Source organism: Streptomyces sp. DH37, assembly GCF_029813835.1.
Classification (GTDB): Bacteria; Actinomycetota; Actinomycetes; order Streptomycetales; family Streptomycetaceae; genus Streptomyces.
The window spans coordinates 1-56,311 of sequence record NZ_JARVKV010000025.1; the positions used below are offsets into that span (position 1 = coordinate 1).

Genomic DNA, 56,311 nt, shown 5'->3' on the forward strand with positions numbered 1-56,311 from the left:
ACCCCGAACCACGGGGTTCCGGCCCTCCGGCGTGCGCGGACGTGTGCGGGGGACCGCCGGGATGCGGATGTCGCCCGCATGGCCCACCCTGGGATGGGAACGGGGACGGCCGTACGGTCAGGGAGCCTCCATGTGCCCGTTTCGCCGGCGCGCGGGGGTGTCCGTGCGCCCGGAGCCCACCTCCGTCCGCCCCCGCCGCCACGGCAAACGGGCGGCCACCCCGGGAAGGGGTGACCGCCCGTGCGTCCGGCCCTGGGCCGGTCCGAGCTCGTCGGATGGGGACGCGTCGTTTGCCGCCGGTCGGCAGGTCAGCCGTCAGTGCTCACCCTCACCCGCCGCTGCGGGGGAGGCGTTGAGCCGCTCGGTCTCGTCCTGTATCTCCGCGGCGATCTTCTTGAGTTCGGGCTCGAACTTCCGGCCGTGGTGGGCGCAGAACAGCAGCTCTCCACCGCTGACGAGCACAACACGCAGGTATGCCTGGGCGCCACAGCGATCGCAGCGGTCAGCGGCCGTCAGCGGGCTCGCGGGGGTCAGAACAGTAGTCACGTCGCCTCTTCTCTAGCTCGACGAGCTGTCGTACCAGGGTCAACATCCAACCAGGCCGAAAACGTTCCCGCTCGTGGCTTTTCCTCGAAAATCTCTGTGTGAGGTGGCTGACATGTTGCCGGGTTGGCGGCGAATGAGCCGTCTACAGAGATGTGTTGATCTTTGTCGTCTTCACGTTGTCTGTTCGGTTGTCTCCTCCGGAGCCGGTCTCCCGGTCTGTTCCTGAGGACGTGCCCGGAGCCTAGATGGTTCATGCCCGGAAGGGAACGTGATGTACACGTCACCCGGACGAGTTATCGAACGCGTGGTCGATGCTGGTTTAGCATGGGCCTTCTCCTGGGTGGCTTCACCTTGGCTCTCCATGGCCTCGGTACCCTCTGACCCGCAAGACAGCCATCCCCAGCGAAATTCAGCGAGGAGCGAACCGCGTGACCGCCGAGACTCCCCTGGCCTCCGGCAGGGGGAACCCCATGCCGTCCACCGCCCTGCTCACGGGTGCGGACCGTGACGGCTCCAACTACACCGCGCGGCACCTGCTCGTCCTCGAAGGGCTGGAGGCGGTGCGCAAGCGGCCCGGCATGTACATCGGCTCCACCGACAGCCGCGGGCTCATGCACTGCCTCTGGGAGATCATCGACAACTCCGTCGACGAGGCCCTCGGGGGGCACTGCGACCACATCGAGGTGATCCTCCACGAGGACGGCTCGGTCGAGGTGCAGGACAACGGCCGCGGCATCCCCGTCGACGTCGAGCCCAAGACGGGACTGTCGGGCGTCGAGGTCGTGATGACCAAGCTGCACGCCGGCGGCAAGTTCGGAGGCGGGTCGTACGCGGCCTCCGGCGGTCTGCACGGCGTCGGCGCGTCCGTCGTCAACGCCCTGTCCGCCCGTCTCGACGTCGAGGTCGACCGCGACGGCCGCACCCACTCCATCAGCTTCCGGCGCGGCGTCCCGGGCATCTACACCGAGTCCGGCCCGGACGCCCCCTTCGACCCGGCGAGCGGTCTGCGCAAGGGCAAGAAGATCCCCAAGACCCGCACCGGCACCCGCGTGCGGTACTGGGCGGACCGGCAGATCTTCCTCAAGGACGCCCGGCTCTCCCTGGAGAACCTGCACGCCCGCGCCCGCCAGACCGCCTTCCTGGTGCCCGGCCTGACGATCGTCGTCCGCGACGAGCGCGGGCTCGACGGCGCCCCGCCCGAGCGGGAGGTCTTCCGCTACGACGGCGGCATCAGCGAGTTCTGCGAGTACCTCGCCCAGGACAGGCCGCTGTGCGACGTGCTGCGCCTGACGGGCCAGGGCACCTTCAAGGAGACCGTCCCCGTCCTGGACGAGCGCGGCCACATGATCCCCACCGAGGTCACCCGCGAACTGGGCGTGGACGTCGCGCTCCGCTGGGGGACGGGGTACGACACCACGGTCAGGTCGTTCGTCAACATCATCGCCACCCCCAAGGGCGGCACCCACGTCGCCGGTTTCGAGCGCGCGGTCACCCGCACCGTGAACGAGGTGCTGCGCTCCGCCAAGCTGCTGCGCGTCGCCGAGGACGACATCGTCAAGGACGACGCCCTGGAGGGCATGACGGCGGTCGTCACCGTACGGCTGGCCGAGCCGCAGTTCGAGGGGCAGACCAAGGAGGTGCTGGGCACCTCGGCGGCCTCCCGGATCGTGGCCCAGGTCGTCTCCAGGGAGCTGAAGGCGTTCCTGACCTCCACCAAGCGCGACGCCAAGCAGCAGGCCCGCTCGGTGCTGGAGAAGACCGTCGCCGCGGCCCGCACCCGCATCGCCGCCCGCCAGCACAAGGAGGCCCAGCGCCGCAAGACGGCCCTGGAGTCCTCCGCCCTCCCGGCCAAGCTCGCCGATTGCCGCAGCGACGACGTGGACCGCAGCGAGCTGTTCATCGTCGAGGGCGACTCGGCGCTCGGCACCGCGAAACTCGCCCGGAACTCCGAGTTCCAGGCGCTGCTGCCCATCCGCGGCAAGATCCTCAACGTCCAGAAGTCGTCCGTCTCCGACATGCTGAAGAACGCCGAGTGCGGCGCGATCATCCAGGTCATAGGAGCGGGCTCCGGCCGGACCTTCGACATCGACCAGGCGCGCTACGGCAAGGTCATCTTCCTGGCCGACGCCGACGTCGACGGCGCGCACATCCGCTGCCTGCTGCTGACGCTCTTCCAGCGCTACATGCGGCCGATGGTCGAGCAGGGCCGCGTCTTCTCGGCCGTGCCCCCGCTGCACCGGATCGAGCTGACCAACCCCAGGCGCGGCCAGGGCAAGTACATCTACACCTACTCCGACAACGAGCTGCGCCAGACCCTGCTGGAGCTGCAGAGCAAGGGGATCCGCTTCAAGGACTCCATCCAGCGCTACAAGGGCCTGGGCGAGATGGACGCCGACCAGCTCGCGGAGACGACGATGGACCCGCGCCACCGCACCCTGCGGCGCATCAACATCAGCGACCTGGAGGCCGCCGAGAAGACCTTCGACCTGCTGATGGGCAACGAGGTCGCGCCGCGCAAGGAGTTCATCACCACCTCCGCGGCGACGCTGGACCGCTCCCGGATCGACGTCTGACCGGCGCGTACCGCTCCGCGCCTCCCGCAGCCCCCTCCACCGCCTCCGCCCCCGCCCCGGCCCGCCCGGGACGGGGGCGGTGCTCTCCGGGCCCCGCCCGCCCCTCCTCCCGGCTTGCGGGACGCCCTGTGAATCATCCCCTGAAAGGGTGAAGAGTCCGCATTGGTCCGCCTCGGGGCCGGGGGTCTGCCCATCCTGGGGCATGCGGATCGACGACCCCTGGTACGACACCCTCGCCTCCGGCTGGGGGGAGGAGCACGACGGCCCCGCGGCGCCCGCCCCCCGGCCGCCCGCCCCCGGTGCGGGGGCCCCCGCCGACACGCGTACCGCCGCCTTCCTCGCCGTCCACCGCAGCGCGGCCTTCCAGGAGGCGCGCCGCCGCCACCGCCGCTTCGTCCTGCCCGCCTGCGCGGCCTTCCTCGCCTGCCAGCTGGCGTACGCGGTCGCCGTCGGGGCCGCGCCCGGTCTGCTGGACCGCCCGCTGGGCGGCGGGCCGTTCACGGTGGGGACGGCCGCCTTCCTCGCGCAGCTCGCCGCCGTCTCCCTGCCGGCCTGGGCGTACGCCCGGCACGCGCGGCTGTACCGGGACGGGACGGCCCTGGAGCTGCGCTGGCACACCCAGGACCTGGCCCGTACGGCGGACGGCCCGGCCCCGGACCGGAGAAGCCCGGCCCGGTGACCGGCGGCCACCCGACCCTGACCCCGCTGCTGCTCTGCGCCGTCGCCGTCACCGTCGCCGTCGCAGCCACTCCGGCGATCACGCGCCGGGCGGGCCGCGGTCGTCACGGCCCGCCGGAGGAGTTCCACACGGGCGGCCGACTGTTCTCGCCGATGGCCAACGGTTTCGCCCTCGCGGGCGGCCACCTGCCCGCCGCCGCCCTCCTCGGCGCCGCCGGGACGATCGCCCTCCGCGGCGACGGCGGCCTGCCGTTCTGCGCCGGACTCCTCGCCGCCTGGCCGCTGGCCCTCCTCCTCGCCGAGTCCGTCCGCAACTGCGGCCGCCTCACCCTCGCCGACGTGGTCGCCGTCCGGATGCGCGAGCGCCCGGTCCGGATCGCCGTGGGCGTCTCGTCGGTCACCGTCTCGCTCCTCTGCCTCGTCGCCCAGACGGCCGGCGCGGGCGGTGCGGTCGCGCTGCTCCTGGGCGGCGGGCCCACGGTCCGGGCCTGCGCCGTCCTCGGGGTCGGCGTGCTGGTGGCGGTCCACGTCTCGTGCGGGGGCATGCGCGCGACCACCTGGCTCCAGACCGCCGCGGCAGGTCTGCTCCTCGCGTGCGCCGCCGTGCTCGCGGTGCTCGTGCTGCTGCGCCACGGCGGCGATCCGGCCGCCCTGGCGGCCGCCGCGGCCGAGCGCGGCGGTTCCGGTTCCGGTTCCGGTTCCGGCTCCGGCCTCCTCGCGCCCGAGCGCGGCCACGGCTGGACCGCGCGGCTGGACCTCGTCAGCCTCGCTCTGGCGCTCGTCCTGGGCACCGCCGGGATGCCGCACGTCCTGGCCCGCTTCCTGACCGTTCCCACCGCCCGCGCCGCCCGGCGCTCGGCGCTCTGGGCGACCGGGCTGACCGGCGGCCTCTGCCTGACGGCGGTCGTGCTGGGCCTCGGCGCCACGGCCCTGGTGGGCCCGGAGGCCGTACGCGCCGCGGACGCCTCGGGGAACGCCGCCGTCCCGCTGCTCGCCCTCGAACTGGGCGGCGGGGCCGGTTCGGCCGGGGGAGCGGTGCTGTTCGCGGTGGTCGCCGCGGTCGCCCTCACCACCGCCCTGGCGGTGGCCGCGGGCCTCACCCTCGCCTCCTCGGCGTCCGTCGTCCACGACCTGCGCGCCTCGCCCGGCCGCCGCCGGCGCCGGCCGCCCCGCGGCGGGACCGCGGCGGCGAGGTGCGCGGCGGTCGCCGTCGGCGCGGTCGCCACGGCCCTGGCCCTGGCCGTCCGCGAGGCGAACGCCGCCCTCCTCGTCGGGCTCGCCCTCGCGGTCGCCGCCTCGGCCAACGTGCCGGTGCTGCTGTACGCGCTCTTCCGAAGGCGCTTCACCGCCCGCGGCGCCCTGTGGTCGGTCTACGGGGGTCTCGTCTCCGCCGTCGCCCTGGCCGCGCTCTCCCCGGCCGTCTCCGGCGGTCCGGGGGCCCTGCTGCCGCAGTGGGACTTCGCCGTCTTCCCGCTGCACAATCCGGCCCTGGTCTCCGTCCCGCTCGGCTTCCTGGCGGGCCGGCTGGGCACGCTCCTCTCCCCGGAGCCCGCGGACGGGGCCGGGTACGCGGAGACGGAGGTACGGGCGCTGACGGGGGCGGGCGCCGTCTGAGCGCCCCTCGCGCGGGGCCGCCGGTCCGGGCGGGGCCGGGGCTGCGGATCAGCGGATCAGCGGAGCGGCGGGTCAGAGCGGAGCCACGGCCGTGGCCGTCACCCGGGACCGGGGAGCGGGAGCGGCGCCGCAGCTGGCGGGCGCGGGCGGTACGTCGGTGTTCTCGGCGACCGTGACGCGCCAGGCGCGGCCGTCGGCGTGGGCCACCGTGACGCTCCACCCGGGAGCGGCGCCCGCGATCTCCGCGACCGTCAGGGCGTCGGCGCCCGTCTCGCCCGTCAGCTCGCGGACCGCCAGGTCGGCGGCCTGGCCCGGCCGGTCCCAGGCCGAGCGGCCCCGGCAGCCGTCGGTGACGATCCGGCCGCGCCGCAGCCCGTCCAGCACACCCTTGACGGCGTGGCCCGCCAGCCTGCCGTACGCGTAGCCGTAGGGCAGGGCCAGCAGAGTGGGCGCGAAGCGGTGGCCGCCGAGGTGGGTGGTCTCCCACACCTCGCCGGCGCCGGAGGCGGCCAGCTCGGCGGCGAGCGGGCGGCCGAGGACGGCGCAGCAGCGGTCGCGCCTGCCGTTGGTGCACACCAGGGCCAGGGGGTCGCCGTCGTACGGCTCCCACAGCCCGCCGTGGTCGCCCGCGCCGAGCGAGGCCATGGCGTCCGCGTCGAGGTCGCGCAGCTCCCCGGGGCCGGCGAGCAGGGCGGTGCGCACCCAGGAGCGGCCGGGGAGGGTGTGGGCGAGGAAGACCCGGCGTTCGGAACCGTGGAGGTCCGGGTGGCGGCCGGGGCGGCGGATCAGCGCGACGCGTACGCCGGTGCCGCCGGCGGCCCGCTCCAGCGCACGGCCGAGGTCCCGGTCGAGACGGCTGTCGGTGAGGGCCCTGGCCCCCCACGGTCCGGGCTGCTCGACCAGCAGCCACGTCCGGGCCGCCGCGGCGGTGGCCGCGAGCGGTTCGGCCAGCGCCCGGGAGGCGGTCGAGCAGGTACTCACACGGGCGAGCCTAACCCCTCCCGCCGGGGGAGTCCTTCCGGTGGATCCGGGCGGACCCGGCACGGCGGAGGCCGTCGGCTACGATCGGCAGCCGTCCCGGTACGGCTGCCACCCGCACGATGGAGGCGCGAGCTTGGTCAGGAAGCGGATCCCGGTCGTCGTCCTCGCCGGTTTCCTGGGATCGGGGAAGACCACCCTGCTCAACCACCTCCTCGCCCACAGCGGCGGCACCCGGATCGGTGTGGTCGTCAACGACTTCGGCAGCATCGAGATCGACGCCATGACGGTGGCCGGGCAGGTCGACTCGATGATCTCCCTGGGCAACGGCTGCCTGTGCTGCGCCGTCGACACCGGTGACCTGGACGCGATGCTGGAGCGGCTCGCGCGTCCCTCGGCGCGCATCGACGTCATCGTCGTGGAGGCCAGCGGCCTGGCCGAGCCGGAGACCCTGATCCGGATGATCCTCTCCAGCGCCGAGGAGAACATCGCCTACGGCGGGCTGGTCGAGGTCGTCGACGCGGCGGAGTTCGAGGCGACCCGGACCAGGCATCCGGAACTGGAGCGGCATGTGGCGATGGCCGACCTGGTGGTGCTCAACAAGGCGGACCGGGTCGGGGAGGACGAGCTGTCGGACCTGACCGCGCAGGTGCGCAGGCTCGGCCGGGGCGTGCCCGTCGTCCGCGCCTCGCACGGGCGCGTCGACCCGGAGCTGCTCTTCGACTCCCGGCCCCGCGAGGACGGCGCGCAGGGCGTGCGCCAGCTCTCCTTCGAGGACGTGTGGGCCGAGATCCGCGACGGCGGGCGCGGGTGCGGCGAGGGGCACGACGGGCACCTCCACGCCGCCTACCAGAGCGTGGAGTTCACCACCGGCGAGCCGGTGGACCCGCGCCGGCTCATGGAGTTCCTCGACGGCAGGCCCGACGGCCTGTACCGGATCAAGGGCTTCGTCCACTTCGGCGTGCCCGGGCACCGGCAGAAGTACGGGCTGCACACGGTCGGCCGCTTCCTGCGCTTCGACCCCGGGCCGTGGGGGAGCGGTGAGCCGCGTCTGACGCAGCTCGTGCTGATCGGCTCCGGCATCGACGCCGACGCCGTGCGCGGGGAACTGGCGGCCTGCCGGGCCACCGGATCCCCGCAGGAGGCGAGCCCGGACAGCATGTGGGGCGTCCTGCGCTACGTACGGCCCTGAGCGCGGGACGCGGACCCGGCGGCCCCGTGCCCCCGTGTCCCGGCCGGCGCGAGCCGGCCGGCCTCCCCGGCGCCCCTGGCACCGGGGAGGCGCCGTGCGGGGGAGGGGGCACGGGGCCGCCGGCGCCGTGCGCGGCCCCCTGACTGAGCCGCCGCCCGGCTTCCGGCCGGAACGGACCGCCTCCGGACGACCCGGCGGTGCGGGCGGTACGCGCCGGGCGGCCGCACCGGGCCCTCACACCGGGCCGGCGACCGCCGAGACCGCCTTGGCCAGCGGGGTGCCCGAGCCGTCGCGGCGCGGATCCGGCTCCGGCAGCTCCACCGGCGAGCCCTTGGCGTCCGCCGCGCGGGCGGGAGAGGTGCCGGCCCAGGCGAAGGACAGGCAGTCCTCGCCCTTGAGGAAGCGGTGGCAGCGCACCCCTCCCGTGGCCCGGCCCTTGCGCGGGTACTGGTCGAACGGCGTCAGCTTGGCCGTGCCCACCCCGTCGACCAGCGTGCCGTGCGAGCCCGCGACCGTGAAGACCACCGCGTCGGCGGCCGGGTCGATGGCGGTGAAGGAGATCACCTTCGCGTTCTGGCCGAGCTTGACGCCCGCCACACCGCCCGCGGGACGGCCCTGCGGCCTCACCTGCCCGGCCGGGAAGCGCAGCAGCTGCGCCTCGTCGGTGATGAAGACCAGGTCCTCGTCACCGGTGTGCAGCTCCACCGCGCCGACGATCCGGTCGCCCTCCCTGAGGGTGATGACCTCCAACTCGTCCTTGTTGGCCGGATAGTCGGGCACCACCCGCTTGACCACGCCCTGCTCGGTGCCCAGCGCCAGGCCAGGCGAGGACTCGTCCAGCGTGGTGAGGCACACCAGCTCCTCGCCCTCCCGCAGGGAGAGGAACTCCGTGAACTGGGCGCCGCCCGCCAGGTTCGGCGCGGAGTTCTCCGGGAGCTGGGGCAGGTCGACGACCGAGATCCGCAGCAGGCGCCCGGTGGAGGTCACCGCGCCCACCTCGCCCCGGGCCGTCGCGGGGACGGCCGAGACGATCACGTCGTGCTTGCGGCGCCGGGCGGAGGCGTCGGGGGCCGGCTCGCCGCCCGCGGTGCGGGCCAGCAGCCCGGTGGAGGACAGCAGCACCCGGCACGGGTCGTCGGCGACCTGGAGCGGGACGGCCGCGACCGGGACGTCCGCCGAGGACAGCAGCTCGGTGCGGCGCGGGGTGCCGTACTTCCGGGCGACCGCGCCCAGTTCCGAGGAGACCAGCTTCCGCAGCTCCGCGTCGGAGTCCAGGATGCGGGTCAGCTCCTCGATCTCGGCGTTCAGCCGGTCGCGCTCGGCCTCCAGCTCGATCCGGTCGAACTTCGTCAGACGGCGCAGCGGGGTGTCGAGGATGTACTGCGTCTGGACCTCGGACAGGCCGAACCGGGCGATCAGCGCCTCCTTGGCCCGCGCGGCGTTCTCGCTGGAGCGGATGATCCGGATGACCTCGTCGATGTCGACCAGCGCCACCAGCAGGCCCTCGACCAGGTGCAGCCGGTCCCGCCGCTTGCCGCGCCGGAACTCGCTGCGCCGCCGCACCACGGTGAAGCGGTGGTCGACGTAGACCTCCAGCAGCTCCTTCAGGCCCAGCGTCAGCGGCTGGCCGTCGACCAGGGCCACGTTGTTGATGCCGAAGGACTCCTCCATCGGCGTCAGCTTGTAGAGCTGCTCCAGGACGGCCTCGGGGTTGAAGCCGTTCTTGATCTCGACGACCAGCCGCAGCCCGTGCTCGCGGTCGGTGAGGTCCTTGACGTCGGCGATGCCCTGGATCTTCTTGCCGTTGACCAGGTCCTTGATCTTGGAGATGACCTTCTCCGGGCCGACGTTGAAGGGCAGTTCGGTGACGACCAGGCCCTTGCGCCGCGCGGTCACGTTCTCCACGGAGACCGTGGCGCGGATCTTGAAGGTGCCGCGCCCCCTGGCGTACGCGTCCCTGATGCCGTCCAGCCCGACGATCCGGCCGCCGGTGGGCAGGTCCGGACCCGGCACGAAGCGCATCAGCGTCTCCAGGTCCGCGCCGGGGTGCTTGATCAGGTGCCGGGCGGCGGCGATCACCTCGCCCAGGTTGTGCGGGGGCATGTTGGTGGCCATGCCGACCGCGATGCCCGACGCGCCGTTGACCAGCAGGTTCGGGTAGGCCGACGGCAGGACGGCCGGCTCCTGCTCGCTGCCGTCGTAGTTGGGCGCGAAGTCGACGGTGTCCTCGTCGATCGACTCGACCATCAGCCCGGCCGCCGGGGTGGCCCGGCACTCGGTGTACCGCATCGCGGCGGGCGGGTCGTCGTTGCCCAGCGAGCCGAAGTTGCCGTGGCCGTCCACCAGCGGCAGCCGCATGGAGAAGGGCTGCGCCAGGCGCACCAGCGCGTCGTAGATGGCGCTGTCGCCGTGCGGGTGGAGCTTGCCCATCACCTCGCCGACGACGCGCGCGCACTTGACGTACGGCCGTTCGGGCCGCAGGCCCATCTCGTGCATCTGGTACAGGATCCGCCGGTGCACCGGCTTGAGGCCGTCGCGCGCGTCGGGCAGGGCGCGCGAGTAGATGACCGAGTAGGCGTACTCCAGGAAGGAGCCCTGCATCTCGTCGACGACGTCGATGTCGAGGATGCGCTCCTCGAACTCTCCCCCGGACGGCGGGGTCTTCGTGCTGCGGCGGGCCATCGCGGCTGCGACTCCTTCTTGCGTACTGCGGACTGTGTGTCCCCGCGCGGGGGCAGGGGACGGACGGTGACCATTGTGGACCTCGGCACTGACAGCCGGGTCCCCGCCCCGAACCGTACGGGAACTTCGCGCTTTGTCCGGCCGCTTGCATACAGTGACCACACACGCGTTGTGAGGACGCTGTCCGCGATCGCGATCGAAGGGACTCCCTGCCCATGGCTCACACGGCCTCCCCTCCGCCCACCGCCGGCGGTCTGACGGCGACCGAGCACCGGCTCTCCAACGGGCTGCGCGTGGTGCTCTCCGAGGACCACCAGACGCCGGTCGCCGCGGTCTGCCTCTGGTACGACGTCGGCTCGCGCCACGAGGTCGAGGGACGAACCGGTCTGGCGCACCTCTTCGAGCACCTGATGTTCCAGGGATCGGCACAGGTGAAGGGGAACGGCCACTTCGAACTGGTGCAGGGGGCGGGCGGCTCGCTCAACGGCACCACCAGCTTCGAGCGCACCAACTACTTCGAGACCATGCCCGCGCACCAGCTGGAGCTGGCGCTGTGGCTGGAGGCCGACCGCATGGGGTCGCTGCTGGCCGCCCTGGACGAGGAGTCCATGGAGAACCAGCGCGACGTGGTGAAGAACGAGCGCCGCCAGCGGTACGACAACGTGCCCTACGGCACCGCGTTCGAGAGGCTGACGGCGATGGTCTACCCCGAGGGCCACCCGTACCACCACACCCCCATCGGGTCGATGGCCGACCTGGACGCCGCGTCCCTGGAGGACGCGCGGGACTTCTTCCGCACCTACTACGCGCCGAACAACGCCGTGCTGGCGGTCGTCGGCGACATCGACCCGGAGCGGACGCTCGCCTGGGTCGAGAAGTACTTCGGGTCCATCCCCTCCCACGACGGCAAGCGCCCGCCGCGCGACGGCGCCCTGCCGGACGTCATCGGCGAGGAGGTCAAGCAGATCCTCCACGAGGAGGTGCCCTCCCGGGCGCTGATGGCCGCCTACCGGCTGCCGCACGACGGCACCCGCGAGGCGGACGCCGCCGACGTGGCGCTGACCGTGCTGGGCGGCGGCGAGTCCTCCCGCCTCCACAACCGCCTGGTCCGCCGCGACCGCACCGCCGTCACCGCCGGCTTCGGCATGCTGCGGCTGGCGGGCGCGCCCTCGATGGGGTGGCTGGACGTGAAGGCCTCCGGCGACGCCGAGACCGCCGACATCGAGGCGGCCGTCGACGAGGAGCTGGCCCGCTTCGCCGAGGAGGGCCCGACCCCGGCGGAGATGGAGCGCGCCCAGGCCCTGCTGGAGCGCGAGTGGCTGGACCGGCTGGCCACGGTCGGCGGCCGCGCCGACGAGCTGTGCCGCTACGCGGTGCTGTTCGGCGACCCCCAGCTCGCCCTGACCGCGGTGGAGCGCGTGCTCCGGGTCACCGCCGAGGAGGTGCGCGCGGTGGCCGCGGCCCGGCTGCGCCCCGACAACCGCGCGGTGCTGGTCTACGAACCCACCCAGGCGACCGCCCCCGACACCGCGGCCGACGTCTCCGAGGGCGCCACCGTCTCCGAGGCCGGTGCCGCCGCCGACACCCACGACCAGGAGGCCGCTCAGTGAGCGACGCCACGGCCCAGAACGGAATGTCGATGGAGTTCCACCCCCAGCCCCGCGGCGGCGAGCCCAGGCCGTGGGCGTTCCCGGCCCCCGAGCGCGGCGAGCTGCCCAACGGGCTGACCGTGCTGCGCTGCCACCGCCCCGGCCAGAAGGTCGTCGCCGTCGAGGTCAACCTCGTCGCGCCGCTGGACGCCGAGCCGCGGGAGCGGGAGGGCGTGGCCGCGATCATGGCCCGGGCGCTGAGCGAGGGGACCGACAAGCACAGCGCCGAGGAGTTCGCCGCGGAGCTGGAGCGCTGCGGAGCCACCCTGGACGCCCACGCCGACCACCCCGGCCTGCGGGTCTCCCTGGAGGTCCCGGCCTCCCGGCTGACCAAGGCCCTCGGCCTGCTCGCCGACGCGCTGCGGGCGCCCGCCTTCCCGGAGGGGGAGGTCGAGCGGCTGGTGCGCAACCGCCTGGACGAGATCCCGCACGAGCTGGCCAACCCCGCCCGCCGGGCCGCCATCGCGCTGTCCAAGGAGCTGTTCCCGGCCGACTCCCGGCTCTCGCGCCCCCGCCAGGGCGCCGAGGAGACCATCAGGAACATCGACGCCGCGGCGGTGCGCGCCTTCTACGAGGAGCACGTACGGCCCTCGACGGCCACGGCCGTGGTGGTCGGCGACTTCACCGGGGTGGACCTGGACAAGGCCCTGGCCGACACCCTCGGCGACTGGACGGGTCCGGCCGCCGGGCCCCGCCCGGTCCCGCCGATCACCGCGGACGACACCGGCCGGGTGGTCATCGTGGACCGGCCCGGCGCGGTGCAGACCCAGCTCCTCATCGGCCGGGTCGGCCCCGACCGGCACGACCGCGTCTGGCCCGCCCAGGTGCTCGGCACGTACTGCCTGGGCGGCACGCTGACCTCCCGGCTGGACCGGGTGCTGCGCGAGGAGAAGGGCTACACCTACGGCGTGCGGGCCTTCGCCCAGGTGCTGCGCTCGTCACCCGAGGGCACCGGCGCCTCACTCCTGGCGATCAACGGCTCGGTGGCCACCGATGTGACCGGGCCCGCGCTGGACGACCTGTGGCGGGTGCTGCGCACCCTGGCGGAGGAGGGCCTCACCGACGCCGAGCGCGACACGGCCGTGCAGAACCTGGTGGGCGTCGCCCCGCTGCGCTACGAGACGGCGGCGGCCGTGGCCGGCACCCTCGCCGACCAGGTGGAGCAGCACCTCCCCGACGACTACCAGGCGCGGCTGTACGCCCGCCTCGCCGAGACCGGCACCGTGGAGGCGACGGCGGCGGCCGTGGCCGCCTTCCCGGCGGACCGCCTGGTGACGGTGCTGGTGGGAGACGCGTCACAGATCGCCGACACGGTGCGGGACCTGGGCATCGGAGAGGTGACGGTCGTCACGGACCAGTGACCGCCGGCCGCCCCCGGGCGGCCCCGACGACGAAGGCCCTTGGTGTGGTTGTCACACCAAGGGCCTTCGCTATGTCCGAGTTTGGGGCTTTCCGGGGGAGGTCTCATGTGGCATGGCCTACAAAAGCCCCTATTTGCTTGCTCGCTCAAATTTGTCCGTTTAGCGTCGATCTCGCTGCTCGTCAGAAGTGACCGCGACCGTGGCCGACGGCAGCGATCGCCGAGTCCCCCACGAGGGGAGCCGGGGACCCACCCTCCCGCCGTTCCGCGCTGGAGGAGGCCCTCTTCCGAGGCACCTGGGGTGAATCGAGCCGCGCGCTCGTAGGAGACCTTCCTGCTCCGAACCCGACAGCTAACCCGGTAGGCGAGAAGGAAGGAAAGGAGCACGCCGTTCATGGCGTTCACCCGTACCACCGCGCAGCTCGCCGAGAAGCTGACCGAGAAGCTCACCGGGCTCACCGACAACCTCACCGGGCTCACCGAGAACCTCACCGAGAAGCACCACCTCTCCAGCCGCTCCGTGCGCACCCGCGCCGGTCTGGTGGGGGCCGCCGCCCTGGCCGTCACCGGTGTGGTCGGCGCCGCCGCCACCCCCGCGATCGCCGCGCCGGACGGGGACTCCAGGACCTACGCCCTGGGCTTCGTCCAGGCCATGGCCGTGGGCGACACGATCGCCGACGACGTCCGGGCCCAGGCGCAGGCCCAGCAGCGCGCCGCCGACGCCGCGAAGAAGGTCGCCGCCGAGCAGGCCGCCGCGGAGCGGGCCGACGCCGCGGAGCAGGCCGCGAAGCAGCGTGCCGCCGCCGCGGAGAAGGCCGCGAAGGAGCGCGCCGCCGCGAAGGCGGCCGAGGAGCGCGAGGCCGCCCGGAAGGAGCGCGCGGTCGCCGCCGAGCGCGCCGAGCGCTCCGCCGAGCGCCGTGCCGCTTCCGGCTACACCGACCCGGTCGCGGGCGTGGACACCACCACCACGTACAAGCAGGCCGGCGCCTCCTGGTCCTCCGGCAAGCACAGCGGCATCGACTTCCCCGCCAACACCGGCACCGCCGTGCGGTCCGTCGGACCGGGCACCGTGGTGACGGTCGGCTGGGGCGGCGCGTACGGCAACCAGATCGTCATCCGCCACGCCGACGGCAAGTACACCCAGTACGCCCACCTGTCCGCCACGAACGTCTCGCCCGGCCAGAAGGTCGGCGGCGGCCAGCGGATCGGCGCGGTCGGCTCCACCGGCAACAGCACGGGCCCGCACCTGCACTTCGAGGCCCGCAACGGCGCCTACTACGGCTCGGACATCAACCCGATCACCTACCTGGCCGCCAAGGGCGTCGACGTCTGACGGACTCCCCGGCCCGGGAGGCGCCCGGCCCGGAAAGCGCCCGGAAACCCCCGCCGGCATCCGCCGCGCGACCCGCGAGGTCGCGCGGCGGATGTTTTGCGTCTGTTTTCCGGTGGGGATCGGAAAACGCGTGGCGGTGGAATACAGTGCGACTCTGCGGCACTTCGGGAAACGTGGAGACGACAGCGGAGGTCCGACCATGCGCATTTCCGCGCACATGGTGTGCACTGCGGTCCGCGACGACATCGTCTCCGGCGCGTTCCCGCCCGGGGCGCGGCTCACCGAGGAACTCCTCGCCAGGCGCTACGGCGTCTCGCGGGTGCCGGTGCGCGAGGCCCTGCGGACGCTGGAGTCGGAGGGCTTCGTCACCTCCCGCCGCCACGCGGGCGCCTGCGTCGCCGAGCCCACCGAGCAGGAGGCCGCCGACCTGCTGGACATCCGCGCCCTGCTGGAGCCGCTGGGCACCGCCCGGGCCGCCCAGCGCCGCACCGAGGCGCAGCTGAGGGTGCTGCGCGGGCTGGTCCGCCTGGGCCGGCAGCGCGCGGAGCAGGGCCAGTTGTCCGACCTGAAGGCACTGGGGGACTGGTACCACGAGACGCTCGCCCAGGCCTCCGGCAGCCCCAGCCTGGCCTCGCTGCTCACCCAGCTGCGACGCAAGATCACCTGGGTGTACGCCGCGGAGCCGCCGCTGCGCGCGAGCGCCGTCTGGCAGGAGCGCGGCGCCATCGTGGACGCCGTCGCGCGCGGCGACGCCGAGCGGGCGCGCGCCCTGGCGAGCGCCCATGTGGAGCGCTCCGTCGCGGTGCGCCGCGAGCAGCGGCCGGTGGCCGTGCGCGGGGGCCGCCCCAGGGGCGCGGTGAGAAGAACGAAACACACCGTAAACACGTCGGGCGACAATGCGTAACAGGGTTCGTATACACAGGACGGGAATACGCGGGGAATACGCGCCGGGAACGCTCCGGATACGGAAAAGGCGGTGGGGGAGCACCCTCCACCGCCTTTGCCGGTGATTTTCCGCGGTTTTCGACGCCGGGTCCGTATCCAGTGCCGTGTACGGGCCCGGCCCGGCGCCCGGCGCCGCCCTCAGCCCGCCCCGGGCAGCTCGTCGAGCCCCTCGGAGACCAGCTTCGCCAGCCGGTCCAGGGCGGCCTCGGCGTCCCCGGCGCCGGAGGCCAGCACGATCTCCTGGCCGCCCTCCACCCCCAGGCCCAGCACCGAGAGCATCGACGCGGCGTTGACCGGCTCGCCGCCCGGCCTGGCCACGGTGACGGGGACCCCCGAGGAGGTCACGGCGCGGACGAAGACCGCGGCGGGGCGGGCGTGCAGGCCCTCGGGCCAGCCGACGGTGACACGGCGCTCAGCCATGGTGGTGCCCTTCGGATCGAAACGGATCAGATCGGATCGAGTCGTATCAGGTCCGGCGTGATCTGGTCGAGTCGGGTCGGATCGGGTCGAGTCGGACGGTGCGTCCGGGGTCCGGCCCAGCTTCGCACAGACGAGCGCCCGGGGAGGCCGGGGAAACCGGCAGGGGAGACCGGCGGGGGAGACCGAGGAGGCCGGCCGGGGAGGTCGACGAGCGCGCGGGCGGCCGGGCGGCCGGACAGGGGACCGACACCTCCGCGATCCCGCGCACCGGTGACTAGGCTGACCCCCATGCGGACGCCGAGCGAGCCTGCCTACCCCGCCCACTGGGAAGCCGACGTGGTGCTGCGCGACGGCGGTACGGCCCGGGTCCGCCCCATCACCCCCGATGACGCCGAACGCCTGGTCAGGTTCTACGAGCAGGTCTCCGACCAGTCCAAGTACTACCGCTTCTTCGCCCCCTACCCCCGGCTCTCCGACCGCGACGTGCGCCGCTTCACCCACCACGACTACGTCGACCGGGTCGGCCTGGCCGCCATCGTCGGCGGCGAGTTCATCGCCACCGTCCGCTACGACCGCATCGACCCCACCGGCCGCCCCGCCTCCTTCCCCGCCGACGAGGCCGAGGTCGCCTTCCTCGTCCGCGACGACCACCAGGGCCGCGGCGTCGGCTCCGCCCTGCTCGAGCACATCGCCGCCTGCGCCCGCGAACGCGGGGTGCGGCGCTTCGTCGCCGAGGTGCTGCCCGCCAACACCAAGATGGTCAAGGTCTTCACCGACGCCGGCTACTCCCAGAAGCGCAGCTTCGAGGACGGCGCGGTCCACCTCACCTTCGGCATCACCCCGACCGAGCAGTCCCTGGCGGTCATGCGGGCCCGCGAGCAGCGCGCCGAGGCCCGCTCCGTCCACCGGCTGCTGGCCCCCGGCGTGGTCGCCGTCATCGGCGCCAGCCGCAGCCCGGGCGGGGCCGGGCGCTCGGTCCTGGGGAGCCTGCGCGCGGCGGGCTTCACCGGCCGCGTCTACGCCGTCAACCACGCGCTCGAGGAGGGCCGGACCGAGATCGACTCGGTGCCCGCCCACCGCTCGGTGCGCGAGATCCCCGAGCCCGTCGACCTCGCCGTCGTCGCCGTCCCCGCCGAGAGGGTGCCCGGCGTGGTCGCCGAGTGCGGCGAGCGGGGCGTGCAGGGGCTGGTCGTCCTCTCCGCCGACTTCGGCCGCGACGCACAGCGCGAACTGGTGCGGCAGGCCCGCTCGTACGGGATGCGCATCATCGGGCCCAACGCCTTCGGGCTGATCAACACCGCCCCGGACGTCCGGCTCAACGCCACCCTGTCGCCCGAGACGCCCGAGCGCGGGCGCATCGGCCTGTTCACCCAGTCCGGCGCCATCGGCATCGCCGTGCTCGCCGGGCTGCACCGCCGCGGCCACGGGATCGGCGGCGTCTCCAGCTTCGTCTCCGCCGGGAACCGCGCCGACGTCTCCGGCAACGACGTGCTCCAGTACTGGGACGACGACCCCGACACCGACGTGGTCCTGATGTACCTGGAGTCCTTCGGCAACCCCAGGAAGTTCAACCGCCTGGCCCGGCGCACCGCCGCCCGCAAGCCGATCGTCGTGGTCAAGGGCGCCCGGCACAACGCCAGCGCCCCGCCCCCCGGCCACGCCGTCCCCGCCGGCCGCACCCCCGACGCCACGGTCTCCTCGCTGCTGCGGCAGGCCGGGGTCATCCGCGTCGACACCGTCACCGAGCTCATCGACGCCGGCGTGCTGCTGGCCACCCAGCCGCTGCCCGCGGGCCCGCGCGTGGGCATCCTCGGCAACGCCGAGTCGCTGTGCCTGCTCACCTACGACGCCTGCCTGGCCCGGGGCCTGCGCCCGCAGCCCGTCACCGACCTGACCACCGAGGCCGCCCCCGGGGACTTCCGGCGGGCCCTGGCCGCCACCCTCGCCGACCCGGCCACCGACGCCGTCGTGGTCACCGCCATCCCCTGGGTGGACGGCACCCGCGGCGCCCGGAGCGCCCACGACGCGGTCGAGCTGGCCGAGGCGCTGCGCGAGGCCGCGGCCGGCGGGGGAGGCGAGGGCGCGCCGGCCAAGCCGGTGGTCGTCGTCCACCTGGCCATCGAGGGCCTGGACGCCGCCCTGGCCGAGCGCCGCCTGCCCGCCTACCCCGCCCCCGAACGCGCCGTGGACGCCCTGTCGGAGGCGGTCCGCTACGCGCAGTGGCGGCGCGACGCCGAGGAGCCAGGCCGGGTGCCCGAGTACGACGACATCGACGAGGCGGCGGCCGCGGCCCTGCTGGCCCGCGTCCGCGAGCCGGACCGCGGCGCGCGCCGCAGCACGCCGCTGAGCGGTGAGGAGACGGCCGAGCTGCTGAGGTGCTACGGAGTGGCGGTGCAGCCCGTCCTGCCGGCCCCCGACGCCCGGGCCGCCCGCGCCGCGGCGAAGCGGCTGGGCTACCCCGTGGCCCTGAAGACCACCGCCCCCCACCTGCGCCACCGCCCCGACCTCGGCGGCGTACGGCTGGACATCGGCAGCGAGGCCGGGCTGCGGCGCGCCTACGACAGGCTGACCGAGAACCTGGGCAAGCCCGCCGAGCTGCGGCCCGTCGTCCAGGCCATGGCCCCCCGCGGCGTGGACACCGTGGTGAAGGCCACCGTGGACCCGGCCATCGGCGCGGTGCTCTCCTTCGGGCTGGCCGGCCCGCCCTCGGAGCTGCTGGGCGACACCGCGCACCGGCTCGTCCCCGTCACCGACCGGGACGCCGCCGAACTGGTCCGCTCCATCCGCTCCGCGCCCGTGCTGTTCGGCTGGCGCGGCGCCCGGCCGGTGGACACCGCCGCGCTGGAGGAGCTGCTGCTGCGCGTCTCCCGGCTGGTCGAGGACCACCCCGAGGTCGTCTCCGTCGACCTGGAGCCGGTGGTCGTCGCCGCCCGCGGGCTGACCGTCCTGGACGCCGCCGTCCGCGTCGCCGATCCGCCCGCCCCCTCCGGCGCGGCCCACCCCGCCTGGGCCGACCTCGGGCCCCGCCGCCTGCCCGCGTACTGATCCGCCCGATCCCCGTAGGATGGGCCGCATGGCGAAGACCGGTACGACCACCCAGGGGCTGCGCGAGGCCATCGAGCGCAGCGGCTACTACCCGGCTCTCGTGGCCGAGGCGGTCGAGTCCGCCGTGGGCGGCGAGCCCGTCTCCTCGTACGTGGTCCACCAGGAGACGACCTTCGACTCCAACGAGGTCCGCCGCCACGTCACGGTGCTGGTGCTCACCGACACCCGGTTCATCGTCAGCCACACCGACGAGCAGCCCGCCGACGGCACCTCCCCCTCGCCGTACGCCACGACCTCCACCGAGTCGGTGAAGCTGGAGCGCATCTCGTCGGTCGTCCTCAGCCGCGTCGTCGCCAACCCCGAGTCGTACACCCCCGGCACCCTGCCGCGCGAGGTCGTCCTCACCATCGGCTGGGGCGCCGTCTCCCGGCTGGACATGGAGCCCGCCAACTGCGGCGACCCCAACTGCGAGGCGGACCACGGCTACACGGGCTCTCTCACCGCCGACGACCTCTCGCTGCGCGTCAGCGAGGCGGGCGACGGCCCCGACACCGTCCGCCAGGCGCTCACCTTCGCGCAGGCGCTGTCCGAGGCCACCGCGGCGACCTCCGGCACCCGCTGATGGTCCAGTCCCTCCCGCACGGCCCGGCCGCGCACGATCCGGCCCCCCTGGACCCCCGCACCGCCCCCGTGCCGCGCTACGGCGAGGCGTCGCTGGCCGACCTGCTGCCCGCGGTCGCCGCCGGGCAGGGCGTGCCCGGGCTGTCCTCGGGCCTGGAGCTCAAGCCCGCCGACCGCGCGTGCGTCTTCCTCGTGGACGGCATGGGCTGGGAGCTGCTGGCCGCCCACCCCGACGAGGCCCCCTTCCTGACCTCCCTGCTGCCCACCTCCCGGAGCGGCACCGGGCAGCCCATCACCGCGGGCTTCCCCTCCACCACCGCCACCTCGCTCGCCTCCGTGGGCACCGGCCGGGTCCCCGGCGCCCACGGGCTGCCCGGCTACACCGTGCTCGACCCGGCGACCGGCGAGCTGATGAACCAGCTGCGCTGGCAGCCGTGGACCGACCCGTACCTGTGGCAGCCGTACCCCACCGTCTTCCAGCTCGCCGACGCCGCCGGGGTCGCCACCTGCCAGGTCACCGCGCCGCACTTCGAGCACACCCCGCTCACCCGCATCGCGCTCTCCGGCGGCTCCTTCCACGGCAGGCTGTCCGCCGAGGACCGGATGGACTTCGCCGCCGAGCGGCTGGCCGCGGCCGACCGCGCCCTGGTCTACACGTACTACGCCGAACTCGACGGCAACGGCCACCGCCACGGCGTGGACTCCGACGCCTGGCGCGGCCAGCTGATGTACGTCGACCGCCTCGCCCAGCGTCTGGCCGAGCAGCTCCCGCCGCGCTCGGCGCTCTACATCACCGCCGACCACGGCATGGTGGACATCCCGCGGGACCCCGACGCGCGCTACGACTTCGACGAGGACTGGGAGCTGCGCGCGGGCGTCGCGCGGCTCGGCGGCGAGGGCCGCGCGCGCCATCTGTACGCCGTGCCGGGCGCGGCCGGGGACGTCCACGCCGTCTGGCGCGAGGTCCTGGCGGACCGGGCGTGGGTGGTCACCCGCGACGAGGCGATCGAACTGGGCTGGTTCGGCCCGCGCGTCGACGACCGGGTGCGCGCCCGGATCGGCGACGTGGTGGCCGCGATGAGCGACGGCGTCGCGGTCGTGGCCACCGAGGCCGAGCCCAACGAGTCCGAACTCGTCGGCATGCACGGCTCGATGACCCCCGCCGAGCAACTGGTCCCCCTGCTGGAAGTCCGCACGTAGCGCGTCCGGGCCCCACGGCCCGCACCGGACCCGTGCGCCGCCGCGCGCGCCGGTCCGCCCACCGAACGCCGCCCACCGACCGCCGAAAGGTCCCGCCTCCCCATGCCCGAACTGGTCTTCTTCGCCGGAACGATGGACTGCGGGAAGAGCACCCTCGCCCTCCAGATCCAGCACAACCGCTCGGCGAGGGGCCTGTCAGGGATGATCTTCACCCGCAACGACCGGGCGGGGGAGGGACGTCTCTCCTCACGGCTCGGCCTGGTCACCGAGGCCGTCGAGGCGGGCGAGGGCTTCGACTTCCACGCCCACGTGGTGCGGCACCTGACGGCGGGCGGCCGCGCGGACTACGTGATCGCGGACGAGGCGCAGTTCCTCGAGCCGGAGCAGGTCGACCAACTCGCCCGCGTCGTCGACGACCTGGGCATCGACGTCTTCGCCTTCGGCATCACCACCGACTTCCGCACCAGGCTCTTCCCCGGCTCCCGGCGGCTGATCGAACTGGCCGACCGGCTCGAGTCCCTCCAGGTGGAGGCGTTGTGCTGGTGCGGGGCCCGCGCCACGCACAACGCCCGCACGGTCGGCGGGCGGATGGTCGTCGAGGGCGCGCAGGTCGTCGTCGGGGACGTCGGGGGCCCGGGGGGCGCGCCCGGGGAGGAGGTCGGCTACGAGGTGCTGTGCCGGCGCCACCACCGGCGCCGGCTGACCGCGGCCGCGGCCGGGGCGGGGGCGCTGTCCCCGGACGTCCTGCCCGTGGACGGCGCGGAGACCCCCGCCCTGCCCCGTACCTGAGCCGCCCTCACCGCGGGCGTGCCCCGCGAGGTCCCGGCGGGCTCAGCGGCCCGTGCGGACCACCGCGAAGGGCGCGCCCTCGCGGTCGGCGACGTGCGCCGTCCGCCCGTGCGGCGTCTCGTGCGGCGGGAGCAGGACGCGCCCGCCCAGCTCGGTCACCCGCCGCGCCGCCGCGTCGGTGTCCGCCACCTCCACGTACATCAGCCAGTGGGAGCCGCGGTCGCGCGGCAGCGCGTCCCCCACGCCGTGGATGCCGCCGACGATCCGGCCGTGCGCGGTCACGGTGAGGTGCTCCGGCTCCCCGCCCGCGCCGTCCGTCCCGGCCCCCTCCCGCTCGGACTCGGTCTCCAGGCCGAACACCATCCGGTAGAACTTCTCGACGGCGGACGCCCGGTGGGTGATCAGCTCGTTCCACACCACCGTGCCCGGGCCGCCGTCCATGCACGCTCCGGGCCGGGTGTCGGTCTGCCGTATTCCGAAGGAGGCCCCGGCCGGGTCCGCCGCGATCGCCACGCGCATCGTCCCCTCCATGTCCAGCGGCCCCACACCGACCGTTCCGCCGCACAGCCGGACCAGTTCGGCCGCCTTGTCGGCGTCGTCGGCCGACAGGTAGGGCAGCCAGGCGGGCAGGCACTGCCGGCCCCGCGGCATCTGGCCGATGCAGGCGACCTCGCTCCCGTCGAGCAGGGCGCGGAAGTGCGGACCGGACGACCCCGGCCCCGGGCCCGGCCGGTACTCCCAGCCGAACAACTCGTGGTAGAACTCCTGGCTCGCGGCCGGGTCGTGGGCCAGCAGGCTCAGCCAGGAGGGGGTGCCCGGAGCGCGTCGGGCCGCTGCCTCGGTCATCTCTTCACTTCTCTCCTCGGGACCGTCGTCGATGCGGTCGTTCGGTGATCTTCCGTGCACTGTCGGTGTCCATGGTCTCATTCGGCGCCCATGCCGCGCACGGGGCCGTTCGGCCCGTAACGGGAGAGGCGGCCCTCCGGGGAGAACGCCGGACATGTCCCCCTCGGTCCCCCTCCGTGCGCCGACGCGTGCGGGCCGCGCCGGGGAAGGACGAGGACGTACGGGAACGGCCGCGCGAAGATACGGCCATGGCAGTCATCGTCTCCCCTACCCAACTCGCGCGCGAACTCACCGGATCACCTGGTTCGCCGCCTACCCCGCCCACGCTGCTCGATGTCCGCTGGGAGCTGACCGGTCCGTCCCGGCGCCCGGACTACGAGGCGGCGCACCTGCCCGGAGCCGTGTACGTCGACCTGGAGACCGAACTGGCCGGGCCGGCGGACGAGGCGACGGGCCGTCACCCGCTCCCCGATCCCGAGGTCTTCGGGGCGGCCATGCGCCGGGCCGGAGTCCGCCACGGGCACCCGGTCGTGGTCTACGACGGCGGCCTCGGCTGGGCCGCGGCCCGCGCCTGGTGGCTGCTGCGCTGGGCAGGCCACGAGGACGTCCGGGTGCTGGACGGCGGCCTGGCGGCCTGGGAGGGCCCGCTGAGCAGCGAGGTGCCCCGGCCGCCCGAGGGCGACTTCACGCCCCGGCCGGGGGCGCTCCCCGTGCTCGACGCCGACGGCGCGGCGGCCCTGGCCCGCACCGGGGTGCTGCTCGACGCCCGCGCGGGCGAGCGCTACCGCGGCGAGGTCGAGCCGATCGACCGCGTCGCCGGGCACATCCCGGGCGCGGTCTCGGCGCCCACCGGCGAGAACACCGCCGGCGGCGCCTTCCGGCCCGCCGCCGAACTGGCCGCCCGCTTCGCCGGCCTGGGCATCGACGCGGACACCGAGGTCGGCGTCTACTGCGGTTCGGGCGTCTCCGCGGCCCACGAGATCCTGGCGCTGGCGGTCGCGGGCATCGACGCGGCGCTGTACCCGGGCTCCTGGTCGCAGTGGTCCGCCGACCCCTCCCGTCCGGTGGCGACGGGCCCGGAACCGGGCTGAGGCGCACGCCGGAGCGGACGCGGGGGTGGGACGGCCGCACGGCCGCCCCGCCCCCGGGGCCCGGTCGCTCCCGCCGCCGCCCCTACTCCTGCTTCTTGCGGCGCGTGCCGAAGACGATCTCGTCCCAGCTGGGGACCGCCGCCCGGCGGCCCGGACGGACGCCGTCCGCCTCGGCCTGGCGGTCGGTGCTGCCCGTGAGCCGGTCGCGGTGGCCCGCCACCGAGCGCGGCATGAGCACGTCGGCGTACGCCGAGCCCGCGCTCGCCGCGGGCGCCGGGGGCTCCACCGCCTCCGGCTCCTCGGCCGCCTCGTCCGGCGTGCCGCCGGGCGGGGCGGCCTGGTCCGGAACCACCAGGTCGCCCCGGAAGCTGGGCACCGCCTCCAGCAGGCTGGTCAGCGAGTCCCGTTCGCCGATCCCGTCCAGGTCGGCGGCGTCCGGCGGTTCGGGCGCGGAGTCGGAGCGGTCCGTCCGGTCGAAGCGGTCGCGCGGCAGCCGGGCGATGCGCGGCACGAACGGGAAGCTCGGCTCGGGTGTGTCGTCGCTCTCGCCGATGAGCGCCCGCGCCTCGTCGTCCACGGCCTGCACCAGCCGCCGCGGCGGGTCGTACGTCCAGCTCGCCGAGTGCGGCTCGCCGGCCACCCGGTAGACGAGCAGCACCTCCCAGGTGCCGTCGTCCCGCCGCCAGGAGTCCCACTGCACGGTCTCCTTGTCGGCGCCGCGCAGCACCAGCCGCTCGGCCACGGCCTCGCCGAGCTGCGGACCGGTGCTCTCGCCGGGGCGGCGCACCGGCGTCTTGCGGGCCCGCTCGGCCATGAACGCGCGCTCGGCGAGCACCGGCCCCTCGAACCGCCGCACGCGGTCCACGGGGATGCCGGCGAGCTGGGCGACCTCCTCGGCGGTGGCCCCGGCTCGTATCCGGGCCTGGATGTCGCGGGGCCGCAGATGGCTCTCGACCTCGATCTCGATCTGGCCGAGCCGGGCGCGGTCGTTGCGGACGGCGGCGCGCAGCCGCTCGTCGATCGGGAGTGTGTACTCCGTGTTGTCGGCAGCCTTGAGCACCAGCCGTGTGCCGTCGTTGCTGACGGCCACGACACGCAGTTCGGGCATGGGAACCTCCCGGGTGGTGCCTGCCGACGTCACGTGCGTCGCTGCTCCCGCTAGACGAGTGTGGCGTGCCCGGGTGCAGCCTGCCACAACCTTGCCGACTTGCCCGGCGTGTCGGGCCCGCGCCCTGATCCGCCACTGTGGCACGGTTGCCGGTTGGCCACGGACGGTGACCGGATCGGTGACTGTCCGTGGTACCGGCTGACCGGGGCCGAGGTCAGGGCTCGCAACACTACTCCATTGGGACCACGCCGGTGGATCGGCACGCCGCCCAAGTTCTCACAGGCGCGGGGAGTTGAACACCACGCGGGTCGTAAAAAGAGGGCGCCGGACGGGTGGATCTTCACGGAATCCGCCGAAACGGAACCACTGTCCCGGCCGGGGGCCGCTCCGCGGGAGCGGAGAGGAAGATATGTGCGACCCGGCCCGGTAGGGGGACGGACGGGGCGGCAGGGTGACGGCGGCCGGGTGGAACCCCTCCGGGCGGGCTGCCGGGCGGCGAGCGGGCGGCGAGCGGGCGGCGACCGGGTGACTCAGTCCCCCAGTACGCGCCGCAGGTGGTCGTTGCCGAACGTCCGCCCCGGGTCGAGGCGGTCGCGCAGCGCGGTGAACTCCGCGAAGCGCGGATAGACCCCCGCCAGGTACTCCGCGTCGCGGCTGTGCAGCTTCCCCCAGTGCGGGCGCCCGTCGTGCGCGACCATGATCTGCTCGGCCGCGGTGAAGTACCGCTCGTGCGGGGTGCCCCGGTAGGCGTGCACCGCGATGTAGGCGGTGTCGCGGCCCGACGCCGTGGAGAGCGCGATGTCGTCGGCGGGCGCGACGCGCACCTCGACGGGGAAGTTCACCCGCAGGTCCGATCCGTCGACCGCCGCCCGCAGCGCGCGCAGCGCCTCCACCGCGGCCGCCCGCGGCAGGGCGTACTCCATCTCCACGAAGCGGACCCGGCGCGGCGAGGTGAACACCTTGTGGGGGATGTCGGTGTAGGTGCGGGCCGACAGGGCGCGGCCGGCGATCCGCGCGATGCCCGGAACGGCGGCGGGGACGGCCCGTCCCACCGAACAGGCCGCCTGGAACACGCCGTTGGAGAGGAGCTCGTCCTCCAGCCAGGCGCCCAGGCGCGGCAGCGGGGCGGCCGGCCCGCCGGTGCGGTTGTTGCGCTTGGTGACGCAGCGGTCGGTGTGCGGGAACCAGTAGAACTCGAAGTGCTCGTTGTCGCGCACCAGATGGTCGAAGTCCTCCAGCACCGCGTCCAGGCGCATGGGCTCCTCGCGCGCGGTCAGCAGGAACAGCGGTTCCACGGCGAAGGTGACCTCGCTGATCACGCCGAGCGCCCCGAGACCGATCCGGGCCGCGGCGAAGACGTCCGGATTCTCGCCGGCCCCCTCCGCCGAGCACCGCAGGACCGACCCGTCGGCCAGGACCATCTCCAGTCCGCGTACCTGGGCGGCGAGCGAGCCGGAGTCGCGGCCGGTGCCGTGGGTGCCGGTGCTGACCGCGCCGGAGACCGTCTGCTCCATGATGTCGCCCATGTTGGCCAGGGACAGGCCCTGGGCCGCCAGCTCCTCGTTGAGCCGCCTCAGCGGCGTCCCGGCGGCCACCGTCACCGTCCCCGCCTCGCGGTCGATCCGGCGGATGCCGGTGAGGCGGTCGGGGCGTATCAGCACCCCCTCGGTGACGGCCACGGCCGTGAACGAGTGCCCGGTGCCGACGGCCTTGACCGTCAGCCCGTCCTCGGCGGCGCGGCGCACCACCTCGGCGAGCGCCTCGGTGGTGGAGGGGGCCGAGGTCCGCAGCGGGCGGGCGGTGGCGTTGCCCGCCCAGTTGCGCCACGTCGGCGGCGCGGGCCGCCCCGTCCGCCGTGCTGTGTGCGTGGTCATCGCTGACGGCCCTCCCCATGGCTGGCGTACCGCGCGGGCGGTGGGCCCGGCCGGTGGAGGGGGATCATACTCACGGCGGCCGTCCCGGTCCCGGCCGCGGGTCCGGGCGGTGGACCCGGGGGCCGGATGGCAGGATCGAGACATGTCCGACGCAACTGACGCCCGTCCCTACGACGCCCTGCTGCTGCTGTCCTTCGGAGGACCGGAGGGACCCGGCGACGTGGTCCCGTTCCTGGAGAACGTCACCCGCGGAAGGGGAATCCCGCGGGAGAGGCTGGAGGAGGTCGGGCAGCACTACTACCTGTTCGGCGGCGTCAGCCCGATCAACGCGCAGAACCGCGAACTGCTGGCCGCCCTGCGCGAGGACTTCGCCGCCAACGGCCTGGACCTGCCCGTCCACTGGGGCAACCGGAACTGGGCGCCGTACCTGACCGACACCCTGCGCGAGATGGTCCGCGACGGCCGGCGCCGGATCCTGGTGCTGGCCACCAGCGCCTACGCCTCCTACTCCGGCTGCCGCCAGTACCGGGAGAACCTCGCCGAGGCCCTCGCCGCGCTCGAGTCCGAGGGGCTGGAGGTGCCGCGCGTGGACAAGCTGCGGCACTACTTCAACCACCCCGGCTTCGTCCGCCCCATGACCGACGGGGTGCTGGCCTCCCTCGCCGAGCTGCCCGAGGACGTCCGCGCGGGAGCGCACCTGGCCTTCACCACCCACTCCATCCCCACCTCCCAGGCCGAGACCTCCGGGCCCGACGGCGGCGCGTACGTCGCCCAGCACCTGGACGTGGCGCGGGTGATCGCCGACGCGGTGCGCGAGGAGACCGGGGTGGACCGGCCCTGGGAGCTGGTCTACCAGTCCCGCAGCGGCGCCCCGCACATCCCCTGGCTGGAACCGGACATCTGCGACCACCTGGAGGCGCTGCACGGGCGGGGCGCGCCGGCGGTGGTGATGGTGCCGATCGGGTTCGTCTCGGACCACATGGAGGTCCTGTACGACCTCGACACCGAGGCGATGGCCAAGGCCGGGGAACTGGGCCTGCCGGCGGTGCGGTCGGCCACCGTCGGCGCGGACCCGCGCTTCGTCGCGGCCGTGCGCGACCTGGTGGCCGAGCGCGCCGCCGTCGAGCGCGGCGAGCGCCCCGAGCGCTGCGCGCTGGGCGCGCTGGGCCCCAGCCACGACGTGTGCCCGGTGGGGTGCTGCCCGGCCCGTACGCCCAAGCCCGCCGCCGCGGGCGCCGACAGCCCGTACGCCTGATCCGACCGACGACCTACGGAGAGCCGTGACCGACGCCCGCACCGATCCCGAGACCGGTCCCGAGACCGACGCCGTGGCCGACACCGCGACCGACACCGTGGCCGACACCGTGGCCGACCCGTTCAGGAGGGAGCTCCTCGGCCTCGCGCTGGAGGCCGCCCGCCGGGCGGGCGCGCTGCTGAGCGAGGGACGCCCCGCCGACCTGGGGGTGGCCGCGACCAAGAGCAGCCCCGTGGACGTGGTCACCGAGATGGACCTCGCCTCCGAGAGGCTGATCACCGGCTTCCTCTCCGACCACCGTCCCGAGGACGGCTTCCTGGGGGAGGAGGGGGCGTCCGCCGAGGGCAGCAGCGGGGTGCGCTGGGTGATCGACCCGATCGACGGGACCGTGAACTACCTCTACGGGCAGCCCGCCTGGGCCGTCTCGATCGCCGCCGAGCACCGGGGCGAGACGGTCGTCGGCGTGGTCCACGTCCCGCCGCGCGGCGAGACGTACCACGCGGTGCTGGGGGAGGGCGCCTGGCGGAACGGGGAGCGCGTGCGCTGCCGTCCCTCGCCGCCGCTGGAGCAGGCGCTGATCGGCACCGGCTTCAACTACGTGGCCGAGCGCCGCACCGCCCAGGCCGAGGTGGCCCGGCGGCTGCTGCCGAGGGTCCGCGACATCCGCCGCTCCGGCTCGGCGGCCATCGACCTGTGCGACGTGGGCGGCGGGCGGCTGGACGGCTTCTACGAGCGCGGGCTGCACCCCTGGGACGTCGCCGCGGGCGACCTGGTCGCCCGCGAGGCGGGCGCGCTCACCGGCGGGCGGCCCGGCTCCCCGCCGGACGGCGAGCTGACGGTGGCCGCCTCGCCCGGGGTCTTCGGCGTCCTCCGGCCGCTGCTGGAGGAGCTGGGCGCCTGGCACGACGGGCACGGCCGGCGCGACTGAACGGCGCGGGGGCGCGGGTCCGGGCACGGCAGCGCCCCGGGAGCGGTCACTCCCGGGGCGCCGCCGTGCGGTCTCTCGGGTCAGGCGCTGGTGACGCCGACCTCCACTCCGTACTCGGCGGCCAGACGGCGCAGATCCTCGAGCTCGGCCTGCTCGACGTCCGCCAGGAAGTCGTCGCCCGACTCACGAGCGCGGATCAGGTCGGACTCCGTGTTCCGTATGCGCTGCAGAATGCCTGCGGTGAACGCGTCCATGGTGCGCCCCCTCGTCGTGGGTCGTTGGCACGGGGGTGTGCCGGGGGTGGGACGATCACGGTGTGCCCCCCGAGCGGTCGGCCGACGGATCTCCCGGGGCTGGGAAGAGGGGTCGTGACATGCCGTCTACAGGGCGTGATCGCGGATGTACTGCCGTCCTCCCCACCTCAAACCTCAGAGAAACCTCAAGCCGGACGAAAATTCGGTGAACCGCCGCGACGGAAGTCCCTTACGGCCCGTTTACGGAGGCCGCGGGCACGATGGAGCAGGATGGGAGGCGCTCCGGCCCGCCCGGAGCGGGGCGCGGATCCCTTCCCGTCCCCTCCCGCTCCTCCCGATCCCTCGTCCGTCCCGTCCCACAAGCCCCAGGAAGGACACCGTCCGTGCGCGTACTCGTCGTCGAGGACGAGCAGCTGCTCGCCGATGCCGTGGCCACCGGACTGCGCCGGGAGGCCATGGCGGTCGACGTGGTCTACGACGGCGCCGCGGCCCTCGAGCGCGTCGAGGTCAACGACTACGACGTGGTGGTGCTCGACCGCGACCTGCCGCTGGTCCACGGCGACGACGTCTGCCGCAGGGTCATCGAGCTGGGCCTGCCCACCCGGGTGCTGATGCTCACCGCCTCCGGCGACGTCAGCGACCGGGTGGAGGGCCTGGAGCTGGGCGCGGACGACTACCTGCCCAAGCCCTTCGCCTTCAGCGAGCTGACCGCCCGGGTGCGGGCGCTGGGACGCCGCAGCACCGCGCCCCTGCCGCCGGTGCTGGAGCGCGCCGGCATCCGGCTGGACCCCAACCGCCGCGAGGTGTTCCGCGACGGACGGCAGGTGCAGCTGGCGCCCAAGGAGTTCGCGGTGCTGGAGGTGCTCCTGCGCGGCGAGGGGTCGGTGGTCTCCGCCGAGCAGCTCCTGGAGAAGGCCTGGGACGAGAACACCGACCCGTTCACCAACGTCGTGCGGGTCACCGTGATGACCCTGCGCCGCAAGCTCGGCGAGCCGCCGGTGATCGTCACCGTGCCCGGCTCCGGATACCGCATCTGAGCCCCTCATGACACCCAGTACGCCCGGCACCCCCGGCCCCCCGTCCCAGCCCCTCACGGCGCCCCCCAAGCCCACCTGGGACCCCTTCCAGCCCGGCCGCTCCCACCCCTGGCTGCGGCCCACCATCCGCATACGCCTGACCCTGCTGTACGGCGGGATGTTCCTCATCGCCGGGATGGTGCTGCTGGCGATCATCTACCTGCTGGCGGCCCAGGCCCTGAAGGACGGCAGCCACCTGCCCTTCCAGATCATCGGCGTGCGGGACCAGACCACCGACGCCGTCTGCCGGCTGCCCAGCCGGGCGGACGGCGGGGAGCTGACCGCGACGGAGCTGACCGCCGCCGTCCAGCAGTGCATGGAGAACCAGCGGCGGGTCGCCCTGGAGGCCCTGCTCAACCGCTCCCTGCTGGCACTGCTGGGCCTGGCGGTGGCCGCCTTCGCCTTCGGCTACGTCATGGCGGGCCGGGTGCTCTCGCCGCTGGAGCGCATCACGCGCACCGCGCAGCGGGTGGCCGGCTCCGACCTGCACCGCCGCATCGAGCTGGACGGGCCGGACGACGAGCTCAAGGAGCTGGCCGACACCTTCGACCAGATGCTGGACCGGCTGGACCGGGCCTTCACCGCCCAGCAGCGGTTCGTCGCCAACGCCTCGCACGAGCTGCGCACCCCCCTGGCCATCAACCGCACCCTGCTGGAGGTCCAGCTCTCCGATCCCGGCGCGTCGCCGGAGGTGGTCCAGCTCGGCAAGACCCTGCTGGCCACCAACGAGCGCAGCGAGCAGCTGGTGGAGGGACTGCTGCTGCTCGCCCGCAGCGAGAACGAGATCGTCGACCGCAAGCCCGTGGACCTGGCCGAGGTCGCCTCCCGGGCGGTCGAGCAGGCGCGCGGCGAGGCCCAGGAGCGGGGCGTGGAGCTGCGGGGCGTGCACCGGCCCGCGTACGTGCAGGGCAACGGGGTGCTCCTGGAGCGCGTCGCGCTCAACCTGGTGCAGAACGCGGTGCGCTACAACGTGCCCCGCGACGGCTGGGTCTCGGTGGGCACCCGGGCCCAGCCGGGGCAGGCGGTGCTGGTGGTGGAGAACACCGGCCCGGCGGTCCCGGCGTACGAGGTCGACAACCTCTTCGAGCCCTTCCGGCGGCTGCGCACCGAGCGCACCGGCAGCGACCGGGGGGTCGGCCTCGGCCTGTCGATCGTGCGCTCGGTGGTGCGCGCGCACGGCGGGACGGTCACGGCCAGGCCGCGGGAGGAGGGCGGTCTGGTGGTGCGGGTCACGCTGCCCGTCTGACCGCCCCGGAAGCGGAAGGGGCGATCACGGAATACCTCCGCGGCGCATGGCGTTATCGGGCGAAATCCGGGAATTCATCCACGGCCCGATCCTGTTGTGATCGATCACACACGCGAATTTTTGGCCATGTGCGATCACCGGTCGCGACCCTGCCGGAAAATGCCGGAAAATCCATGTTTTCGCAGGTCGTGATCGTGGAAAAGAGGGGAGACGGTAGGCGCAAAGTGGACATGAGGGCCGTCCCGGGCCCTCGGTCGGCGGCCGACTCGATCACCCCATCAGGGGCGCGGTTGGGTGTCGATTGAGTAACAGGGCTTGATGTGAGGCAAAATCTCCGCCTCAGGTCGGGCACAAGTCCGGCCTCTCGCGCGTTACGTGCGCTGGAGACACCACAGACACCCAGAGGGGGAGAGCGACATGGCGACCGACTACGACACTCCACGCAAGACCGACGACGACGTCAACGAGGACAGCATCGAGGAGCTGAAGGCCCGGCGGAACGACAAGTCCGCCTCGACCGTCGACGTCGACGAGTTCGAGCAGGCCGAAGGACTGGAGCTGCCCGGGGCGGACCTCTCCAACGAGGAGCTGTCCGTGCGGGTGCTGCCCCGCCAGGCGGACGAGTTCACCTGCATGAGCTGCTTCCTGGTCCACCACCGCTCGCAGCTCGCGGCGGAGAAGAACGGCCACCCCATCTGCCGCGACTGCGCGGCCTGAGCCGGGGCCGGCTGATGACGGCCGAAGAAGCACGTGACGCCGAGCGGGGCCACGACCGGGAGGCCTCGCTCGCGCCCGTACCCGCACCCAGATCCGCGCCCGCAGCCGGCCTCGGCCGCGGGCTGCGGCGCCTGCGTGCGCGGCGGGCGGACGGCACTGGCGGCGGCAGCGGGCAGGAGCAGCGGGAGCCCGGCACGGTCAGAGCGTTCCTGGGCGTGGTGGCCGACCGCATCGTCGACGTCGCGCCCAGGATCCCCGTCAGGGACCTGGACACGCTCCGCCGGCAGTTCCCGGGCCTGGGGCCCGAGGAGATGGCCGACAGGCTGATATCCGGCGCGATGAAGGGCAGCGCGACCGTCGGCGCCGGAGTGGGCGCCTCGGCGATGCTGCCGGTACCGCCGGCGATGCCCGCCGAACTGGCCGCCGAGGTGGTCGGGGTGGCCGCGGTGGAGCTCAAGCTCATCGCCGAGCTGCACGAGGTCTACGGACTGCGCCCGCCCGGCGGCGCCCGGGAGCGGGCCGCCGCCTACCTCTCCGCCTGGACCCAGGAGCGCGGGATAGAGCTGGCCGCCCCCGCGACGTTCGGCGCCGCGTTCGGCAGCCACATGAAGCGCCAGTTGCGCCAGACCCTCCTCAAACGCACCATGCGCAACCTGCCCAACCTCACGCCGTTCATGATCGGAGCGGTGGTGGGCGCCGCGATGAACCGGCGCGACACCAGGAAGCTGGCGGAGAAGATCCGCGGCGACCTGAGGAGCCGGCGCATCCCCTGGGACGCCGTCCCCCTGGAGGACCGGCCCGGGAAGGTCATCCCCTCCCAGACCAGGAGCGAACCCGAGGGCGGCGGCTGAGGGCCCGCCGTCCCTCCCCGGACCCCTCGGTCCCCTCGCCCGCCACCCGCCCGGACCGGGGCGGCCGCTACCCGCGCGCCGCCTCCAGGGCCTCGGCCAGGGCCCTGGGACGCCGGGTGGACAGGTACAGGTACGGGGTGGGGTCCCCGGGATCGGTGACCTCGACGCGGACGGCCGTGGGCACGTAGCCGCGCAGCAGCATGTAGGCGCGGGGGTCGGCGCGGTGGGTGCGCCAGGCGCGGGCCTCCTCCTCGTCCAGGACGTGCGCCTCGCCCAGCGCCGACACCGGCACCCGGGCGTCCCCCGCGACCAGGGAGTCCGCGACCACGCGGATGCGGGCCGACCCGTAGGCGCTGACCGCCGCCGCGCCCAGCGCGGCGCCCACCACCAGACCGCCCAGCAGGGGCAGCGGGCCCAGGGGGAACAGGATCAGGCCGAGGCAGACCCCGGCCAGGGCGGCGATCAGCCACCAGGAGCGAGGTGCGGTCAGCCGCTCGTCGTACAGCACGCCCGGAGAAAGCATGGCCCCAGCTTGGCACGCCCGCGACCGGGTCCCTGACCCGGCGGTAAGGTCTGCACCCGTGAGTGCCACCAAGACATCCCTGACCCCGCCGGAGGACGCCGTCCCCCCGGTGCGTCACCCCGAAGCCCCCGCACCCGGCGAACCGCTGGGCGCCCACTACGCCCAGTGCTTCGGCTGCGGCTCCGAGCAGCCGCACGGACTGCACCTGGAGGCGCGGGCGGGCGAGGGGGTCAGCGTCACCGCCGAGTTCACCGTCCGGCCCGAGCACCAGGGCGCTCCCGGGCTCGCCCACGGCGGACTGCTGGCCGCCGCCCTGGACGAGACCCTGGGCTCTCTCAACTGGCTGATGCACACCATCTCCGTCACCGGGCGGCTGGAGACCGACTACGTGCGGCCCGTGCCCGTGGACTCCGTGCTCCACCTGACGGCGCGGGCCACCGCCCGGCACGGGCGGAAGATCTACTGCACCGCCACCGGCCGCGTCGGCGGCCCCGACGGGCCGGTCGCGGTCCGCGCCGACGCCCTCTTCATCGAGGTGAAGGTCGAGCACTTCGTCGACCACGGCCGCAAGGACGAGATCGAGGCCGCGATGGCCGACCCCGACACCGTCCGCCGCGCCCGCGCCTTCGAGGTGAACCCGTGAGCCCCGCGGGCCCGACGGGGCGCGGCCCCGTCGAGGTGCTGATCCGCCGGCTCGACCCCGAGGTGCCGCTGCCCGCCTACGCCCACCCCGGCGACGCGGGCTGCGACCTGGTCACCACCGAGGCGGCCGACCTGGCCCCCGGGGAGCGGGCCGTGCTGCCCACGGGGATCTCCATCGCGCTGCCGGACGGATACGCCGCCTTCGTGCACCCGCGCTCGGGCCTGGCGGCCCGCTGCGGGGTCTGCCTCGTGAATGCCCCCGGAACCATCGATGCCGGGTACCGTGGGGAGATCAGGGTGATCGTGGCCAACCTGGACCCGCGCGAGAGCGTGCGGTTCGAGCGGTTCGACCGCATCGCCCAGCTCGTCGTCCAACAAGTCGAGAAGGTGCGCTTCCACGAGGTGGAGGAACTGCCGGGATCGGCGCGAGCGGCGGGGGGCTTCGGCTCCACGGGCGGCCACGCCGCACAGGACGGCACCGCACAGGACCACGCTGCACAGCACAACCATTACGCTGCGGTCGCGGCCGACGAGGCTGCCGACCTGAAGGGACAGTGACGTGTTCGGACGTCGTCGCAAGAAGGAAGCAGGGCCCGAGGGCGCCTCGGACGAGTTCGAGACGGAACGATCCGACGAGGGCGCCGACGCGTCGGACGGGTCCGGCGACAGCACCGGTGATGGGCAGGCCCGGGTCAAGCTCCCCCCGGCCCCCCGGCCGGACGGCCCCTGGGACGTGAGCGAGCTGCGCGCGCCGGGCGAGGGCCGCGTCGACCTGGGAGGCCTGTTCGTGCCCGGCGTGCCGGGCATGGAGCTGCGGGTGGAGGTCGCCGGCGACGCCATCGTCGCCGCGACGATCGTGCTCAAGGACAGCGCCGTCCAGCTCCAGGCGTTCGCCGCGCCCAAGCGCGAGGGCATCTGGGACGAGGTGCGCGAGGAGATCGCCTCGGGCATCACCCAGAAGGGCGGGATCATCGACGAGGTCGAGGGCCCGCTGGGCTGGGAGCTGCGCGCCCAGGTGCCGGTCCAGCTCCCCGACGGCAACAGCGGCATGCAGGTCGTGCGCTTCGTCGGCGTGGACGGTCCCCGCTGGTTCCTGCGCGGTGTCATCTCCGGCCAGGGCGCGGTGCAGCCGCAGGCCGCGGGGCTGCTGGAGCAGATCTTCCGCGACACGGTCGTGGTGCGCGGCGACTCCCCGATGGCCCCCCGCGACCCGATCGTCCTGAAGCTGCCCGACGACGCGCAGATGGTGCCCGACGGCGTCCAGCAGGAGCAGTCCGAGGAGGGCTCCCGCTTCGCCGGCGGCATCGACAAGCTCCAGCGCGGCCCGGAGATCACCGAGGTCCGCTGACCGGGACCGGAAAGGGCCCTGCCGCCGCGGGAAGCGGCAGGGCCGCACCACCCGTCCCGTCCGCCGCTCCCGCCCCCGGCCGGCCGCCCTCGTCACCCGTGACCAGTGGCGGCCGACCGGGGGCGGGGACGGCGGACGGGCGCTAGGCTCGGCACCGTCCGGAGCCGTCCGGAAGGGGAGGCCGTATGGGTGCCGTGGTCGAGGTCGAGGATCTGCACCACTCCTACGGTCACGGACCCGCCGCGGCCCGTGTGCTGTGCGGCCTGTCGCTCACCATCGGGCGCGGGGAGCTCGTCGCGGTCACCGGACGCCCCGGCGCCGGCCGGACCACCCTCCTCGGCCTCGTCGGCGGGCTCGACACCCCCGTCTCCGGCCGGATCACCGTCGACGGCGTGCGGCTGGACGGACTGGGGGAGCGGGAGCGGCTGAGACTGCGCCGCGACCGCATCGGCATCGTCTTCCCCTCCCCGGGACTGCTGCCGGTCCTCACCGTCGCCGAGAACGTCGGCGTGCCGCTGCGGCTGCGCAACGTCCCCCCGCACGAGCGCGACGAGCGCGTCTCCCGGCTGCTGTACGAGGTCGGCCTGGCCGAGCTGGCCGGGCGGCGGCCCGACGAGCTCCGCAGCGACCAGCGCCAGCACGTCGCCGTCGCCCGCGCCCTGGCCATCCGCCCCGCGCTGCTGGTGGCCGACGAACCCGCCGCGCTGCTCGGCCCCGACGAGGGCGCCGGCGTCCTGGAACTGCTGCACACCGTGATCCGCGCCCGGCGGACCACCGCCCTGGTCGCCACCCGCGACCCCTGGCTGCTCTCCCGCGCCGACCGCGTCCTGGAACTGCGCGACGGGCGGCTGCGCGAGGTCGGCCCGGAACTGCGTCCGCTGCCGACGCGGCCCTGACGCGCGCCGCGGAGCGCCGGGGGAGCGCCTTCGGTCACATCCGGCCCCGGAGCCCTCCGGGGCATTACGGGCGGTGACGGGCGCGGGTAGGCTGGCCGCATGAGTGGCGTTACCCGACCCGAGAGGCAGGGCGGCCGGCTGCGGCGCCTCCTCGGGCGTCTGTCCTCCTCCCAGGAGGACCTGCTCTCCGCCGAGCTCCGGCAGGACACCGAGGAGAGGGGCTGCACCCGCATCTGCGACTGCGGCGACCGGCAGATCGTCAAGGTGACCGGTACGCTGCGCACCGTGACGCAGCGCCCCCGGGCCGGTGTGCCCGCGCTGGAGGCGGAGCTGTTCGACGGATCCGCCCCCCTGGACGTCGTGTGGCTCGGCCGCCGGTCCATCGCGGGCATAGAACCGGGCCGCAAGCTGATCGCCTCCGGGCGGATCGCGATGAACCGCGGCCGTCCGGTGCTGTTCAACCCCAAGTACGAGCTGCGACCCATCGGACAGGACAGCGGACAGGAGTAGCGGGTGACCTCTCTCGAGAAGCCGGCCGCGGGCACGGACGGGGCCGGCGCCGCGGCATCCGGTCCGACGGTGACGGACAAGGCGCTGATGGAGGCGTTCGGCGGGGTGCGGGGCATGGTGGACACCACCGTGCCCGGCCTGGTCTTCGTGCTGGTCTACACGGTCAAGCGGGACATCCACCTCGCGGCCGTCGCGGCCCTGGGCCTGAGCGTCCTGCTCGCGCTGGTCCGCCTGGCCCGGCGCGAGACCCTCAAGCACGCCTTCAGCGGTGTCTTCGGGGTCGGGATCGGCGCGGTCTTCGCGATGATGTCGGGCGACGCCAAGAACTTCTACCTGCCGGGCATGCTCTACACCCTGGGCCTGGCGGTCGCGTACTGCGTCTCGGCGATGGTGCGCTTCCCGCTGATCGGGGTGCTGCTCGGGCCGCTGATGCGCGAGAACCTCTCCTGGCGCACCCGCAACCCCGGCCGCCTGGCGGCGTACACCAAGGCCACCTGGGCCTGGGGGATCGTGCTGCTGGCCAAGTCGGCCATCCTCTTCCCGATCTACTTCTGGGGCGACGCCACCCAGCTCGGCTGGGTGAAGGTGGCGCTGGGCATTCCGCCGCTGCTGCTGTGCGTCTACCTGACCTACGTCTTCCTGGCCAAGGCCCCGCCGCCTCTCCGCGTACCCGCTGTACCGGCCCCATCGGCCGTACCGGCCCGCGGTCAGTCCCGGGGCTCGTCCGGCTCGCGCCGCACCGACAGCAGCTCCTCCAGCTGCTCCTCGCGCGACTGCGCGGCGACGAACAGCAGCTCGTCGCCCGGCTCCAGGGAGTCCTCGGCGCCCGGCGTCAGCACCCTGCTGCCGCGGATTATCGTCACCAGCGAGGTGTCCTCGGGCCACTCCACGTCGCCCACCCGCGTGCCGGCCAGCGCCGACTCCGGGGGCAGGGTCAGCTCGACCAGGTTGGCGTCGCCCTGGCTGAAGCGCAGCAGCCGCACCAGATCGCCGACGCTGACGGCCTCCTCGACCAGCGCGGACATCAGCCGCGGGGTCGAGACGGCCACGTCGACGCCCCAGGACTCGTTGAACAGCCACTCGTTCTTGGGGTTGTTCACCCGTGCCACGACCCGCGGCACCCCGTACTCGGTCTTGGCGAGCAGGGAGACCACGAGGTTGACCTTGTCGTCGCCCGTCGCGGCGATCACGACGTGGCAGCGCTGGAGCGCCGCCTCGTCCAGCGAGGTGATCTCGCAGGCGTCGGCCAGCAGCCACTCGGCCTGCGGCACCTGCTCCACCGAGATGGCGCCGGGCGACTTGTCGATCAGCAGTACCTCGTGGCCGTTCTCCAGCAGTTCGCCGGCGATGGAACGGCCCACCGCGCCGGCTCCGGCGATCGCGACCCTCACGGCGCCTCCTCGCGGTTCCCCCGGGCCCCCGGCCCGAGGACGTCTCCGTCTCCGTCCCCGTCTCCGCGGACGCGGCGCGGAGGCGCGTTCCTCATGGCCGTCCGCGGCCCGGTGGCCGCACGTGCGTCGCTCACGGTGCCTTCCGTGTTCGCTTCTCCGCCCGTGCGGCGTGTCGGTGCGGGTTGCGTGGTCGTCTGCGGGCCGGTGGCCGCACGTGCGTCGCTCACGGTGCCTTCCGTGTTCGCTTCTCCGCCCGTGCGGCGTGCCGGTGCGGGTTGCGTGGTCGTCCGCGGCCCGGTGGCCGCACGTGCGCCGCTCACCGAAGCTCCCCTTCCGGTCCCCGGGAGAACGCCGCCTCGACGTCGCCGACCCGGTCGCAGCGCATCATCACGTGCACCAGATCGCCCTCCTGGATCACGGTGTCGGACGTGGGCAGCATCGCCTCGCCCAGCCTGGTGATGAAGGCGACCCGGGTGCCCGTCTCCTGCTGGAGGCGGCTCACCCGGTGCCCGACCCAGGCGGTGGAGGCGTGCACCTCGGCGAGCTGGACGCCGCCGGTCGGATCCAGCCACAGCGGCTCCGCCCCCGAGGGCAGGAGCCGCCGCAGCATCTGGTCGGCCGTCCAGCGGACCGTGGCGACGGTCGGGATGCCCAGCCGCTGGTAGACCTCGGCGCGGCGGGGGTCGTAGATGCGGGCCGCCACGTTCTCCACCCCGAACATCTCGCGCGCCACGCGGGCCGCGATGATGTTGGAGTTGTCGCCGCTGCTGACCGCCGCGAACGCCCCGGCCTCCTCTATCCCCGCCTCGCGCAGGGTGTCGCGGTCGAAGCCGACACCCTCCACACGGCGTCCGCCGAAGGACGAGCCCAGGCGGCGGAAGGCCGCCGGGTCCCGGTCGATGATCGCGACCGTGTGACCCCGCTGCTCCAGGGTCCGGGCGAGCGCGGCGCCGACGCGTCCGCACCCCATGATGACGATGTGCATGAGGCCGCTACCCCGTACCTTCCCCTGCTGTGACGACCCGGGCCGACATCGCGCATCATCCTTTCCGCCCCCGTCGGGGCACCTGCCGGGGCTGCTGTCCGGCCGTAACGCTACCCGGCATCCGGTCCGGCGGAGCCCCCGCGGTCCCGCGCGGCGTCCCCGGGTCGCCCGCCGGAGTGCTCCTCCGGGCGCGTTCCGCCGTCGCGGCGGCTCAGCGCGCTGGGCCACCACACGGCCGGGCCGATGTCCCTCACCAGGGCGGGGACCAGCAGGGACCGTACGACGATGGTGTCCAGCAGGACGCCGAACGCGACGATGAAGGCGATCTGCACCAGGAACGCCAGCGGGATCACCACCAGCGCCGCGAAGGTGGCCGCCAGCACCACACCGGCCGAGGTGATCACCCCGCCGGTGGCGGTCAGCCCCTTGAGCACGCCGAAGCGGGTGCCGTGGCGGAGCGACTCCTCGCGGACCCGGGTCATCAGGAAGATGTTGTAGTCCACCCCGAGCGCGACGAGGAACACGAAGCCGTACAGGGGGATGGAGGCGTCCGTGCCGCTGAAGCCGAGGAGGTTGTCGAAGACCAGCGAGGCGACGCCGAGGGTGGCCAGGAAGTTGAGGGCCACGGTCGCCACCAGCAGCACCGGCCCCACCAGCGAGCGCAGCAGCCCGATCAGGATGACCAGGATGATCACCAGGACGACGGGGATGATGAGCGCGCGGTCCTCCCGCGCGGTCTCCTGGGCGTCGAGCTGCTGGGCGGTGTAACCGCCGACCAGGGCGTCGGCGCCGTCGACCGCGTGCACCTCCTCCCGCAGCCGCTCGACCGTCCGCCGGGCCTCCTCGGAGTCGGAGCCGGCCGACAGGGTCGCCTCGACGGCGGCCCGCCCCCCGACGACCACCGGTTCGCCCTCGCCGGGGCCGCGCGTCCCCACCACCGGCCGGACCGACTCCACGCCCTCGGTGCCCTGCGCGGCGGCGGTGACCTCCCGCAGCCGCTCCGCGTCCGCGATGATCACCGCGGGGTTGCCGGAGCCGCCGGGGAAGTGTTCGTTCAGCCTCTCCTGGGCGGTGACGGACTGCGCCCCGCCGACGAAGATCTCGCTCAGCGGCATGCCCCTGGAGGTCAGGGTCGGGAAGAACGCGGCGGCGGCCGCCAGGAACACCAGCGAGATCGCCCACACCCGGCGCGGGGAGCGGTCCACCAGGGAGGCGACGCGCCCCCACACACCGCGGTCGGCGCCGGTCTCGGAGGGGGCCACGGGGGGCTTGGGGCGGCTGGGCCAGTACGCGGCGCGGCCGAGCAGGGCGAGGGCGGCGGGCAGGAAGGTCAGGGCGCTGAGCACCGAGCAGGCGATGCCGATGGCGCCGACGGGGCCCAGGGCCTGGTTGTTGCGCAGATCGCTCAGGAGCAGCGCCAGCAGGGCCAGGGCGACGGTGGCCGCGCTGGCCACGATCGCGCCCGCGGAGCGGCGCACCGCGGCGCGCACGGCGGTGAAGCGGTCGCCGCGCAGGGCGAGTTCCTCGCGGTAGCGGGCGGACAGCAGCAGTCCGTAGTCGGTGGCGGCGCCGATGACGAGGATGAACAGGATGCCCTGGACCTGGCCGTCGACGCGTACGACGTCCCGCTCGGCCAGGGAGTAGACGATGGCGGTGGCCAGGGAGAGGGCGAAGACGGAGCCCATGATGATGGCCAGCGGCAGCAGCACGCTGCGGTAGACCAGCAGCAGGATCAGCAGCACCACGCCGAGCGCGACGCCGAGCAGCAGTCCGTCGATCCCGGCGAACGCCTCGGAGAGGTCGGCCTGGGTGGCCGCCGGGCCGGCGATGTGGACCGCGGTGCCCTCCACCCCCGCGGCCGCCTCGCGCAGGGAGCCGAGGACGTCGCCGAGCTCCTCGTCGAGGTCGGCGGCGAGCGGCACCACCCCCTGCAGCGCCTGGCCGTCCTCGGACGGCACGACGGGGGAGGGGCGGCCGGCGACGCCGGGCGCCTCGGACAGCTCGGCCAGGACGCGGCCGGCCTGCTCGCGCTGCCCGGCGTCGACGCTCCCGTCCTCCGCCTCCCAGACGACGATCGCGGGCAGGGTCTCGGTGGGGCGGAAGTCCTGGTAGGCCTCCGTCACCCTGGTCGACTCGGCGTTCTCGGGCAGGAAGGAGGACTGGTCGTTGGTGGAGACCTCGCCGATCTTCCCGGCGTACGGGCCGAAGGCGCCCCCGACGGCCAGCCAGACGACGAGCAGCGCTGCGGGCACCAGCCACCGGAGGCTGGGCGATGTGGGTTTCATGGGCTCCCTGACCTGAAGGATGCGGGCTCCGCCCCGGCGGGCAGAAGTCTTTATGAGTGAGAAACTTGATGAGTGAGATTGTATATCGTGGGGGGGTGCGCGAATCAGACGAGCCCGCCAGCGGCGATCCCACCGGCCTCCAGGCCTTCGCCGTGCTGCTGCGCCGCATGAACGGGGAGTTCGGCCGGATGGCGCACGACTTCGCCCAGTCCCAGGGCCTCCACCCCACCGACGTGCAGGCCCTGGTGGAGATCCTGGACGCGGGGGAGGACGCGCCCGTCACCCCCGGTCTGCTGCGCGAGCGGCTCCAGCTCACCTCCGGCGCGGTCACCGCGTGCCTGGACCGCCTGGAGCGCGCCGGCCACATCCGGCGCACCCGGGACTCGGCCGACCGCAGGATCGTCCACCTCCACTACGCCCCCCGGGGCCGGAAGGTGGCCCGCGAGTACTTCGCTCCCCTCGCGCGTGCCACCGACGCCGTGCGGCAGCGCTTCAGCGACGCGGAACTCCGCGCCGTCGTGCGCTTCCTGGCAGCCATGAACGAGGAGCTGGCCGCGCTGCGCCACCCGGACGGGAACCCTCCCGGGCGCTGACCGCCCGCTCCCGGCCCGCGCGGGCGGCACCCGCCTCGGCGGCCGAGGCGATGTTGCGCGCCATCCCGCCGAATACCACCGCGTGGAACGGCGAAACGCCCCACCAGTACGCCTGCCCCAGCAGGCCGTGCGGATGGAACAGCGCCCGCTGCCGGTAGACGGTCTCCCCCGACGGGCCGCGGCCCACCGCCAGCTCCAGCCAGGCCAGGCCCGGCAGCCGCATCTCCGCCCGCAGCCGCAGCAGCCGCCCCGGCTCGATCTCCTCCACCCGCCAGAAGTCCAGCGAGTCACCGGCCCGCAGCCGCGCCGCGTCCCGCCGCCCCCGGGCCAGCCCCACCCCGCCCACCAGCCGGTCCAGCCAGCCCCGCGCCGCCCAGGCCAGCGGGAAGGAGTACCAGCCGTTCTCGCCGCCGATGCCCTCGATCACCCGCCACAGGGCGTCGGGCGAGGCGCCGACGGCGCGCTCGCGCACGTCGGTGTAGAGGCTGCCGCCCGCCCAGTTCGGGTCGGTGGGCAGCGGGTCGCCGGGCGCGCCGGGCACCGAAGCGGAGGACCAGCGGGTGGCCACCTCGGCGCTCTTGATCCGCCGGAGGGCCGAGTGCAGCGCCTGGTCCAGGCCCATCAGCCCGCCGGGCGGGTCGGGCACGTACCGGGCGATGTCGTGCTCGGCGCAGACCACCTCGTGCCGCAGCGACTCCGCCAGCGGCCGGGCCACCGCGCGGGGCACCGGGGTGATCAGCCCGATCCAGTGGCTGGACAGGCCGGGGGAGAGCACCGGCACCGGGACGATGACCCGCCTCGGCAGCCCGGCCACGGCGGCGTAGCGCCGCATCATCGCGAGGTACGTCAGCACCTCCGGGCCGCCGATGTCGAAGGTCCGGTTCACGTCCGCCGGCAGCTCCGCGCAGCCGACCAGGTAGCGCAGCACGTCGCGGACGGCGATCGGCTGGAGCCGGGTGCGCACCCAGCGCGGGGTGACCATCACCGGCAGCCGCTCGGTCAGGTAGCGCAGGATCTCGAACGACGCCGAGCCCGAACCGATGATCACCGCGGCCCGGAGCACGGCCGTCGGCACGCCCGAGGCCAGCAGCAGCCGCCCCACCTCGGCGCGGGAGCGCAGATGGGCCGACAGCTCCTCCTCGGGAACGCCCCGGGGGGTCAGGCCGCCCAGGTAGACGATCCGGCCCACCCCCGCGGCCCGCGCCTGCTCGCCGAAGATCCTCGCGGCCTCGCGGTCGGTGTCCTCGAAGCGGGAGCCGCCGCCCATGGAGTGCACCAGGTAGTAGGCGACGTCCACCCCCTCCATCGCCCCGCGCACCGACGCGGCGTCCGTCACGTCGCCCCGCACGACCTCCGCCCGCCCGGCCCAGGGGTGGTCGCGCAGCTTGGCCGGGGTGCGGGCCAGGCAGCGCACCGTGTGGCCCGCCGCCAGCAGCTCGGGCACCAGCCGGCCGCCGATGTAGCCGGTGGCCCCGGTGACCAGGCAGCGCAGCGGCCGGGCGCCCCGCCCGCCGCCGTCCCCGCCGCCGTCCGTGTCCCTGCCCGTGTCCCTGCCCGCGTCCCCGTTCGTGTTCCTGTCCGTGCCCCCGCTTGTGCCCCTGTTCATGTCCCGGCCCGTCCTCTCAGCCATACGGCCATGCTTGGCCCCGCCCCCACCCCTCGCAACTCGCGCCGGACCCGCCCCGCGCCTTCCCGCCGTGACCTGCCGCACTCCGCCCGGCGGCGTTTGGGCGGGCGGGGCGGGGGAGGCTTACGATCCTCTGCGTGTCCAAGCTGACCGACGTGTCCAAACGGATCCTGATCGGCAGTGCGCTGCGGAGCGACCGGCTCGCCGAGACGCTCCTGCCCAAGCGCATCGCCCTCCCCGTGTTCGCCTCCGATCCCCTGTCGTCGGTCGCCTACGCGCCGGGCGAAGTCCTGATGGTGCTCTCGATCGCGGGGTTCTCGGCGTTCCACTTCGGTCCGTGGATCACGGTCGCGATTGTCGTGCTCATGTTCACCGTGGTGGCGTCCTACCGGCAGAACGTCCGCGCCTACCCCTCCGGCGGCGGCGACTACGAGGTCGCCACCGTCAACCTCGGCCCCCGCGCCGGACGCACCGTCGCCAGCGCCCTGCTCGTGGACTACGTGCTGACGGTCGCGGTGTCGGTCGCCGCGGGCGTGGACAACCTCGGCTCGGCCGTCCCCTTCGTCTCCGAGAACAAGACCGGGGTGGCGCTGGCGATCATCGCGCTGCTGACCGTGATGAACCTGCGCGGCGTCCGGGAGTCCGGCGCGATATTCGCCGTCCCCACCTACCTCTTCGTCGCCGGCGTCCTCGGCATGATCGCCTGGGGCGCCGTCCGCTGGTTCGCCCTGGGCGACACCATGCGGGCCCCCAGCGCCGACTACGAGGTGCTGGCCGAGCAGAGCGACCTGGCCGGGCTCGCGCTGGTCTTCCTGCTGCTGCGCGCCTTCTCCTCCGGCTGCGCCGCCCTCACCGGCGTCGAGGCCATCAGCAACGGCGTCCCCGCCTTCCGCAAGCCCAAGAGCCGCAACGCCGCCACCACCCTGGCCCTCATGGGCGGCCTGGCCGTCACCATGTTCTGCGGCATCATCGCCCTGGCCCTGGCCACCGACGTGAAGATGTCCGAGACCCCGGCCAAGGACATCCTCATCGACGGCCGCCCCGCCGGGGAGGGCTACCACCAGGACCCGGTCATCGCCCAGGTCTCCGCCGCCGTCTTCGGCGACGGCTCCGCGCCGTTCCTCTTCCTGGCCGCCGTCACCGCGCTGGTGCTCTTCCTGGCCGCCAACACCGCCTACAACGGCTTCCCCGTCCTCGGCTCGATCCTCGCCCAGGACCGCTACCTGCCGCGCCAGCTCCACACCCGCGGCGACCGGCTGGCGTTCTCCAACGGCATCGTGCTGCTGGCGCTCTTCGCGGGCGCGCTGGTCTACGCGTACGACTCGGACTCCACCCGGCTGATCCAGCTCTACATCGTCGGCGTCTTCGTCTCCTTCACCCTCAGCCAGACCGGCATGGTCCGGCACTGGAACCGCCACCTCGCCGAGGAGGCCGACCCCGCCGTCCGCCGCCGGATGATGCGCTCGCGCGCCATCAACGCCTTCGGCGCCTTCTTCACCGGCCTGGTCCTGGTCGTGGTGCTGGTCACCAAGTTCAGCCACGGCGCCTACGTCGCCCTCATCGGCATGGCCCTCTTCTACGCGATGATGACCGCCATCCGCCGCCACTACGACCGGGTCGCCGAGGAGCTGGCGATGCCCCGGGACGCGGAGCGCGAGGAGATGGCCAAGCCCTCGCGGGTGCACTCCATCGTCCTGGTCTCCAAGGTCCACCGGCCGACGCTGCGGGCGCTGGCGTACGCCAAGCTGATGCGCTCCGACGTCCTGGAGGCCCTCAGCGTCAACGTCGACCCCGAGGAGACCCGCGCCCTGCGCGAGGAGTGGAACCGGCGCGGCATCGGCATCCCCCTCAAGACCCTGGACTCCCCCTACCGGGAGGTCACCCGGCCGGTCGTGGAGTACGTCAAGGGCCTGCGCCGCAGCAGCCCGCGCGCCGTGGTCAGCGTCTACATCCCCGAGTACGTCGTCGGCCACTGGTACGAGCAGCTGCTGCACAACCAGAGCGCCCTGCGGCTGAAGGGGCGCCTGCTGTTCACCCCCGGCGTGATGGTGACCTCCGTGCCCTACCAGCTGGAGTCCTCCGAGCGCGCCCGGCTGCGGGCGCGCCGGCGCGCCGAGTGGAGCGCGCCCGGCGCGGTGCGCCGCGGCTCCGTCGGGCCCGTCGGCCCCGCCGCCCGCGGTGAGGGCGACGGGCGCGAGGAGTGACCCGGGCGGACCGGTAGGCTGGAGGACTGCCGTCCATGCGCCCCGCCGTCCGTTGGAGCCGCTCCCCATGCCCCGCGCAACACCCCCCGCCGCCTCCCCCGAAACCGCACCGTCGCTGGTGGGCCGGGAGTACGAGGTCGAGATCGGTCCCGTCGCGCACGGCGGCCACTGCATCGCCCGCACCGAGGAGGGGCGGGTGCTGTTCGTGCGGCACGCCCTGCCCGGCGAGCGGGTCGTCGCGAAGGTGACCGAGGGCCGGGAGGACTCCCGTTTCCTGCGCGCCGACGCCGTCGAGATCCTGGAGCCCTCCAAGGACCGCGTCGAGCAGCCGTGCCCGTTCGCGGGCCCCGGCCTGTGCGGCGGCTGCGACTGGCAGCACGCCGCCCCCGGAGCGCAGCGCCGCCTGAAGGCGTCCGTCGTCGCCGAGCAGCTCCAGCGGCTGGCCGGGCTGACGGCCGAGGACGTCGGCTGGGACGGCACCGTCGAGCCCGCCCCCGGCGACAAGGTGCCCAAGGGCGAGGTCCCGGCCTGGCGCACCCGGGTGCACTACAGCGTGGACGACGAGGGCCGCGCCGGCCTGCTCCGCCACCGCTCCCACGAGGTGCAGCCGATCGACCGCTGCCTGATCGCCGCGCCCGGCGTGAGCGAGCTGGGCGTCGAGAAGCGGGAGTGGCCGCAGATCGCCACCGTCGACGCCGTCGCCGCCACCGGCTCCGGCGACCGGCAGGTCGTGCTCACCCCGCGTCCCGGCGGACGCCTGCCCCTGGTGGAGCTGGACCGCCCGGTGTCCGTGCTGCGGGCCGAGGAGTCCCGCGGCGCACGCGGCGGCGAGCGGACCGTGCACCGGGTGCACGGCCGTCCCTTCGTCCGCGAGCGCGCCGTCGGCCGCACCTGGCGCATCAGCGCGGGCGGCTTCTGGCAGGTCCACCCCAAGGCCGCCGACCTGCTGGTGGAGGCCGTGATGACCGGCCTGACGCCGCGCAAGGGCGAGATGGCCCTCGACCTGTACTGCGGCGCCGGGCTGTTCGCGGGGGCCCTGGCCGAGCGGGTCGGCGAGAAGGGCGCGGTGCTCGGCATCGAGTCGTCCGGGCGCGCGGTGGAGGACGCCCGGCACAACCTCGCCGACCTGGACCGCGTCCGCGTCGAGCGCGGCAACGTCGAGCAGGTCCTGCCGCGCACCGGCATCACCGAGGCCGACATCGTCGTCCTGGACCCGCCGCGCTCGGGCGCCGGCCGGAAGACGGTGCGGCAGGTGGCCGGCCTCGGCCCGCGCCGTATCGCCTACGTCGCCTGCGACCCGGCGGCGCTCGCCCGCGACCTGGCGTACTTCCGCGAGGAGGGCTACGTCCCGCACTTCCTGCGGGCGTTCGACCTGTTCCCGATGACCCACCACGTGGAGTGCGTCGCCGTCCTCAAGCCCGCGGAGAAGCGTTCCTGACCTGCGGTTCCGTGCGTGCGCACGATGTGCGGTGCGGGCGTCGCGGGCGATGTCCCGACGCCGAGACGCCCCTGTCGCGCTCCCTGCCGGCCCTCCACGGAGCCGGCTGAGGACCGTTCCGCGGCCCGTTGCCGCACGATGCCCGGCCTCTGGCAGGAACCCCCCGTTCGGGTTCGGCCAGGGGCCGGTCCCCGTCTCCCCTCCACCGACGCGCGCCGTTTCACGCGCAGGCCCCGGGAGGCGTTCCGGCGTCGGCGGCGGCGCACGCGGGGGGATTGACGTCGCCCGCCGGTTCCTTATCATTCAGGTTGCTCGACACTCCGACTGTTGTTCGATATCGCGAACGGGTGGGACCGCTCCACCGCACAGCAGGGCATCTCCGGGTCGCACCCCCCACGAACGCCGAGCCGCAAGGAGCCTGCCGCATGCGCATGCCATGGCCTCACGCGTCCTTGTCCCGTCGTCGTGCGCCGGCGTCCGCCGCCGGCCTCGCCGGCGGTGCGGCCCTCCCGCCGGCAGGAGCCTCCCGCGCCGCAGCCGCTCCCGTACGGGGACCGGCCCGCGTCACCGCAGGGGAGTACGCGAACCCGGCGTTCTGGCAGGACTTCGCGGGCATCGACGTCGCCCGCGTCGCAGACACCCGCTGCGCCCCGGCCCCGACCACGCACTGCTCGCCGGGCGCGCCCGTCCTGCGCCCGTGCGACCCGGTGCACTGGGAGATCGCCGGCCGCGCGGTGCCGGTGCCGGACTTCGGCGCTAAGCACGACCCGACCTGAATGCCCGCAGCGGGCCTGGTGCCCCGTCACGGAGCGGGCGGTCGACCGCCACCGCGCGGGCCCGGCAGTCCGTTCGGGCCCGGGCCCGCGCTCAAGCGCTGTGTCGTGTGCCGCCTGCCGGTGGCCGGGAAGAAGCTCGTCCTCACCACGGGCGGCCGGCCGGTGCACCGCGCCTGCCAGTCGGCCACGGGCCGCTCGGCGACTTGTTCGGCGGCTTCGTCCGGTGCCGTCCGAGCACCGGAGGACGTCGGCCGCGCCGAACTCCTCAGGAGCATCGAAGCGTTGCGGAAGTGCGGCGCGGGGACGAAGCCGGGCGCCGCGAAGGCGCGGCCGCCGACCGCCCCAAGCCGCCGACAGCGTCGCACCGCGGCAAGCGGCCGGTCCCTCCGCACCAGCCGTACCACGGCGTGGAGACGAAGTTCACCGGCGGCCGGTGGGTGCGGATGCACCCCGACTCCGGATGGCGGCCGCCTGCCGTGCCGACTCGGTCCGGGACGCGTCCGCGGTGAGCGGACGTCCGGGGGGAACGAGGGTTCTCGCCGTGTCGTCCGGCCGATGCGCCGCGTGCGAGGATGGCGTTCGTGACCGAGCCGCCTTCCTCGCCCGCCGCCCAGGGCACGCCTCGCGACCACGGCCTGGGCTCCCGTACCGCCGCCGTGCTCGTGTTCGGGTCCTCGGCCGCGGTCCTGGTGGTCGAGATCGTCGCTCTGCGGCTGCTGGCCCCCTACCTCGGCCTCACCCTCGAGACCAGCACCATGGTGATCGGCATCGCCCTCACCGCGATCGCCTTCGGCTCCTGGCTGGGCGGGCGCGTCGCCGACCGGATCGATCCACGCCGGCTTCTGGGCCCCTCGCTCGGGCTGTCGGGAGCGGTCGTGGCGCTGACCCCCGCCCTGCTGCGCACCACCGCGGAGTGGGCGACGGCGGTGCTCCTGCCGATCGCGTCACTGACCATCCTCGTGCCGGGCGCGCTGCTCTCCGCGGTGACGCCGATCGTGACCAAGCTGCGGCTCACCAGCCTCGCCGAGACGGGGACGGTCGTCGGCCGGCTGTCCGGCGTCGGCACCGTCGGCGCCATCGTCGGTACGGTCCTGACCGGCTTCGTCCTCGTGTCGCGGCTGCCGGTCAGCGGCATCCTGATCGGCCTCGGAACGCTGCTGGTGGTCGGCTCGGCGCTGGTCGAGTGGCGAACGCGCGGGTGGAGCGGCGCCCCTGCCCTGGCCCTCGCGGTCGTCGCCGGCGGTCTGGCCGCCGTGGTCGTGCCCGGTGGCTGCGACGTGGAGACCAGGTACCACTGCGCACGGGTCGTCGCCGACCCCGACCGGGACGGCGGCCGCACACTCGTTCTGGACGGCCTGCGGCACTCCTACGTCGACATCGAGGACCCGACCTTCCTGGAGTTCACGTACGTGCGCGCCATCGCGTCGGTGGTCGACGCCGCCTTTCCCGAAGGCGAGCCGCTCGCCGCCCACCACCTGGGCGGCGGCGGACTCACCTTCCCCCGCTACCTCGCGGCCACGCGGCCCGGGACGCGCAGCGTCGTGTCCGAGATCGACGGCGGGGTCGTGCGCATCGACCGCGACCGGCTCGGCCTGAGGCCCGGAGCCGGTGTCGACGTACGCGTCGAGGACGGCAGGCTCGGCCTGCGGCGGCTGGACACCGGTAGTCGGGACCTCGTCGTCGGCGATGCCTTCGGGGGCGTCAGCGTGCCGTGGCACCTCACCACGGTGGAGGCGATGACCGACGTACGGCGGGTGCTCGACGAGGACGGCGTGTACGTCGCCAACCTCATCGATCACGGTGAGCTGGCCTTCGCACGCGCCGAGGCGGCCACCCTCGGCGAGACCTTCGAGCACGTCGCCCTCCTCGGCAGACCCGCCGACATCGGCCTCGACCCGGCCGCCACCCCGGAGGGCGGCAATCTGGTGGTGCTCGCCTCCGACCGGCCGGTCGACCCGCGCGCGATCCAGGAAGCGCTGGACGCCCGGCGGACCGGCTGGAGGGTCGCCGCCGGCGACGACCTCACCTCCTGGATCGGCGACGCCCGACCGCTCACCGACGACCACGCACCCGTCGACCAACTCCTCCAGCCCTACGGCTCACGGAGCGGCCGGTGACGGGACGCGCGCCCAGGCCCCGCCGACGCACCTGAACGAGCCGCCCCGCGCCTGCGCCCCGGTCCGGGCCCGGTGCTCCCGTACGGCGATCACGTCCGGGTAGGCGCGGCCGCGTACGGCGCGGCCGCCGGACCCAGCAGTACCCGTCGGGGTACCCGGCACCGCCGATCACCGTTGCGTCGCCGTCGCGGGCGACGGGGCCGCCGCCGGTCGTGGCCGCGAGGAGGCGGGCTCTCACGTGACCCGCCCCGGCGAGTCGTCCCGGTGCCCGGGGCGGGTCGCCGCCAGCGAGCCGAGCAGGCGGAGCGCGTCCGCGGTCCGGGTGCCCTCCTGGGCGTGGTAGACGACCAGTTGCTGCCCCGGGGCGGAGCGTACGTCGAAGGTCTGCATGCGCAGGGTGAGTTCGCCGACATCGGGATGCCGCAGGACCTTCGCGGCGTCGCTCTTGCCCCGTGCGTCCCGCCTCTGCCAGAGGTCGGCGAACGCGCGGCTGTTCTCCGTGGCCGTTCGCAGCACCTCGTGGATCCGCGGGTCGTCCGGCCGGGCGCCCTCCAGGAAGCGGAATCCCGCGACCGCGTTGGCCGCGGCCGTCTCCCAGTCCGCGTGGAACGAGCGGACCGACGGATCGAGGAACATCGTGAGCAGCAGGTTCGCGCCGGGCTGGAGGTGGGGGAAGACCGCGCGCCCCAGCGTGTTCGCGGCCAGGACGTCGTAGGCCCTCCCCAGGAGCAGGGCCGGCGTGCGGTCCCACAGCTCGGCCAGTGCCAGCAACCGGGGATCCGCGCGCTCGGCGCTGCCCTCGTGCCGTGGGAGCGGGGTCATACCCGCGATCCGGTACAGGTGCAGCCGGCCGTCGTCGTCCAGCAGCAGCGCGTCGCTCAGGGCGTCCAGGACCTGCGGCGACGGGCGCCGCTCACGGCCCTGCTCCAGCCGCAGGTAGTAGTCGACGCTGATGCGGGCCAGCAGCGCGACTTCTTCGCGGCGCAGGCCGGGGACGCGCCGCCGTCCGTCCAGGGGCAGACCGACGTCGGGCGGCGTCACCTGTGCGCGCCGGCTCCGCAGGTAGTCGCCCAGTCTCGAGGTCGTCATGCCGGTCAGGCTAGGCTCCCCGGCGGCCGGGAGCCTGGTCCCGGTGCTCCCAGGACGGGGCGCGGTCCGCTCCCGCGCCCGTCGAGGGCGAGGACGGGGACGGGGGACGGGGACGTGACCGGTGTCCCCGCCGCCTTCGCGCTCCTGATGGCCGGCGGGAGCGCGGACGGTCGCCGCGCCGATGCGGGGACCGGCGTCGGAGCCGAAGGCCCCCGGCGCCTCCTCCCGCGGGGAGCCGGCAGCCCGGACGGACTCGGCCGGCTGCCGCGGCACCTCGGCCGTGGACCACCGCCCTCGGTCCCTCCGCCGCGCCGGACCGCGCCGCCGTTCCCCGGCGCCGTACGCCCGGGCGCGGGACGTGCCCCCGGCGCGCGATTCCGGGGCCGCGCGAGGGATCAGTCCCGGCGCATGACGTAGCCGGCGCGGTGCGGTTCGTCACCGCGGAAGTACCCCACGGCCCAGAAACCGAGGTCGTCCGGGTAGTCGATCCGGTCGCCGTCGATCCAGTACCGGCCCCGGCAGGCGTGCGGCCGGCCGCCCCGTGTCTCGTCGTAGCGGCCGTCGGCGGTGGGTTCGTCGGGCACCACCAGCAGGCCGCCGGTGTTGCCCGGGGTCAGCGTCGCGACGTGCTCCGAGCGCTCGCCGCGGCCGGCGGCCGGCGCGACGGTGTCCACGACGGGTGTCCACGACGGCGGGGACGATGGTCGTGCCGCTGGAGTCGACGTGGATGGCGTCGTCGTCCTCCGCCGCGGTGAACAGGGACGGGCCGACCGCCACGATCAGGGAGCCGACGAACAGGATATCGGCGCCGGTCACGGTCCCGATCAGCGGGTCCATCGTCAGGATGCGGGCGTTGGTGAACGGGACGGGGCGTCCCGCGTCGCGTTCGAGAGGGTCTCGTCGAGGGCCCTGGAGTTCCAGCCCGCGACGTGCGTGTCGGTGGCGCTCATCGCCTGCTCCTCGGGTGAGTTCGCGTCCACCGGTGTGTGCGGTGTGGGGAGTGCGCTGCTGCGGGCCGGGCGGGCGCCGGGTGGCGCCGGGCGGCTTCCGCACCGTCGGCTTCGGCGGCTGTCTTCCCGCCGCCACCGGACGCGTCCGCCCGCCGCGCCGCCGCCGTACGAGCCCGCCGTCCGCGACGGTGGGTGCGCGGCACCCAGGAGGACGGCGGCCTGGTCGCCTCCCGCCGCGGGGCCGAGGGTGGAGTCATGACCAGCGACGACACGCCCCGCGACGCACACCCGTACGTCGGGATGTGGGTGACCGCGGACGGCTTCATCCGCCAGGAACTGCTGCCGGACGGCCGCTACGACGAGGCCCGGGGCAACCGCCGGAGCGCCTACACCGGCCGTTACACCGTCACCGGCAGCCACCTCGACTACGTCGACGACACCGGCTTCACCGCCACCGGCGACGTCCGCGACGGCGTTCTCTTCCACGAGCACCTCGTGCTCTACCGCGAGGGCGACCCGCGCGCCCGGCAGGGAGCCCGGCCATGACCGGGATCCGGCCGCGGACGACCTGAGCCGCCACCCCCGGGCCCGCGAACGCCCGCCGCCCGCCGCGGCCGTGGTCACCGGGATCCCGCCGGCCGGGCCCGCCGGCCTCGAACGGTCCACCGAGCGGCGACGCATCGCCGCTCCGCCCCGTGCGGCCGACGCGGTTCGGGAACGCCCCGCCACGTCGGCCGCTCCACCCCGAAGGAGTTCTCCGTCCATGACCCCCTCCACCAGCCGGAAGATCGTCCTCGTCACCGGCGCCAGCAGCGGCATCGGCGAGGCGACCGCCAGGCTGCTCGCCGAACGAGGCCACCACGTCGTTCTCGGAGCCCGCCGTACCGAGCGGCTCGCAGCGCTCACCGAGGACATCCGGGCGGCCGGCGGCAGCGCCGAACACCACCCCCTGGACGTGACCGACGCCGACCAGGTGCGGGCCTTCGTCGACGCGGCCCGCAGCGGGCACGGCCGCGTCGACGTCCTGGTCAACAACGCCGGTGTGATGCCGCTGTCCAAGCTGGAGGCACTCCGGCTCGACGAGTGGAACCGCATGATCGACGTGAACGTCCGCGGCGTCCTGCACGGCATCGCGGCCGCACTGCCGGTCATGCAGGCCCAGCGCCACGGCCAGTTCGTCAACGTCGCCTCCATCGGCGCCCACCAGGTCTCCCCGACCGCGGCCGTCTACTGCGCCACCAAGTACGCCGTGTGGGCCATCTCGGAGGGTCTGCGGCAGGAGGTCGGCGGCGACATCCGCGTCACCACCATCTGCCCGGGCGTCACCGAGTCCGAGCTGGCGGAGTCCATCTCGGACCCGGTGGGCCGCGAGGAGATGCGCACCTACCGCAGCGTCGCCATCCCGGCCTCGTCCGTCGGCGCGGCCATCGCGTTCGCCGTCGACCAGCCCGCCGAGGTCGACGTCAGCGAGATCATCGTCCGCCCCACCGCGAGCCACGCCTGAGCCGGCCACCCGCCCGCCCCCACCGCACACGGTGGGGGCGGAGGGGGACGGACGGGACGGAGGGGGGCGGAGAAGGAGCCGCCTGCCGGTGAAGGCTTCGGTGCCGCCGTTCCGCGGCCCGGTGCCGTCGGCGGATTTCCGGAAGAACTTGACTGCTGGCGGCTCAAGTTTTATGCAGGAAACATAGGCAGACGATGCCCGGTTCCCACATCCGCGCGACAGCGAAGGAGGAACCCGAGATGGCACGTGCGGTCGGTATCGACCTGGGTACGACCAACTCCGTGGTGTGCGTCCTGGAGGGCGGCGAGCCCACCGTCGTCGCCAACGCCGAGGGCGCCAGGACCACCCCCTCGGTGGTGGCGTTCGCCAGGAACGGCGAGGTGCTGGTGGGCGAGGTCGCCAAACGGCAGGCGGTGACGAACGTCGACCGCACCGTCCGCTCGGTCAAGCGGCACATGGGCGAGGCGGGCTGGCGCTTCCCGGGGACGGGGGACGTGGACGGCAGGCGGTACGCCGCCCAGGAGATCTCCGCCCGGGTGTTGCAGAAGCTGAAGCGGGACGCCGAGGCGTACCTGGGCGAGAAGGTCACCGACGCGGTGATCACCGTGCCCGCCTACTTCAACGACGCGCAGCGCACGGCGACGAAGGAGGCCGGTGAGATCGCGGGCCTCAACGTCCTGCGGATCATCAACGAGCCGACGGCCGCCGCGCTGGCCTACGGGCTGGAGAAGGAGGACCAGACGGTCCTGGTCTTCGACCTGGGCGGCGGCACCTTCGACGTCTCGCTGCTGGAGATCGGCGAGGGCGTCGTGGAGGTGAAGGCCACCAACGGCGACACGCGGCTCGGCGGCGACGACTGGGACCAGCGGGTCGTCGACTACCTGGTCAAGCGGTTCGGGAACGCGTACGGCGTGGACCTGTCCAAGGACAAGATGGCCGTCCAGCGGCTGCGCGAGGCGGCGGAGAAGGCGAAGATCGAACTGTCCTCCGCGACGGAGACCACCATCAACCTGCCCTACATCACGGCGTCGGCCGAGGGTCCGCTGCACCTGGACGAGAAGCTCACCCGGGCCCAGTTCCAGGAACTGACCGCCGACCTGCTGGAGCGCTGCAAGGGGCCCTTCCACCAGGCCGTGAAGGATGCCGGAGTCCGTGTCTCCGAGATCGACCACGTCGTTCTGGTGGGTGGTTCGACGCGTATGCCGGCGGTCGCCGAGCTGGTCAAGGAGCTGACCGGCGGCAAGGAGGCGAACAAGGGCGTCAACCCCGACGAGGTCGTCGCCATCGGCGCCTCCCTGCAGGCCGGTGTCCTCAAGGGCGAGGTCAAGGACGTCCTGCTGCTGGACGTCACCCCGCTGTCCCTGGGCATCGAGACCAAGGGCGGCATCATGACCAAGCTGATCGAGCGCAACACCACGATCCCGACCAAGCGCTCGGAGATCTTCACCACCGCCGAGGACAACCAGCCCAGCGTGCAGATCCAGGTCTACCAGGGCGAGCGCGAGATCGCGGCGTACAACAAGAAGCTGGGCATGTTCGAGCTGACCGGGCTGCCGCCGGCGCCGCGCGGGGTGCCGCAGATCGAGGTCACCTTCGACATCGACGCCAACGGCATCATGCACGTCTCCGCCAAGGACCTGGGTACCGGCAAGGAGCAGCGGATGACCGTCACCGGCGGTTCGGCGCTGCCCAAGGACGACATCGAGCGGATGATGCGCGAGGCCGAGCAGTACGCGGAGGAGGACCACCGCCGCCGCGAGGCCGCCGAGACCCGCAACCAGGCCGAGCAGCTGGTGTACACCACCGAGAAGTTCCTCAAGGACAACGAGGACAAGGTGCCCGGTGAGGTGAAGAGCGAGGTCGAGACCGCGGTCGCCGACCTGAAGGAGAAGCTCAAGGGCGCGTCCGCCGAGGGCGGGGATACGGCGGCGATCCGGGAGGCTTCGGAGAAGGTCGCCTCCACCAGCCAGAAGCTGGGCCAGGCGCTCTACGCCGACGCCCAGGGCCAGCAGGCCGCGGGCGGCGCCGCCGACGCCGGGGCAGGAGCCGGGGCCGGCGCCGGGACCGGCGGCTCGGACGACGACGTGGTGGACGCCGAGATCGTCGACGACGACGGGGACGAGAAGGGCAGGGCCGCCTAGGGGGAGCGGCGGGATTGCGGCAGACCGTCCGGGAAACCCCGGGAGCAGGTACCGGCACCCGAGAAGGGGAGAGGGAAGGAGGCGCCTGATGAGGTACGACGAGTTCCTCGCCCGGGTCCGCGAGCTCGGGGAGTACGCCGACCAGAAGGAGGCCGAGGCCGTCGCCACGGCGGTGCTGGAGGTGCTCGCCTCCCGGATCACCCCCAAGGAGACCGAGGACCTGGCCGCGCAGATGCCCGGCGCCCTGGGCGACGTCCTCAGGGAGAGCCGGGCGGAGAAGGCCGAGACGTTCGGCGTGGAGGAGTTCTGCCGCCGGGTGGCCGAGCGGACCGGGGCCCGGCCCAGGACCGCGGAGTGGGACGCCAGCGCCGTGCTCTCCACCCTGGCCCGGGCGGTCTCCGGGGGCGAGCTCAACCAGATC

At 74.2% G+C, this 56,311-nt stretch carries 49 protein-coding genes, 1 pseudogene and 1 riboswitch (1 of these 51 cut by a window edge); of the genes and pseudogenes, 34 read left to right on the plus strand and 16 right to left on the minus strand.

Annotation, left to right across the window (positions count from 1 at the left end; translation table 11 throughout):
- Positions 1–315: 315 nt before the first annotated feature.
- A complete protein-coding gene (locus tag QC029_RS14670) occupies positions 316–546 on the minus strand; it encodes a hypothetical protein (protein WP_279556084.1) in 231 nt (76 codons plus the stop codon).
- 470 nt (positions 547–1,016) lie between these two features.
- Here QC029_RS14670 and QC029_RS14675 point away from each other — a divergent pair, with 470 nt between their 5' ends.
- The 3 genes from QC029_RS14675 (at position 1,017) to QC029_RS14685 (ending at position 5,411) form a co-directional block, all read left to right on the plus strand.
- Positions 1,017–3,119, plus strand: a complete 2,103-nt coding sequence (locus QC029_RS14675) for a type IIA DNA topoisomerase subunit B (protein WP_279556146.1) — start codon at positions 1,017–1,019, stop codon at positions 3,117–3,119.
- A 202-nt stretch (positions 3,120–3,321) separates the two neighbouring features.
- On the plus strand, positions 3,322–3,798 hold the full coding sequence (locus QC029_RS14680; RefSeq protein WP_279556085.1) for a DUF485 domain-containing protein: 477 nt from the start codon (positions 3,322–3,324) through the stop codon (positions 3,796–3,798).
- A gap of 77 nt (positions 3,799–3,875) precedes the next feature.
- The gene (locus QC029_RS14685; protein WP_279556147.1) at positions 3,876–5,411 is read left to right on the plus strand and encodes a cation acetate symporter; all 1,536 of its coding nucleotides are present in this window, start codon (positions 3,876–3,878) and stop codon (positions 5,409–5,411) included.
- Positions 5,412–5,483: 72 nt separating this feature from the next.
- Here QC029_RS14685 and QC029_RS14690 read toward each other — a convergent pair whose 3' ends face one another.
- Positions 5,484–6,392: a sucrase ferredoxin gene (locus QC029_RS14690; protein ID WP_279556086.1), complete on the minus strand. Its 909-nt coding sequence runs from the start codon at positions 6,390–6,392 to the stop codon at positions 5,484–5,486.
- Between the two features lie 133 nt (positions 6,393–6,525).
- Here QC029_RS14690 and QC029_RS14695 point away from each other — a divergent pair, with 133 nt between their 5' ends.
- On the plus strand, positions 6,526–7,581 hold the full coding sequence (locus tag QC029_RS14695) for a GTP-binding protein (protein ID WP_279556087.1): 1,056 nt from the start codon (positions 6,526–6,528) through the stop codon (positions 7,579–7,581).
- 234 nt (positions 7,582–7,815) lie between these two features.
- Here the strand turns inward: QC029_RS14695 and QC029_RS14700 are convergent, their stop codons facing one another.
- Positions 7,816–10,263, minus strand: coding sequence for a DNA topoisomerase (ATP-hydrolyzing) subunit A (locus tag QC029_RS14700; protein WP_279556088.1), 2,448 nt, complete (start codon positions 10,261–10,263; stop codon positions 7,816–7,818).
- Positions 10,264–10,478: 215 nt separating this feature from the next.
- On the opposite strand from QC029_RS14700, the gene QC029_RS14705 reads away from it, so the two are divergent.
- The 4 genes from QC029_RS14705 to QC029_RS14720 all read left to right on the plus strand — a co-directional run bounded on the left by QC029_RS14705 (position 10,479) and on the right by QC029_RS14720 (position 15,509).
- Positions 10,479–11,873: a pitrilysin family protein gene (locus tag QC029_RS14705; protein WP_279556089.1), complete on the plus strand. Its 1,395-nt coding sequence runs from the start codon at positions 10,479–10,481 to the stop codon at positions 11,871–11,873.
- 23 nt (positions 11,874–11,896) lie between these two features.
- Positions 11,897–13,273 (plus strand): pitrilysin family protein, encoded by a 1,377-nt coding sequence (locus tag QC029_RS14710; RefSeq protein WP_279556148.1) that lies wholly within the window; start codon positions 11,897–11,899, stop codon positions 13,271–13,273.
- Between the two features lie 207 nt (positions 13,274–13,480).
- Positions 13,481–13,654, plus strand: a riboswitch (cyclic di-AMP (ydaO/yuaA leader).
- 12 nt (positions 13,655–13,666) lie between these two features.
- On the plus strand, positions 13,667–14,605 hold the full coding sequence (locus QC029_RS14715) for a M23 family metallopeptidase (RefSeq protein ID WP_279556090.1): 939 nt from the start codon (positions 13,667–13,669) through the stop codon (positions 14,603–14,605).
- 199 nt (positions 14,606–14,804) lie between these two features.
- A complete protein-coding gene (locus QC029_RS14720; protein WP_279556091.1) occupies positions 14,805–15,509 on the plus strand; it encodes a GntR family transcriptional regulator in 705 nt (234 codons plus the stop codon).
- A gap of 179 nt (positions 15,510–15,688) precedes the next feature.
- On the opposite strand, the gene QC029_RS14725 is transcribed toward QC029_RS14720, so the two are convergent.
- Complete coding sequence (locus QC029_RS14725) at positions 15,689–15,970, minus strand: HPr family phosphocarrier protein (RefSeq protein WP_279556092.1); 282 nt, start codon at positions 15,968–15,970, stop codon at positions 15,689–15,691.
- Between the two features lie 288 nt (positions 15,971–16,258).
- Between QC029_RS14725 and QC029_RS14730 the strand changes: the two genes are divergently transcribed.
- The 4 genes from QC029_RS14730 (at position 16,259) to QC029_RS14745 (ending at position 21,625) form a co-directional block, all read left to right on the plus strand.
- A complete protein-coding gene (locus QC029_RS14730; RefSeq protein ID WP_279556093.1) occupies positions 16,259–19,015 on the plus strand; it encodes a bifunctional GNAT family N-acetyltransferase/acetate--CoA ligase family protein in 2,757 nt (918 codons plus the stop codon).
- Positions 19,016–19,043: 28 nt separating this feature from the next.
- Positions 19,044–19,637, plus strand: a complete 594-nt coding sequence (locus tag QC029_RS14735) for a DUF5998 family protein (protein ID WP_279556094.1) — start codon at positions 19,044–19,046, stop codon at positions 19,635–19,637.
- Positions 19,637–20,836 carry an alkaline phosphatase family protein gene (locus tag QC029_RS14740; RefSeq protein WP_279556095.1) on the plus strand — a complete coding sequence of 400 codons (1,200 nt, stop codon included), beginning with the start codon at positions 19,637–19,639 and terminating at the stop codon, positions 20,834–20,836. The genes QC029_RS14735 and QC029_RS14740 overlap by 1 nt, the downstream gene beginning before the upstream one ends.
- Before the next feature lie 102 nt (positions 20,837–20,938).
- Positions 20,939–21,625, plus strand: a complete 687-nt coding sequence (locus tag QC029_RS14745; protein ID WP_279556096.1) for a thymidine kinase — start codon at positions 20,939–20,941, stop codon at positions 21,623–21,625.
- Positions 21,626–21,667: 42 nt separating this feature from the next.
- Here the strand turns inward: QC029_RS14745 and QC029_RS14750 are convergent, their stop codons facing one another.
- Positions 21,668–22,471 carry a VOC family protein gene (locus QC029_RS14750; RefSeq protein ID WP_279556097.1) on the minus strand — a complete coding sequence of 268 codons (804 nt, stop codon included), beginning with the start codon at positions 22,469–22,471 and terminating at the stop codon, positions 21,668–21,670.
- Between the two features lie 248 nt (positions 22,472–22,719).
- Here QC029_RS14750 and QC029_RS14755 point away from each other — a divergent pair, with 248 nt between their 5' ends.
- Positions 22,720–23,562, plus strand: a complete 843-nt coding sequence (locus QC029_RS14755; protein WP_279556098.1) for a sulfurtransferase — start codon at positions 22,720–22,722, stop codon at positions 23,560–23,562.
- Positions 23,563–23,644: 82 nt separating this feature from the next.
- On the opposite strand, the gene sepH is transcribed toward QC029_RS14755, so the two are convergent.
- Together sepH and QC029_RS14765 are read right to left on the minus strand one after the other, a co-directional pair.
- Positions 23,645–24,703: a septation protein SepH gene (gene sepH / locus QC029_RS14760; protein WP_279556099.1), complete on the minus strand. Its 1,059-nt coding sequence runs from the start codon at positions 24,701–24,703 to the stop codon at positions 23,645–23,647.
- Between the two features lie 497 nt (positions 24,704–25,200).
- A complete protein-coding gene (locus QC029_RS14765; RefSeq protein ID WP_279556100.1) occupies positions 25,201–26,544 on the minus strand; it encodes a D-arabinono-1,4-lactone oxidase in 1,344 nt (447 codons plus the stop codon).
- Between the two features lie 142 nt (positions 26,545–26,686).
- Between QC029_RS14765 and QC029_RS14770 the strand changes: the two genes are divergently transcribed.
- Both QC029_RS14770 and QC029_RS14775 read left to right on the plus strand, forming a co-directional pair.
- Positions 26,687–27,799: a ferrochelatase gene (locus tag QC029_RS14770; RefSeq protein WP_279556101.1), complete on the plus strand. Its 1,113-nt coding sequence runs from the start codon at positions 26,687–26,689 to the stop codon at positions 27,797–27,799.
- 109 nt (positions 27,800–27,908) lie between these two features.
- On the plus strand, positions 27,909–28,727 hold the full coding sequence (locus QC029_RS14775; RefSeq protein ID WP_279556149.1) for an inositol monophosphatase family protein: 819 nt from the start codon (positions 27,909–27,911) through the stop codon (positions 28,725–28,727).
- 80 nt (positions 28,728–28,807) lie between these two features.
- Here the strand turns inward: QC029_RS14775 and QC029_RS14780 are convergent, their stop codons facing one another.
- Positions 28,808–28,981, minus strand: a complete 174-nt coding sequence (locus QC029_RS14780; protein WP_279556102.1) for a hypothetical protein — start codon at positions 28,979–28,981, stop codon at positions 28,808–28,810.
- Positions 28,982–29,364: 383 nt separating this feature from the next.
- Here QC029_RS14780 and QC029_RS14785 point away from each other — a divergent pair, with 383 nt between their 5' ends.
- From QC029_RS14785 to QC029_RS14800, 4 genes are all read left to right on the plus strand, one after another.
- A complete protein-coding gene (locus tag QC029_RS14785; RefSeq protein ID WP_279556103.1) occupies positions 29,365–30,018 on the plus strand; it encodes a response regulator transcription factor in 654 nt (217 codons plus the stop codon).
- 7 nt (positions 30,019–30,025) lie between these two features.
- Positions 30,026–31,303, plus strand: coding sequence for a cell wall metabolism sensor histidine kinase WalK (locus tag QC029_RS14790; RefSeq protein ID WP_279556104.1), 1,278 nt, complete (start codon positions 30,026–30,028; stop codon positions 31,301–31,303).
- A gap of 417 nt (positions 31,304–31,720) precedes the next feature.
- A complete protein-coding gene (locus tag QC029_RS14795; RefSeq protein WP_093662716.1) occupies positions 31,721–32,020 on the plus strand; it encodes a DUF4193 domain-containing protein in 300 nt (99 codons plus the stop codon).
- Between the two features lie 14 nt (positions 32,021–32,034).
- Complete coding sequence (locus tag QC029_RS14800; protein WP_279556105.1) at positions 32,035–32,871, plus strand: hypothetical protein; 837 nt, start codon at positions 32,035–32,037, stop codon at positions 32,869–32,871.
- Between the two features lie 67 nt (positions 32,872–32,938).
- On the opposite strand, the gene QC029_RS14805 is transcribed toward QC029_RS14800, so the two are convergent.
- Positions 32,939–33,394, minus strand: coding sequence for a DUF3093 domain-containing protein (locus tag QC029_RS14805; protein ID WP_279556106.1), 456 nt, complete (start codon positions 33,392–33,394; stop codon positions 32,939–32,941).
- A 58-nt stretch (positions 33,395–33,452) separates the two neighbouring features.
- On the opposite strand from QC029_RS14805, the gene QC029_RS14810 reads away from it, so the two are divergent.
- The 6 genes and pseudogenes from QC029_RS14810 to QC029_RS14835 form a co-directional block, all read left to right on the plus strand.
- The gene (locus tag QC029_RS14810) at positions 33,453–34,037 is read left to right on the plus strand and encodes a PaaI family thioesterase (protein ID WP_279556107.1); all 585 of its coding nucleotides are present in this window, start codon (positions 33,453–33,455) and stop codon (positions 34,035–34,037) included.
- Positions 34,034–34,594 (plus strand): dUTP diphosphatase, encoded by a 561-nt coding sequence (dut, locus tag QC029_RS14815; protein WP_279556108.1) that lies wholly within the window; start codon positions 34,034–34,036, stop codon positions 34,592–34,594. The genes QC029_RS14810 and dut overlap by 4 nt, the downstream gene beginning before the upstream one ends.
- 1 nt (position 34,595) lies before the next feature.
- Positions 34,596–35,384 carry a DUF3710 domain-containing protein gene (locus tag QC029_RS14820; RefSeq protein WP_279556109.1) on the plus strand — a complete coding sequence of 263 codons (789 nt, stop codon included), beginning with the start codon at positions 34,596–34,598 and terminating at the stop codon, positions 35,382–35,384.
- Positions 35,385–35,569: 185 nt separating this feature from the next.
- The gene (locus QC029_RS14825; RefSeq protein WP_279556110.1) at positions 35,570–36,280 is read left to right on the plus strand and encodes an ATP-binding cassette domain-containing protein; all 711 of its coding nucleotides are present in this window, start codon (positions 35,570–35,572) and stop codon (positions 36,278–36,280) included.
- Between the two features lie 99 nt (positions 36,281–36,379).
- Positions 36,380–36,790 carry an OB-fold nucleic acid binding domain-containing protein gene (locus QC029_RS14830; RefSeq protein ID WP_279556111.1) on the plus strand — a complete coding sequence of 137 codons (411 nt, stop codon included), beginning with the start codon at positions 36,380–36,382 and terminating at the stop codon, positions 36,788–36,790.
- 69 nt (positions 36,791–36,859) lie between these two features.
- A pseudogene (locus QC029_RS14835) lies at positions 36,860–37,453 on the plus strand (DUF3159 domain-containing protein); the annotation flags it as partial.
- A gap of 44 nt (positions 37,454–37,497) precedes the next feature.
- Here QC029_RS14835 and QC029_RS14840 read toward each other — a convergent pair.
- From QC029_RS14840 to QC029_RS14850, 3 genes are all read right to left on the minus strand, one after another.
- On the minus strand, positions 37,498–38,181 hold the full coding sequence (locus QC029_RS14840) for a TrkA family potassium uptake protein (RefSeq protein ID WP_279556112.1): 684 nt from the start codon (positions 38,179–38,181) through the stop codon (positions 37,498–37,500).
- A gap of 316 nt (positions 38,182–38,497) precedes the next feature.
- The gene (locus QC029_RS14845; protein ID WP_279556113.1) at positions 38,498–39,166 is read right to left on the minus strand and encodes a TrkA family potassium uptake protein; all 669 of its coding nucleotides are present in this window, start codon (positions 39,164–39,166) and stop codon (positions 38,498–38,500) included.
- Positions 39,167–39,276: 110 nt separating this feature from the next.
- On the minus strand, positions 39,277–41,451 hold the full coding sequence (locus QC029_RS14850) for an MMPL family transporter (RefSeq protein ID WP_279556114.1): 2,175 nt from the start codon (positions 41,449–41,451) through the stop codon (positions 39,277–39,279).
- A gap of 167 nt (positions 41,452–41,618) precedes the next feature.
- On the opposite strand from QC029_RS14850, the gene QC029_RS14855 reads away from it, so the two are divergent.
- Positions 41,619–42,044 (plus strand): MarR family transcriptional regulator, encoded by a 426-nt coding sequence (locus tag QC029_RS14855; RefSeq protein WP_336621590.1) that lies wholly within the window; start codon positions 41,619–41,621, stop codon positions 42,042–42,044.
- On the opposite strand, the gene QC029_RS14860 is transcribed toward QC029_RS14855, so the two are convergent.
- Positions 41,944–43,650 carry an SDR family oxidoreductase gene (locus QC029_RS14860; RefSeq protein ID WP_279556116.1) on the minus strand — a complete coding sequence of 569 codons (1,707 nt, stop codon included), beginning with the start codon at positions 43,648–43,650 and terminating at the stop codon, positions 41,944–41,946. The two genes, QC029_RS14855 and QC029_RS14860, sit on opposite strands and share 101 nt — an antisense overlap.
- Positions 43,651–43,808: 158 nt before the next feature.
- Here QC029_RS14860 and QC029_RS14865 point away from each other — a divergent pair, with 158 nt between their 5' ends.
- The 4 genes from QC029_RS14865 (at position 43,809) to QC029_RS14880 (ending at position 50,206) form a co-directional block, all read left to right on the plus strand.
- The gene (locus QC029_RS14865) at positions 43,809–45,875 is read left to right on the plus strand and encodes an APC family permease (RefSeq protein ID WP_279556117.1); all 2,067 of its coding nucleotides are present in this window, start codon (positions 43,809–43,811) and stop codon (positions 45,873–45,875) included.
- 67 nt (positions 45,876–45,942) lie between these two features.
- Positions 45,943–47,313: a class I SAM-dependent RNA methyltransferase gene (locus QC029_RS14870; protein WP_279556118.1), complete on the plus strand. Its 1,371-nt coding sequence runs from the start codon at positions 45,943–45,945 to the stop codon at positions 47,311–47,313.
- Between the two features lie 425 nt (positions 47,314–47,738).
- On the plus strand, positions 47,739–48,089 hold the full coding sequence (locus tag QC029_RS14875) for a hypothetical protein (protein WP_336621589.1): 351 nt from the start codon (positions 47,739–47,741) through the stop codon (positions 48,087–48,089).
- A 572-nt stretch (positions 48,090–48,661) separates the two neighbouring features.
- On the plus strand, positions 48,662–50,206 hold the full coding sequence (locus tag QC029_RS14880; protein ID WP_279556119.1) for a fused MFS/spermidine synthase: 1,545 nt from the start codon (positions 48,662–48,664) through the stop codon (positions 50,204–50,206).
- Between the two features lie 234 nt (positions 50,207–50,440).
- Here the strand turns inward: QC029_RS14880 and QC029_RS14885 are convergent, their stop codons facing one another.
- The 3 genes from QC029_RS14885 to QC029_RS14895 form a co-directional block, all read right to left on the minus strand.
- A complete protein-coding gene (locus QC029_RS14885; RefSeq protein ID WP_279556120.1) occupies positions 50,441–51,295 on the minus strand; it encodes a helix-turn-helix domain-containing protein in 855 nt (284 codons plus the stop codon).
- A gap of 395 nt (positions 51,296–51,690) precedes the next feature.
- The gene (locus tag QC029_RS14890; protein ID WP_279556121.1) at positions 51,691–51,969 is read right to left on the minus strand and encodes an Atu4866 domain-containing protein; all 279 of its coding nucleotides are present in this window, start codon (positions 51,967–51,969) and stop codon (positions 51,691–51,693) included.
- 165 nt (positions 51,970–52,134) lie between these two features.
- Positions 52,135–52,275, minus strand: coding sequence for a hypothetical protein (locus QC029_RS14895; protein ID WP_279556122.1), 141 nt, complete (start codon positions 52,273–52,275; stop codon positions 52,135–52,137).
- Between the two features lie 225 nt (positions 52,276–52,500).
- Between QC029_RS14895 and QC029_RS14900 the strand changes: the two genes are divergently transcribed.
- From QC029_RS14900 to QC029_RS14915, 4 genes are all read left to right on the plus strand, one after another.
- A complete protein-coding gene (locus QC029_RS14900) occupies positions 52,501–52,791 on the plus strand; it encodes an Atu4866 domain-containing protein (RefSeq protein ID WP_279556123.1) in 291 nt (96 codons plus the stop codon).
- 217 nt (positions 52,792–53,008) lie between these two features.
- Positions 53,009–53,749: an SDR family oxidoreductase gene (locus QC029_RS14905; protein ID WP_279556124.1), complete on the plus strand. Its 741-nt coding sequence runs from the start codon at positions 53,009–53,011 to the stop codon at positions 53,747–53,749.
- A gap of 239 nt (positions 53,750–53,988) precedes the next feature.
- The gene (gene dnaK, locus QC029_RS14910) at positions 53,989–55,890 is read left to right on the plus strand and encodes a molecular chaperone DnaK (RefSeq protein ID WP_279556125.1); all 1,902 of its coding nucleotides are present in this window, start codon (positions 53,989–53,991) and stop codon (positions 55,888–55,890) included.
- A gap of 88 nt (positions 55,891–55,978) precedes the next feature.
- A protein-coding gene (locus QC029_RS14915; RefSeq protein WP_279556126.1) for a DUF2267 domain-containing protein crosses the window boundary here: on the plus strand, positions 55,979–56,311 show its 5' portion. It continues 60 nt past the right edge of the window; only the first 333 of its 393 coding nucleotides appear in the window; its start codon is at positions 55,979–55,981; its stop codon lies off the right edge, out of view.

What these genes read in the sequence shown, in the direction of transcription:
- QC029_RS14700 (WP_279556088.1), bottom strand. Translation starts at nt 10,263, where the DNA reads ATGGCCCGCCGCAGCACGAAGACCCCGCCGTCCGGGGGAGAGTTCGAG.
- QC029_RS14870 (WP_279556118.1), top strand. Translation starts at nt 45,943, where the DNA reads ATGCCCCGCGCAACACCCCCCGCCGCCTCCCCCGAAACCGCACCGTCG.
- QC029_RS14860 (WP_279556116.1), bottom strand. Translation starts at nt 43,650, where the DNA reads ATGAACAGGGGCACAAGCGGGGGCACGGACAGGAACACGAACGGGGAC.
- QC029_RS14845 (WP_279556113.1), bottom strand. Translation starts at nt 39,166, where the DNA reads ATGCACATCGTCATCATGGGGTGCGGACGCGTCGGCGCCGCGCTCGCC.
- QC029_RS14735 (WP_279556094.1), top strand. Translation starts at nt 19,044, where the DNA reads ATGGCGAAGACCGGTACGACCACCCAGGGGCTGCGCGAGGCCATCGAG.
- QC029_RS14680 (WP_279556085.1), top strand. Translation starts at nt 3,322, where the DNA reads ATGCGGATCGACGACCCCTGGTACGACACCCTCGCCTCCGGCTGGGGG.
- QC029_RS14730 (WP_279556093.1), top strand. Translation starts at nt 16,259, where the DNA reads ATGCGGACGCCGAGCGAGCCTGCCTACCCCGCCCACTGGGAAGCCGAC.
- QC029_RS14740 (WP_279556095.1), top strand. Translation starts at nt 19,637, where the DNA reads ATGGTCCAGTCCCTCCCGCACGGCCCGGCCGCGCACGATCCGGCCCCC.
- QC029_RS14855 (WP_336621590.1), top strand. Translation starts at nt 41,619, where the DNA reads ATGAACGGGGAGTTCGGCCGGATGGCGCACGACTTCGCCCAGTCCCAG.
- QC029_RS14885 (WP_279556120.1), bottom strand. Translation starts at nt 51,295, where the DNA reads ATGACGACCTCGAGACTGGGCGACTACCTGCGGAGCCGGCGCGCACAG.
- QC029_RS14710 (WP_279556148.1), top strand. Translation starts at nt 11,897, where the DNA reads ATGTCGATGGAGTTCCACCCCCAGCCCCGCGGCGGCGAGCCCAGGCCG.
- QC029_RS14905 (WP_279556124.1), top strand. Translation starts at nt 53,009, where the DNA reads ATGACCCCCTCCACCAGCCGGAAGATCGTCCTCGTCACCGGCGCCAGC.
- QC029_RS14800 (WP_279556105.1), top strand. Translation starts at nt 32,035, where the DNA reads ATGACGGCCGAAGAAGCACGTGACGCCGAGCGGGGCCACGACCGGGAG.
- QC029_RS14850 (WP_279556114.1), bottom strand. Translation starts at nt 41,451, where the DNA reads ATGAAACCCACATCGCCCAGCCTCCGGTGGCTGGTGCCCGCAGCGCTG.
- QC029_RS14825 (WP_279556110.1), top strand. Translation starts at nt 35,570, where the DNA reads ATGGGTGCCGTGGTCGAGGTCGAGGATCTGCACCACTCCTACGGTCAC.
- QC029_RS14770 (WP_279556101.1), top strand. Translation starts at nt 26,687, where the DNA reads ATGTCCGACGCAACTGACGCCCGTCCCTACGACGCCCTGCTGCTGCTG.
- QC029_RS14795 (WP_093662716.1), top strand. Translation starts at nt 31,721, where the DNA reads ATGGCGACCGACTACGACACTCCACGCAAGACCGACGACGACGTCAAC.
- QC029_RS14830 (WP_279556111.1), top strand. Translation starts at nt 36,380, where the DNA reads ATGAGTGGCGTTACCCGACCCGAGAGGCAGGGCGGCCGGCTGCGGCGC.
- QC029_RS14900 (WP_279556123.1), top strand. Translation starts at nt 52,501, where the DNA reads ATGACCAGCGACGACACGCCCCGCGACGCACACCCGTACGTCGGGATG.
- QC029_RS14790 (WP_279556104.1), top strand. Translation starts at nt 30,026, where the DNA reads ATGACACCCAGTACGCCCGGCACCCCCGGCCCCCCGTCCCAGCCCCTC.
- QC029_RS14765 (WP_279556100.1), bottom strand. Translation starts at nt 26,544, where the DNA reads ATGACCACGCACACAGCACGGCGGACGGGGCGGCCCGCGCCGCCGACG.
- QC029_RS14705 (WP_279556089.1), top strand. Translation starts at nt 10,479, where the DNA reads ATGGCTCACACGGCCTCCCCTCCGCCCACCGCCGGCGGTCTGACGGCG.
- QC029_RS14715 (WP_279556090.1), top strand. Translation starts at nt 13,667, where the DNA reads ATGGCGTTCACCCGTACCACCGCGCAGCTCGCCGAGAAGCTGACCGAG.
- QC029_RS14880 (WP_279556119.1), top strand. Translation starts at nt 48,662, where the DNA reads ATGGCGTTCGTGACCGAGCCGCCTTCCTCGCCCGCCGCCCAGGGCACG.
- QC029_RS14755 (WP_279556098.1), top strand. Translation starts at nt 22,720, where the DNA reads ATGGCAGTCATCGTCTCCCCTACCCAACTCGCGCGCGAACTCACCGGA.
- dnaK (WP_279556125.1), top strand. Translation starts at nt 53,989, where the DNA reads ATGGCACGTGCGGTCGGTATCGACCTGGGTACGACCAACTCCGTGGTG.
- QC029_RS14805 (WP_279556106.1), bottom strand. Translation starts at nt 33,394, where the DNA reads ATGCTTTCTCCGGGCGTGCTGTACGACGAGCGGCTGACCGCACCTCGC.
- QC029_RS14675 (WP_279556146.1), top strand. Translation starts at nt 1,017, where the DNA reads ATGCCGTCCACCGCCCTGCTCACGGGTGCGGACCGTGACGGCTCCAAC.
- QC029_RS14725 (WP_279556092.1), bottom strand. Translation starts at nt 15,970, where the DNA reads ATGGCTGAGCGCCGTGTCACCGTCGGCTGGCCCGAGGGCCTGCACGCC.
- QC029_RS14875 (WP_336621589.1), top strand. Translation starts at nt 47,739, where the DNA reads ATGCGCATGCCATGGCCTCACGCGTCCTTGTCCCGTCGTCGTGCGCCG.
- QC029_RS14750 (WP_279556097.1), bottom strand. Translation starts at nt 22,471, where the DNA reads ATGACCGAGGCAGCGGCCCGACGCGCTCCGGGCACCCCCTCCTGGCTG.
- QC029_RS14745 (WP_279556096.1), top strand. Translation starts at nt 20,939, where the DNA reads ATGCCCGAACTGGTCTTCTTCGCCGGAACGATGGACTGCGGGAAGAGC.
- QC029_RS14720 (WP_279556091.1), top strand. Translation starts at nt 14,805, where the DNA reads ATGCGCATTTCCGCGCACATGGTGTGCACTGCGGTCCGCGACGACATC.
- QC029_RS14780 (WP_279556102.1), bottom strand. Translation starts at nt 28,981, where the DNA reads ATGGACGCGTTCACCGCAGGCATTCTGCAGCGCATACGGAACACGGAG.